The sequence below is a fragment of the Bradyrhizobium sp. UFLA05-109 genome (assembly GCF_054185165.1).
Window position 1 is genome coordinate 1 of the sequence record NZ_JBBIAR010000022.1, and the last position, 56,634, is coordinate 56,634.

General features: G+C 59.8%; 48 protein-coding genes and 12 pseudogenes (1 of these 60 only partly in view). 35 read left to right on the forward strand and 25 right to left on the reverse strand.

Features of this window, described 5'->3' with window-relative positions; genetic code table 11:
- Window positions 1-77: 77 nt before the first annotated feature.
- Window positions 78-212: pseudogene (locus Q3C01_RS17635) on the forward strand (IS481 family transposase); the annotation flags it as partial.
- A gap of 1,028 nt (window positions 213-1,240) precedes the next feature.
- On the opposite strand, the gene Q3C01_RS17640 reads toward Q3C01_RS17635, so the two are convergent.
- Entirely contained in the window at window positions 1,241-1,444 is a 204-nt protein-coding gene (locus Q3C01_RS17640; protein WP_458146589.1) for a hypothetical protein, read from the reverse strand.
- Between the two features lie 3,393 nt (window positions 1,445-4,837).
- On the opposite strand from Q3C01_RS17640, the gene Q3C01_RS17645 reads away from it, so the two are divergent.
- From Q3C01_RS17645 to Q3C01_RS17660, 4 genes are all read left to right on the forward strand, one after another.
- Window positions 4,838-5,752, forward strand: coding sequence for an alpha/beta hydrolase (locus tag Q3C01_RS17645; protein ID WP_458146590.1), 915 nt, complete (start codon window positions 4,838-4,840; stop codon window positions 5,750-5,752).
- A gap of 175 nt (window positions 5,753-5,927) precedes the next feature.
- Window positions 5,928-6,383, forward strand: coding sequence for a GMC family oxidoreductase N-terminal domain-containing protein (locus tag Q3C01_RS17650; RefSeq protein ID WP_458146591.1), 456 nt, complete (start codon window positions 5,928-5,930; stop codon window positions 6,381-6,383).
- On the forward strand, window positions 6,383-6,691 hold the full coding sequence (locus Q3C01_RS17655) for a GMC oxidoreductase (RefSeq protein ID WP_458146592.1): 309 nt from the start codon (window positions 6,383-6,385) through the stop codon (window positions 6,689-6,691). The genes Q3C01_RS17650 and Q3C01_RS17655 overlap by 1 nt, the downstream gene beginning before the upstream one ends.
- 65 nt (window positions 6,692-6,756) lie before the next feature.
- Window positions 6,757-8,412 (forward strand): flavin-containing monooxygenase, encoded by a 1,656-nt coding sequence (locus Q3C01_RS17660; protein WP_458146593.1) that lies wholly within the window; start codon window positions 6,757-6,759, stop codon window positions 8,410-8,412.
- 417 nt (window positions 8,413-8,829) lie between these two features.
- Here Q3C01_RS17660 and Q3C01_RS17665 read toward each other — a convergent pair whose 3' ends face one another.
- Entirely contained in the window at window positions 8,830-9,684 is an 855-nt protein-coding gene (locus tag Q3C01_RS17665; RefSeq protein WP_458146594.1) for a metallophosphoesterase family protein, read from the reverse strand.
- 435 nt (window positions 9,685-10,119) lie between these two features.
- On the opposite strand from Q3C01_RS17665, the gene Q3C01_RS17670 reads away from it, so the two are divergent.
- On the forward strand, window positions 10,120-10,491 hold the full coding sequence (locus Q3C01_RS17670; RefSeq protein ID WP_458146595.1) for a YciI family protein: 372 nt from the start codon (window positions 10,120-10,122) through the stop codon (window positions 10,489-10,491).
- A 141-nt stretch (window positions 10,492-10,632) separates the two neighbouring features.
- On the opposite strand, the gene Q3C01_RS17675 is transcribed toward Q3C01_RS17670, so the two are convergent.
- The gene (locus Q3C01_RS17675; protein ID WP_458146596.1) at window positions 10,633-10,917 is read right to left on the reverse strand and encodes a YjiS-like domain-containing protein; all 285 of its coding nucleotides are present in this window, start codon (window positions 10,915-10,917) and stop codon (window positions 10,633-10,635) included.
- A gap of 161 nt (window positions 10,918-11,078) precedes the next feature.
- Here Q3C01_RS17675 and Q3C01_RS17680 point away from each other — a divergent pair, with 161 nt between their 5' ends.
- Window positions 11,079-11,216, forward strand: a complete 138-nt coding sequence (locus tag Q3C01_RS17680) for a hypothetical protein (protein ID WP_458146597.1) — start codon at window positions 11,079-11,081, stop codon at window positions 11,214-11,216.
- An 83-nt stretch (window positions 11,217-11,299) separates the two neighbouring features.
- Here Q3C01_RS17680 and Q3C01_RS17685 read toward each other — a convergent pair whose 3' ends face one another.
- Together Q3C01_RS17685 and Q3C01_RS17690 are read right to left on the reverse strand one after the other, a co-directional pair.
- Complete coding sequence (locus Q3C01_RS17685; RefSeq protein ID WP_458146598.1) at window positions 11,300-11,593, reverse strand: methyltransferase; 294 nt, start codon at window positions 11,591-11,593, stop codon at window positions 11,300-11,302.
- Window positions 11,594-11,603: 10 nt separating this feature from the next.
- Entirely contained in the window at window positions 11,604-12,296 is a 693-nt protein-coding gene (locus Q3C01_RS17690) for a methyltransferase family protein (protein WP_458146599.1), read from the reverse strand.
- Window positions 12,297-12,487: 191 nt separating this feature from the next.
- Here Q3C01_RS17690 and Q3C01_RS17695 point away from each other — a divergent pair, with 191 nt between their 5' ends.
- The 3 genes and pseudogenes from Q3C01_RS17695 to Q3C01_RS17705 all read left to right on the forward strand — a co-directional run bounded on the left by Q3C01_RS17695 (window position 12,488) and on the right by Q3C01_RS17705 (window position 16,702).
- Window positions 12,488-14,611 (forward strand): FAD-dependent oxidoreductase, encoded by a 2,124-nt coding sequence (locus tag Q3C01_RS17695; protein WP_458146600.1) that lies wholly within the window; start codon window positions 12,488-12,490, stop codon window positions 14,609-14,611.
- An 82-nt stretch (window positions 14,612-14,693) separates the two neighbouring features.
- On the forward strand, window positions 14,694-15,938 hold the full coding sequence (locus Q3C01_RS17700) for an acyl-CoA dehydrogenase family protein (protein WP_458146601.1): 1,245 nt from the start codon (window positions 14,694-14,696) through the stop codon (window positions 15,936-15,938).
- Window positions 15,939-16,005: 67 nt separating this feature from the next.
- A pseudogene (locus tag Q3C01_RS17705) lies at window positions 16,006-16,702 on the forward strand (SDR family NAD(P)-dependent oxidoreductase).
- A 969-nt stretch (window positions 16,703-17,671) separates the two neighbouring features.
- Here Q3C01_RS17705 and Q3C01_RS17710 read toward each other — a convergent pair.
- Complete coding sequence (locus Q3C01_RS17710; protein WP_458146602.1) at window positions 17,672-17,878, reverse strand: hypothetical protein; 207 nt, start codon at window positions 17,876-17,878, stop codon at window positions 17,672-17,674.
- Window positions 17,879-17,956: 78 nt separating this feature from the next.
- Here Q3C01_RS17710 and Q3C01_RS17715 point away from each other — a divergent pair, with 78 nt between their 5' ends.
- The 6 genes and pseudogenes from Q3C01_RS17715 to Q3C01_RS17740 form a co-directional block, all read left to right on the forward strand.
- Complete coding sequence (locus Q3C01_RS17715; RefSeq protein ID WP_458146603.1) at window positions 17,957-18,412, forward strand: GFA family protein; 456 nt, start codon at window positions 17,957-17,959, stop codon at window positions 18,410-18,412.
- Between the two features lie 158 nt (window positions 18,413-18,570).
- On the forward strand, window positions 18,571-19,032 hold the full coding sequence (locus Q3C01_RS17720) for a DUF305 domain-containing protein (protein WP_458146604.1): 462 nt from the start codon (window positions 18,571-18,573) through the stop codon (window positions 19,030-19,032).
- A 661-nt stretch (window positions 19,033-19,693) separates the two neighbouring features.
- Window positions 19,694-20,533 carry a helix-turn-helix domain-containing protein gene (locus Q3C01_RS17725; protein WP_458146605.1) on the forward strand — a complete coding sequence of 280 codons (840 nt, stop codon included), beginning with the start codon at window positions 19,694-19,696 and terminating at the stop codon, window positions 20,531-20,533.
- A 70-nt stretch (window positions 20,534-20,603) separates the two neighbouring features.
- Window positions 20,604-22,328 carry a CocE/NonD family hydrolase gene (locus Q3C01_RS17730; protein WP_458146606.1) on the forward strand — a complete coding sequence of 575 codons (1,725 nt, stop codon included), beginning with the start codon at window positions 20,604-20,606 and terminating at the stop codon, window positions 22,326-22,328.
- A 311-nt stretch (window positions 22,329-22,639) separates the two neighbouring features.
- Window positions 22,640-24,385 (forward strand): adenylate/guanylate cyclase domain-containing protein, encoded by a 1,746-nt coding sequence (locus tag Q3C01_RS17735; protein ID WP_458146607.1) that lies wholly within the window; start codon window positions 22,640-22,642, stop codon window positions 24,383-24,385.
- 239 nt (window positions 24,386-24,624) lie between these two features.
- A pseudogene (locus Q3C01_RS17740) lies at window positions 24,625-25,161 on the forward strand (transposase); the annotation flags it as partial.
- A 725-nt stretch (window positions 25,162-25,886) separates the two neighbouring features.
- On the opposite strand, the gene Q3C01_RS17745 reads toward Q3C01_RS17740, so the two are convergent.
- Entirely contained in the window at window positions 25,887-26,033 is a 147-nt protein-coding gene (locus Q3C01_RS17745) for a hypothetical protein (protein WP_458146608.1), read from the reverse strand.
- Between the two features lie 603 nt (window positions 26,034-26,636).
- The gene (locus Q3C01_RS17750) at window positions 26,637-27,023 is read right to left on the reverse strand and encodes a hypothetical protein (RefSeq protein WP_458146609.1); all 387 of its coding nucleotides are present in this window, start codon (window positions 27,021-27,023) and stop codon (window positions 26,637-26,639) included.
- A 114-nt stretch (window positions 27,024-27,137) separates the two neighbouring features.
- Here Q3C01_RS17750 and Q3C01_RS17755 point away from each other — a divergent pair, with 114 nt between their 5' ends.
- Window positions 27,138-27,260 carry an ATP-binding protein gene (locus Q3C01_RS17755; RefSeq protein WP_458146610.1) on the forward strand — a complete coding sequence of 41 codons (123 nt, stop codon included), beginning with the start codon at window positions 27,138-27,140 and terminating at the stop codon, window positions 27,258-27,260.
- 391 nt (window positions 27,261-27,651) lie between these two features.
- On the opposite strand, the gene Q3C01_RS17760 is transcribed toward Q3C01_RS17755, so the two are convergent.
- The 4 genes and pseudogenes from Q3C01_RS17760 to Q3C01_RS17780 form a co-directional block, all read right to left on the reverse strand.
- The gene (locus Q3C01_RS17760) at window positions 27,652-28,191 is read right to left on the reverse strand and encodes an arsenate reductase/protein-tyrosine-phosphatase family protein (RefSeq protein ID WP_458146611.1); all 540 of its coding nucleotides are present in this window, start codon (window positions 28,189-28,191) and stop codon (window positions 27,652-27,654) included.
- 239 nt (window positions 28,192-28,430) lie between these two features.
- Window positions 28,431-29,192 (reverse strand): DUF899 family protein, encoded by a 762-nt coding sequence (locus Q3C01_RS17765; RefSeq protein WP_458146613.1) that lies wholly within the window; start codon window positions 29,190-29,192, stop codon window positions 28,431-28,433.
- Window positions 29,193-29,415: 223 nt separating this feature from the next.
- Window positions 29,416-29,806, reverse strand: a pseudogene (locus Q3C01_RS44965) (SDR family NAD(P)-dependent oxidoreductase).
- A 129-nt stretch (window positions 29,807-29,935) separates the two neighbouring features.
- On the reverse strand, window positions 29,936-31,576 hold the full coding sequence (locus Q3C01_RS17780; protein ID WP_458146615.1) for an MFS transporter: 1,641 nt from the start codon (window positions 31,574-31,576) through the stop codon (window positions 29,936-29,938).
- Between the two features lie 272 nt (window positions 31,577-31,848).
- Here Q3C01_RS17780 and Q3C01_RS17785 point away from each other — a divergent pair, with 272 nt between their 5' ends.
- The 7 genes and pseudogenes from Q3C01_RS17785 to Q3C01_RS17815 all read left to right on the forward strand — a co-directional run bounded on the left by Q3C01_RS17785 (window position 31,849) and on the right by Q3C01_RS17815 (window position 38,195).
- The gene (locus Q3C01_RS17785) at window positions 31,849-32,499 is read left to right on the forward strand and encodes a hydrolase (RefSeq protein WP_458146693.1); all 651 of its coding nucleotides are present in this window, start codon (window positions 31,849-31,851) and stop codon (window positions 32,497-32,499) included.
- A gap of 22 nt (window positions 32,500-32,521) precedes the next feature.
- On the forward strand, window positions 32,522-32,806 hold the full coding sequence (locus Q3C01_RS17790; protein WP_458146616.1) for a XapX domain-containing protein: 285 nt from the start codon (window positions 32,522-32,524) through the stop codon (window positions 32,804-32,806).
- On the forward strand, window positions 32,803-34,686 hold the full coding sequence (locus Q3C01_RS17795; protein WP_458146617.1) for an amidohydrolase: 1,884 nt from the start codon (window positions 32,803-32,805) through the stop codon (window positions 34,684-34,686). The genes Q3C01_RS17790 and Q3C01_RS17795 overlap by 4 nt, the downstream gene beginning before the upstream one ends.
- 1 nt (window position 34,687) lies before the next feature.
- Window positions 34,688-35,113 carry a DoxX family protein gene (locus Q3C01_RS17800; protein WP_458146618.1) on the forward strand — a complete coding sequence of 142 codons (426 nt, stop codon included), beginning with the start codon at window positions 34,688-34,690 and terminating at the stop codon, window positions 35,111-35,113.
- A 35-nt stretch (window positions 35,114-35,148) separates the two neighbouring features.
- On the forward strand, window positions 35,149-36,057 hold the full coding sequence (locus Q3C01_RS17805; RefSeq protein ID WP_458146619.1) for a glyoxalase: 909 nt from the start codon (window positions 35,149-35,151) through the stop codon (window positions 36,055-36,057).
- Window positions 36,058-36,065: 8 nt separating this feature from the next.
- Window positions 36,066-37,493, forward strand: coding sequence for an alginate export family protein (locus tag Q3C01_RS17810; protein WP_458146620.1), 1,428 nt, complete (start codon window positions 36,066-36,068; stop codon window positions 37,491-37,493).
- A gap of 94 nt (window positions 37,494-37,587) precedes the next feature.
- Window positions 37,588-38,195, forward strand: a pseudogene (locus Q3C01_RS17815) (YoaK family protein).
- 182 nt (window positions 38,196-38,377) lie between these two features.
- Here Q3C01_RS17815 and Q3C01_RS17820 read toward each other — a convergent pair.
- On the reverse strand, window positions 38,378-38,629 hold the full coding sequence (locus Q3C01_RS17820; RefSeq protein ID WP_458146621.1) for a DUF3551 domain-containing protein: 252 nt from the start codon (window positions 38,627-38,629) through the stop codon (window positions 38,378-38,380).
- On the opposite strand from Q3C01_RS17820, the pseudogene Q3C01_RS17825 reads away from it, so the two are divergent.
- A pseudogene (locus Q3C01_RS17825) lies at window positions 38,592-38,732 on the forward strand (SOS response-associated peptidase); the annotation flags it as partial. The gene Q3C01_RS17820 and the pseudogene Q3C01_RS17825 overlap by 38 nt on opposite strands.
- Here the strand turns inward: Q3C01_RS17825 and Q3C01_RS17830 are convergent.
- From Q3C01_RS17830 to Q3C01_RS17855, 6 genes and pseudogenes are all read right to left on the reverse strand, one after another.
- Window positions 38,727-38,903, reverse strand: a pseudogene (locus tag Q3C01_RS17830) (SDR family NAD(P)-dependent oxidoreductase); the annotation flags it as partial. The pseudogenes Q3C01_RS17825 and Q3C01_RS17830 overlap by 6 nt on opposite strands.
- A gap of 75 nt (window positions 38,904-38,978) precedes the next feature.
- Window positions 38,979-39,248, reverse strand: coding sequence for a hypothetical protein (locus tag Q3C01_RS17835; RefSeq protein ID WP_458146698.1), 270 nt, complete (start codon window positions 39,246-39,248; stop codon window positions 38,979-38,981).
- A gap of 39 nt (window positions 39,249-39,287) precedes the next feature.
- Window positions 39,288-39,497, reverse strand: a pseudogene (locus Q3C01_RS17840) (DUF5681 domain-containing protein); the annotation flags it as partial.
- Between the two features lie 135 nt (window positions 39,498-39,632).
- Complete coding sequence (locus tag Q3C01_RS17845) at window positions 39,633-40,271, reverse strand: helix-turn-helix domain-containing protein (RefSeq protein WP_458146622.1); 639 nt, start codon at window positions 40,269-40,271, stop codon at window positions 39,633-39,635.
- Window positions 40,272-40,585: 314 nt separating this feature from the next.
- A complete protein-coding gene (locus Q3C01_RS17850) occupies window positions 40,586-40,960 on the reverse strand; it encodes a recombinase family protein (protein WP_458146623.1) in 375 nt (124 codons plus the stop codon).
- Window positions 40,957-41,139, reverse strand: coding sequence for a recombinase family protein (locus Q3C01_RS17855; RefSeq protein WP_458146624.1), 183 nt, complete (start codon window positions 41,137-41,139; stop codon window positions 40,957-40,959). The genes Q3C01_RS17850 and Q3C01_RS17855 overlap by 4 nt, the downstream gene beginning before the upstream one ends.
- Before the next feature lie 71 nt (window positions 41,140-41,210).
- On the opposite strand from Q3C01_RS17855, the gene Q3C01_RS17860 reads away from it, so the two are divergent.
- The 5 genes from Q3C01_RS17860 to Q3C01_RS17880 all read left to right on the forward strand — a co-directional run bounded on the left by Q3C01_RS17860 (window position 41,211) and on the right by Q3C01_RS17880 (window position 44,881).
- Complete coding sequence (locus tag Q3C01_RS17860) at window positions 41,211-41,351, forward strand: hypothetical protein (RefSeq protein WP_458146625.1); 141 nt, start codon at window positions 41,211-41,213, stop codon at window positions 41,349-41,351.
- 204 nt (window positions 41,352-41,555) lie between these two features.
- Complete coding sequence (locus Q3C01_RS17865) at window positions 41,556-42,089, forward strand: DUF305 domain-containing protein (protein ID WP_458146626.1); 534 nt, start codon at window positions 41,556-41,558, stop codon at window positions 42,087-42,089.
- A 9-nt stretch (window positions 42,090-42,098) separates the two neighbouring features.
- The gene (locus Q3C01_RS17870; RefSeq protein WP_458146627.1) at window positions 42,099-43,553 is read left to right on the forward strand and encodes a YncE family protein; all 1,455 of its coding nucleotides are present in this window, start codon (window positions 42,099-42,101) and stop codon (window positions 43,551-43,553) included.
- Between the two features lie 36 nt (window positions 43,554-43,589).
- On the forward strand, window positions 43,590-44,114 hold the full coding sequence (locus Q3C01_RS17875; RefSeq protein ID WP_458146628.1) for a sigma-70 family RNA polymerase sigma factor: 525 nt from the start codon (window positions 43,590-43,592) through the stop codon (window positions 44,112-44,114).
- Window positions 44,111-44,881: an anti-sigma factor family protein gene (locus Q3C01_RS17880; protein WP_458146629.1), complete on the forward strand. Its 771-nt coding sequence runs from the start codon at window positions 44,111-44,113 to the stop codon at window positions 44,879-44,881. The genes Q3C01_RS17875 and Q3C01_RS17880 overlap by 4 nt, the downstream gene beginning before the upstream one ends.
- 226 nt (window positions 44,882-45,107) lie before the next feature.
- Here the strand turns inward: Q3C01_RS17880 and Q3C01_RS17885 are convergent, their stop codons facing one another.
- Entirely contained in the window at window positions 45,108-46,823 is a 1,716-nt protein-coding gene (locus Q3C01_RS17885) for a UbiD family decarboxylase (RefSeq protein WP_458146630.1), read from the reverse strand.
- Between the two features lie 148 nt (window positions 46,824-46,971).
- A complete protein-coding gene (locus tag Q3C01_RS17890) occupies window positions 46,972-48,318 on the reverse strand; it encodes an OmpP1/FadL family transporter (RefSeq protein ID WP_458146631.1) in 1,347 nt (448 codons plus the stop codon).
- 332 nt (window positions 48,319-48,650) lie between these two features.
- Between Q3C01_RS17890 and Q3C01_RS17895 the strand changes: the two are divergent.
- Window positions 48,651-49,268: pseudogene (locus Q3C01_RS17895) on the forward strand (UbiX family flavin prenyltransferase); the annotation flags it as partial.
- A 527-nt stretch (window positions 49,269-49,795) separates the two neighbouring features.
- Here Q3C01_RS17895 and Q3C01_RS17900 read toward each other — a convergent pair.
- Window positions 49,796-50,161 (reverse strand): response regulator transcription factor, encoded by a 366-nt coding sequence (locus Q3C01_RS17900; protein WP_458146632.1) that lies wholly within the window; start codon window positions 50,159-50,161, stop codon window positions 49,796-49,798.
- Window positions 50,162-50,258: 97 nt separating this feature from the next.
- Window positions 50,259-50,957: pseudogene (locus Q3C01_RS17905) on the reverse strand (response regulator transcription factor).
- 529 nt (window positions 50,958-51,486) lie between these two features.
- On the opposite strand from Q3C01_RS17905, the gene Q3C01_RS17910 reads away from it, so the two are divergent.
- Window positions 51,487-51,882 carry a helix-turn-helix domain-containing protein gene (locus Q3C01_RS17910; RefSeq protein ID WP_458146633.1) on the forward strand — a complete coding sequence of 132 codons (396 nt, stop codon included), beginning with the start codon at window positions 51,487-51,489 and terminating at the stop codon, window positions 51,880-51,882.
- Window positions 51,883-52,566: 684 nt separating this feature from the next.
- Here the strand turns inward: Q3C01_RS17910 and Q3C01_RS17915 are convergent.
- Window positions 52,567-52,974 (reverse strand): annotated as a pseudogene (locus tag Q3C01_RS17915) (transposase); the annotation flags it as partial.
- 10 nt (window positions 52,975-52,984) lie between these two features.
- Between Q3C01_RS17915 and Q3C01_RS17920 the strand changes: the two are divergent.
- Window positions 52,985-53,288 (forward strand): annotated as a pseudogene (locus Q3C01_RS17920) (transposase); the annotation flags it as partial.
- Between the two features lie 190 nt (window positions 53,289-53,478).
- A complete protein-coding gene (locus Q3C01_RS17925; protein ID WP_458146634.1) occupies window positions 53,479-54,462 on the forward strand; it encodes an amidohydrolase family protein in 984 nt (327 codons plus the stop codon).
- A gap of 661 nt (window positions 54,463-55,123) precedes the next feature.
- Here Q3C01_RS17925 and Q3C01_RS17930 read toward each other — a convergent pair.
- Window positions 55,124-56,194 carry an IS110 family RNA-guided transposase gene (locus tag Q3C01_RS17930; RefSeq protein ID WP_458146635.1) on the reverse strand — a complete coding sequence of 357 codons (1,071 nt, stop codon included), beginning with the start codon at window positions 56,192-56,194 and terminating at the stop codon, window positions 55,124-55,126.
- A gap of 179 nt (window positions 56,195-56,373) precedes the next feature.
- Here Q3C01_RS17930 and Q3C01_RS17935 point away from each other — a divergent pair, with 179 nt between their 5' ends.
- A protein-coding gene (locus Q3C01_RS17935; protein ID WP_458146636.1) for an ABC transporter substrate-binding protein crosses the window boundary here: on the forward strand, window positions 56,374-56,634 show its beginning. It continues 702 nt past the right edge of the window; the window shows 261 of its 963 coding nt (coding positions 1-261); it begins with the start codon at window positions 56,374-56,376; its stop codon lies beyond the right edge, outside the window.

The following is a 56,634-nucleotide window of genomic DNA, read 5'->3' on the forward strand; positions in this document are numbered from 1 at the left end:
ATAAGAGACAGGGGGAGTGCTTACCGACAATGGGATCCAGTTCACCTTCCCCCCGCGCTATGCGGACGGCCCGAACCGCCTACAACTACGCCCGGCGACTAAAGACCCTGAAGGGCCTCACGCCCTACGAATACATCTGCAAATGCTGGACTTCCCAGTCAGAGCGATTCAAACTCAATCCGCTCCAGCAAATGCCGGGACTAAACACCTAGACGATGAATATATCGTCGATCCGCGCCAGCTATGGTCCGGTTCATGGATCGATGATGCAGCCCTAGAACTAAGGGGCGAGGTGCGAATATGAACCTAGACCATATTTTCAGTCTCATCACCTTCGCGACCGGAGCGCTGTTCTACGTGGTGCTAATGACCACCCTACGGCGCAGACTTAGGCGCTGCATGGTCGTCCCGAAAAAATGGTACAACGGGAGGGGGGCCCACCGGGCCAGTTCGAGGCTGGGCCAGTAGGATGAAGGGCCAAGAAAGGCGCACCAAGCACGCATCCGATCCGCGGCGGACGTTGATGTCTACGTGCGGGCCGCGGCCACTATTGCGAATGACACTTTCAAGAACGGATAGCATCGATCATATGCGCCATGAAAATTGCTGCGCTGGGGAGAATGAGAATAGAAAAGAATAAGGTGCTGATCACGTCCGCCGCCTCCAATGCTGGAAGTGAACGCGCTCCTCGCTGCACAGTCAAAAAGCATCGCGACGGAATCGCGCTTTCATCGGCGGGCTGAGGATTCTCGGCAACATTCGAGTGCCGGACTGGACCTATCGGCCGAACGCCAAGAAAAGCAGTCCGCCGACCACGCCGGCTGCGAACAGTGGAAACAGGATGTCGGGCACAGCGCTTCCTCCGGTACCTTTCGGCGCACTACTCCTACGTTGCGGCTAGCTTTCGCGAAGCGTTGGCAATGTACAGCACTGCATTAGCCAGATTGACGTTGCCCTAACCGATTTCGCTGGTACGGACCGCGGGCGGTCCTGCTTACGCCACCGCATAGACACGTGAAGATACGGACAGTTTCACTACTCTTGGGGTCAAGCATCTTGCAAATAAGCCGAGGCTTGCTTCCGCAGCTTCGACAGTTGGGAGGCTCTTCGCCCAGGTCTATGGTTAGAAAGCTCATTTTGCAGCCTCGCTGGACAGCCAAAGGGAATGCTCGAGGCTCACGCGATTGAAGCCACCACAGCGGGGAAAAATGCGTTTTGGGGCCCGCCCTCTTTAGCCACGTCAGGCCAGCAAATCCGCGAAGTCGTCGAGCGCCACCCGCACCTGCGCTAGGGCGTGGCCGTAACTTTCGATGCTGGTCTTTCGATACACCAGATCAAGCGCGCCCTCGGCGCTCATGAGAGCAGTCAGGATCGTATTGAGTGTCTCTGCCGGAAGCAGCGATAGGCTCGGCACGGTCGGCATCGGTTCAGTCGGTTCGATCATTTCAACCCCACATCACACGAGACAAAAGGGTTTCGTCGCGCCGTGACAGATATGGTCACGGGCCCATTTTCCTGTGGATGTTTATGTGAAGGATGTTGACGCCTCAAATGCGGCGCCCGAGACGGGCAATCTTAAAAAGACTTAATTGTGGCGAATAGGCCACAGCTACCGGACGATCCACTTTGGGCTTACGGATATCCGTAACAACTCTTGCCGCCCGAACACCCGCGCGCCAGGCCATTGCTGTCCCGAAAAGTAAAATATCTTTCCCATTCAGCAAGGCATAAAGGCCGCACCATCTGCTCGCAGGGCCACGTTGCGGCGGATGACCAAAGGACCTAGCGCGACGAGACCTGGTGAAGGCGTTTAAGCAGCACGCCGGTAAACGGAAGGCATCGACGGAATACGAGACAGAGCAGGAAGCCTTCTGGAAAAATTATGAACGATTGAAGGCTGAGCCTTCGCTAGGGACGCCGCGAAGTCGAAAGAGAAATAGTGCGCGACGGCCAAACCGGACTTCAACGACTCGGCGGGCCGGGCCGTTGATCACGTCTTACGGCAGCGCCCCTCGCAGGTCTGCGACACCAAAATCCAATGTGCTTTGGGCCTTGCTGTGTTCTGACACAGCACTGACTCGAGCCGGGCCTTCATTTCGCGCGCGGATCGCGCCAAGCAGGAGCGCCGAGACCGTCAGGCAGCCGAGAACCGCTGTCAAATATAGGTTGGACCAATTGCGCATCATAATTCACCCGTGCGCATCCGCCCCGTTCCGCCGTGAGGTGCATGTTCGAGTCGCTGGGCAATTTGGTGGCGCGAGCGGGGCTTTAGTTAGTTCGGGCTCGCTCAGCGGGCCTCACACAGACCTTAGCGTCACTGGACTTGGCTTTGGACTGCTCCTCGCCATCAACACGTGATCGGCGGGTAATCCAAAGGCCGCTCCAGATGCGGCCTCTTTCATCTCCCCGGCAGCGTATACGACGTGACTGTAGTACGGCCGTTGGGTTTTCGAGGAGATACTATGCAACAGACAGCGACTCTTTAATTACTGTGCGCGTTCGAGCCTGCGACTTTACTCGATCCCGAGTCCGCGGTTTGGAGTGACGGGGAAATCGCGCGAACGTGCCATGTGTCGAATCAAATGGTCCGCCGGCTGCGCGACAGTAGTCCGGACGAACGCCGGTACGTGAACAGGTACGGCAGCATTTCGATCATGCGGACCTCGAACATCGGGCTGCGGGAATGACGCGCTTCACAAGTTTCAAAGTCGTCAACGGCGTGGTCGTATTTTTGGACGACGACGGGGCACCCGTGGCCGATTATCCACTCGGACCCTGGCAATCTGCACGGGAGATCGGACCGTTTATGATCCGGTGGCTCGGCGACGCGCCCGACACGGCTGGGGATGTGTTGGTTCGAGGTTGATTCCACGGCGTTTTTGAGTTGGGCGGCTATCGTCCCACCGGCGAGTAGGCGCACTGGACAGCGAGCGACAACGGCACCGAGCGCGACCGGCCAGGAGCGGCGTCGAGGGCAAGGGCTCGAATGGGCAGAGGAATTTAATCATATAGGCGCGTGCGCATCAGCGTGGCTATGGCTCCATTAAGCCGGACGAGCGCGGCGCGACCATGCTTTCTGTCACAGATAGAAAGACACTACCCAGGGCATCAAATGCGAGTGAGGCACTGGCTTGCTTTGAGCCAGATGTTGTTCACATGCAACCCTTAAGGAGGGATTATGATTGAACTACGTGAACTGACTGACACGGAAGTCGAGTCGGTGTGTGGCGGGGTCACCGACCTCGGCAAGTACATCACAAAGGCGGTCGATGACGCTATCAGCGCTGCCATCGGGGGTAACACACCCCCTGGTAACGGCCCTGGTGTTTATCCTCTGCCGGCGTACAGTCCGAAGTCGGTGCTTTAAGTCACGTTAAATCTCGAAACGCGACAGGAGCGACGGAGAGCCCGCTGCGAAATGGCGGCGGGCTTTTTTGTTTGGCGATGAAGTACGCCATCTCAAAAGGGTGATCATTGCGTCTAAATCGGATACGGGCGTGCGTGTTGGCGCGCTTGAGCTCGGCGGTGGCAACCAGCGCACAAAAGTCGAGCCGGTATCTGGCCCACTCGGCTAGGGGTGAGATTCGTCACAGCAGCAGGTTCAAACTCTGCGACAAAATGCTCGCGTGTCGGCGGAATGGTCCTCCACACTGTGAGATGGAGACTGATCCAATGAGTACCAAAGACAATAGCGAAATCCGTGAATTGAAAGCTGACGAGCTTGAGAGGGTAAGCGGCACGGGCGTCTTCCTGATCCCGCGGGCACCTCTCGGGCCGGCCATCCCGTCCCCATCGCCTACATCCGGCGGGACGGGCGGCGGCGGGGGCGGCGGCGGCAGCGGCAGCGGTCATCATACAAATTGATGAGGACGATCACTGCTAACGTTTCATGGAGACAGGACTAATACTTGCGATCTGCCCGGTGAACCTCCAAGGCCACCGGGCTTTTTCGTGTCCAAGAAACCTCCCAGCAGCGTTGCCGGATAGCGCGGCCCCGGCATCCCCAGCAGGATGCGCGCTGCCTGCCACCGTCGTGGCTAGGATCGTCTCCACTAAGCGGAATTGATGACAGCTTCGGAGTGTCGTTGCTCTGGCTCATGTTTGTCTCCATCCAAGCCAGACCTTCCGTCGCTGTGCGGCCACACTCGCGCAGCGTTCCCGTCCCCGCTGCGAAAGAAGAATTGTTCTGGGCGCAGGCCCAAGGCGGGAAAATTCTCGATTTGGGACCCACTCGCGCATCAATTGGCGTCGATTGGATCAGCTCAGTGCATCAGCTCTGCCATTCTTCCGGCGTGCCGTCTCTGCCCTGAAAATTCCGGTTCCTGACTCAGTAGGTAGGAGACTGGTTTCGATGACTGCGTGGTGGGCAGCCGGTTCGATATCGCGGTTGAAGACCTGCCTGCGGAAAGGCCCATTTTCGGCCGGCTTTTCGCGATCGGTGAGGGCGGCTCTTGTGTCTCTGCGCATAGGTCTCGTCTCTTAGGCACGTTTTGGGGCGGCTGTCTCCGGGGGCAAAAATCCCGTTCCCGCCGGCAAGTTGGTGGACCCATTCCGGTCTAAAGAGTCGATCGAGCCACTTGGGCTTGCGAGATCGCCGGCGCGGCAAGAGCCAAATTCAGTCGACCACTTATAGCGACGGCGCCCCGCGGGTGATGAGCTCGTCCCAGCATGTGCCGGCGCAGCTTCCTGACAGTTATCTCAACAGCTCAGAATCATTTCCCGGCGCCCCGTTGCAATGGACACCAAATTCTTCTGGATACGAAATACTTCGGTAGCTTGGCTGGCACAGAATATTTGAACGTTGGTAGATAACTGCATTTTTCGCGGAGCGAGTGGCATGGGAAGCACGGAATCAAACGATCTTGCAAAACTGTTCGCGGGCCTACAGCAGCGCCTGGCGAGCTCAAACTTGGACCTGCAAACCGTGAGAGATGTTTGCGAGAGCTTGGCTTTCTCCACCAAAGAACCTGAGGAAGTTACTTACGCCGAGGTCGACGCCGGTGGGGTGCCAGCCATCTGGTGTACCCCCGTCGGTTGCGACAACGATTGCGTACTGCTCCATTGCCACGCCGGTGGTACGGTCGTCTTCTCGATGCACAGCGATCGGAAGATTGCTGGTCATATCGCGAAGGCGGCGGGCATACGTGCTCTTGTTGTCGATTTCCGACGCTCGCCTGAAAACAAGTTTCCGGCCCAGCAGGACGACGTTGAGACGGCCTACCGCTGGCTGCTATCTCAGGGATATCGCGCAGAAAAGGTAGTTAGCGCTGGCCACTCGGTCGGGGGCAACCTTGCAGTAAGCCTATGCCTTCGGCTTCGGGATCATTCTACTCCGTTGCCTGCGGCTATCCTTTCGATTTCCTCCTGGTATGACCCCGAACTCAAGAGTGCGACGTACAAGAGCAATGCCCACACGGACAAGATATTGTCCATGGCTCTCATGGAATTTTTTCGCGAAAGCTGGTTGGGGGGAACCGGCGTAGCCCATAACGATCCACGCGTGAACTTGCTCTACTCTAACCTATCGGGGTTGCCGCCGATCAACATCCACTATGGCGCGCATGAGTTGTTGGTTGGAGAGGTGCTGGAGTTCGCGAACCGCGCCAAGGCGGCGTCGGTTAATGTAACGCATCACGCGGTGCCGGAAGGCCAACACCTTTTTTTGCTAGGCGCGGGCCGTGTGCCCGAGACGGATGCCGCGATAGCCGACATGGGCCGTTGGCTCCGGTCTAAGCTCGCGGCGAAGCATTAGAGGGCTTCGTTCGAGCGACTGCGACCGCTGTTCGCTCCCTCTGTGCGAGCAGCAAACGCGGTCGAAATTGCGTTTGACTTTTTTGGCGAACGAGCGGGGAGCTAATCGCTCCGGCATCGCATGTCCTGCGCTGTCATGCAGGCGAATCCAACATGTGACGGGAAGGACATTCAACATGCGTCTTATCGACAAGCGTCCTGAATCGGTCCTCGGCCTATACCGTCGGCTCGAGGACTGGCAGAGAACACCAGATAAGGGTGGCCTCGTCCATGTAGATCCCGCCCGCGACCCCAACCCAATAGCTCCAGCCATGCTGCAGGCGGCCAGATCCCTTGGGATTCCGACCTTCGATGACCAGAATGGTGAAATGATGGAGGGTGATGGCGGGGCAGCCGTCACCAACGTTCGAATTCACAACGGTCGCCGTTTGTCGCTGTTTCGTACATATACTCATCCCTATATGGAACGGCACAATCTCACAGTGCTCACCCGCGCGCTCGTGGTACGCGTCGCATTCACCGGCAAGCGAGCGGTAGGGGTCGAATTCCTTCGGGACGGCCAGTCGCACCGGATTGCCGCGCGCCGCGAGATCGTACTTTGCCTTGTGCAGTCAACACGCCCAAAGTACTGATGCAATCGGGAATCGGCGATGAGAGCGAATTGACCCGCGCCGGCTTCGTTGTCGTGCAGCCTCTAGTCGTCAATGGCAGATTCCAGGTGTACGGCATCGACAACCTGCGCATCGCCGATGCGTCGGTCATGCCGCGCATCACGACCAGCAACACCCCTGGCGACTTGTGTAATCATTGGAGAGCGCGCCGCCCAGCTGATCCGCGCGACATACGGAATCTGATGCGTGGGCTTGTGCGACGATCAGGCGGACGATCTGGTACAAGATTCTGCGAATGCACGCTGTCGTTCGTTGCTGTGCCGCACTAGGTTCTGTCCAAGTGTAACGTTCACGGCAGGAAGAGTGGCGGCGACTCCTTTTGAGGAATACAAGTATGAGCACGACTAAGCCGAAGCCGACGGATAACGGCGGGACCGAAGAACTCGACGTCATTATTGTGGGCGCGGGATTTGCTGGCATTTATCTCCTTGACCGCCTGCGCGGCATGGGCATGTCAGTCCAGGTGTTTGAGGCTGGGAGTGGTCCTGGGGGTGTCTGGCATTGGAATTGTTATCCGGGGGCGCGCGTCGATTCTCCCGGCCCAATGTATCAGTTTTCGCGCGAAGACCTGTGGCGAGATTGGAAGTTCAGCGAGCTCTATCCCTCATGGGAAGAGATCCGCGAGTATTTCCGCTACGTGGACGAAAAACTCGCCCTTAGTCGGGACATTCGCTTCAATAGGCGCGTGAACGCGGCGGAGTTTGACGCGGCGCGCAATCGTTGGACGGTCCGTTCGAGCGATGGCTCCGTAAGCAGGCCGCGTTATCTCGTGCTCTGCACTGGTTTAAGTTCGAAGCCCTACATACCGGACCTGCCAGGTCTGAGCGATTTCGCCGGGGAGCGTCATCACACAGCGCTTTGGCCGCAGCAAGGCCTGGATCTGAAGGGCAAGCGGGTCGGAGTCATCGGTACAGGAGCGAGCGGCGTGCAGATGGCTCAAGAAGCCGCCGCCGTGGCCGCCCACCTCACCGTTTTCCAGCGCACGCCCAATCTGGCTCTGCCGATGCGGCAGAAAAAGCTGGACGACGACACAATCCGCCGCATGAAGGAGGGCTATCCGCTCGCATACCAGAAGCGCAGAACTTCGTTCGGCGGCTTTGACTACCAATTTCTCGACAAAGCCGCGTCGGAGGTTTCCGAGGAGGAGCAGCAAGCGACGTTTGAACGCGTTTGGGAGATCGGTGGCTTTGCGCCGTGGGTTGGCTCGTTCAACGACCTTCTTTTCAACGAAAAGTCGAACCGCGTCGCCTACGATTTCTGGCGCGACAAGACGCGGGCGCGGATCAAAGATCCAGCAGTTGCCGAGATTCTGGCACCGATGGAGCAGCTTCACCCCTTTGGCGCAAAGCGGCCGTCCCTAGAGCAGAACTTTTTTGAGATCTTCAATCAATCCAACGTGAGCCTTGTCGATCTCCGCAAAACGCCGATCAAGAGAGTGACCCGCGGCGGTATCAAGACGTCAGCCGGCGAATACGACCTGGATATCCTTGTTCTGGCTACCGGGTTTGATGCGGTGACGGGTGGGCTGACCAACATTGATATCCGGGGCGCGGACGGCAGGACTCTGAAGGATAAATGGGCGGAGGGCGTTCGAGCCCATCTGGGAGTGGCAGCCGCCGGCTTCCCGAATCTCCTCTTTGTCTATGGCCCGCATAGCCCCAACGCTCTTGCCAATGGACCGACCTGCGCGGAGCTTCAAGGAGATTGGATAGCTCAGATGCTGGACCACGTACGCCAACGCAATTGGGCGCGGTTCGAGGCCATGGTTCAAGCGGAGGAGGCGTGGCGCGCGAAGGTGCTCAAGATAGCGGACGCCACTCTCTTTCCTCGCGCCGACTCCTGGTATTTCGGAGCGAACATACCTGGTAAGCGGCGGGAGATGCTGGCCTTCGCCGGTGGTCTTGGGACGTACATGACGATATGCAACGAAAACGTTGAGCGCGGGTACGACGGATTCGTAATCTCCGAAGCCTTTGAGTCACCATTTTGATGTCGCTGTCGGAAAGTACATCGCATTCGGTCCTAAACCGCGTGGCGTGGAGCTCACGCGGTCGAGGAGGGAGCAGCCGGCCGAGGTTCGGAGGCTCCCGTTCTATCCAGTTGGAAAGGAAGCAACAATGAGTGGATTGCGGCTGACTGTCGGCACCCACCTGACGCGTCCATGGTCTGACTTGGGAAAGAGTTTGTTACGTATATATCGCGATGGTAGGCGTCAGCCGCAAACCGCGCTGCCAAATCGCGGCGTCGGCGTGCAAGGGGGCAGTGAGGGCGATCTTGAAACTGGCGGCGAGAAAGCAGACAGCTCCTGAAGTCCGAGTAGAAGCGGTCGTTCGTCGTTGCGCTTAAGGGACCAAGCGATCACGCTGAAAATTCCCTAAACGCACATCTTGCCTGGGAACAGGCGGGCTTACGTCAGCCTGTGTAGGGCGGAGGAGAAGGAGGCATATCGCGCAGGAACTGATAGCGGCCGTGACCCTTGATCGCGGCGAGGTCGTGCGAGGATCAGCCCGCGCGGACGTTCGACTGTGATCTCGACGCCGTTTTCCAAGAAATCGATTACCGTAATGCCGCAACGACCATCGCCGCCATGTAGCTGCGGCGCGGCAAAGGCGACAGCGGGTACCCATAGATGCCGCTGACGGCCAAAGGTGCGGTCGATATGCTCATGCAGGTGACCGCTGACGATCAGCCGTACGTCGGACTTAGTGAGCTTGTCGAGCACTCGTGTCCGAACCGAGGGCAGCATGCACGAGGGACTCACAACATCGTCGGTTGGACCTTCGAGGAAGAGAGGCTTGTGCAGGAACAGCGCGAAGCGGCACCCGGCTGTGCTCAACTGCTCGTCAAGCCAGTGATCCTGTGCATGTTCCCGCGCCAGACCCGAGCCGAAAAGCTGCGCGTTGACACCGAGCAGGCGCCAGCCCCCTGCATCCAGGGCCCAGCGATCGGTAGCAAATGAGCTGTCCCATCGTGTGAGTCGATCTTCATCAATGATCTGGTGAGAGTCTTGGCCGGGTGGCTCGTCGCCTACGTCGTGGTTACCCGGCAGGGCCATGACAGGTGTACGCAGGTTCCCCAGCGCGGTAGCTGCGAAGGCGATTTCGGCGTCGCTGTCAGGTCCGTTGATCGCCAGATCGCCATTGACGATCACTGCATCGGCCTTCGCCGCTTCGGCAAAATCGCGCGCCACGCACCAGTTCTCCCAGAAGAAACCGTGCGTCGGCGAAAGGTGGATGTCCGATAGGATGACGATGCGGGCCATGCTGGCTTCCTAACCCTGTGCGAGCAGACTAGAACATTGCTGCTCGCGAGTTGGCGACATGGCGCTATTGAACGCGAATCGTGTGACGTTTTCACCGCCAACAATACGGGATTTGAGCCCGCGTTTGAAGCGAGTGCTCGAAGCAAGACAGTCTAGACAACACGAGAAACAAACTCCGAAACTCCAGTTTGCGGTTTTCGCGATTGTGCTGTGACAAGTCGATGAACTCGCCCCGCGCACTCTTGCGATCAGCCTTGCCGTATTCGAGTTTGGAACGGGATTTTTGCCGCCGGAGACAGACGCGCCAGGCGCGCCGCAGCTTTGCGTTCCAGGATGTCAGGATCGGCGGAAAAATATTTACCGGTGTCGGACCGCTGCCGACTGATTCGTCCTCAGGTCAGAGCAGACGTAGCCACCCACTCTTTGGAGGGAATTATGCAGTACTTGTGTCTCGTCTACGGCACTGAAGACAGCTTGCCCGTGATGCAAAACCCCAACCCCATGTCTCGAGCTGAGGTGGACGCCCTCGCGCAAGATTCCTTGGCCTACAACGGCATGCTCCGGACCAGCGGTCATTTCATCGTTGCTCATGCCCTCCAATCCGTTCGGACGGCGACCACCGTGAGGGTGCGGGGCGGAAAAGTCCTCGTGACCGACGGTCCCTTCGCCGAAACCAAGGAGCAGCTGCTTGGTTTCGTTCTGATCGAAGCCAAGGACCACTATGAAGCGGTCGAGGTGGCCTCCAGAATCCCGCTGGCGCGCCTCGGCAGCATCGAGGTGCGCCCAATCATGGATCGGGTGAGATAGGCAAGCCTGGCCTCGCTGTCGGATCGCAGCTGCGCGTTCGGCGTAGGCTGCTTGGCCCTGGTTAAGCTGCGTTGCTTCGCTGTCTCAGAAATTGACTCGAGACGGTCAGCTTAGATTAGATTGAGACAGCAGCCAGACACCTTACCGCTTGACGACACTACGCTTCGGCAGCGACTTCTGAAGCAGTGCTCGCTCCTTGGCCGCCTCAGCCAGACCAGCACCGATCTGGCTCCGAGCAATGCCTATATCCCATAGCTCGCGATCGGAAAAATTCCGCAGAACAGCCAGGTTGGCTTGACGCTCGCGCTCCGCGATGATGGCAGCAACGAAGTTGTTGATCACCCGAAAAACGCCCCGCGCAAAATTCCGTGTTGATCTCTGAACCGCAATCGGGGTCGTGTCAGTAATGTTGCTCAGAATGCTCATGGTGGACCGTCACTCGAACGTTTGGTCCCCCTTCTCCACTTGCAGCATTGCAAGCGGCACGCCTCCAAGGCTTTGAGATAAGATTGAATTTCCCTTGAGGTCAGCTTGTGAACCATCACTTAAACGTGCAGTTCTCGTGAACAGTCCGGTAAGGTGTCGCGATGCTCGACCTCATCAACTGGATCCGCGAAGAGGGGCGCAGCAATGATGATTTGAGCACGATCCTGGAGAAGTACAGCGTGTGGCGGCGGCGCTCCTCATCGCGATCTGTGGCGCGGATCATATTTGCTCACATTTAAGTTCTTTCCATTTTGACCCTGACCTCGCGCCATTGCGCCACGTGACGCATCTGACAGCAAGCCGCGCTTATATATTGGATAAGCTACTTTAATCCGATCACCATCGAGTCCGCACCAACAAGCGGCTCGACCCGCGTTTTTGAAAATCCGACTTCGCGCATCCAGGCCTGACAGTCCTCCGCCGTATAGTCGAACCCACCGGGAGTTTCGATCAGCATATTTAAGCTCATCATGAGACCGAAAGCGTTTTTACGGCGATCATCATCGATGATGGCGTCATAAACGACGACTGCGCCGCCTTTCGGAAGAGCATCAAATACTTTGCCAAGAAGTACCTTTTTCTGGGCAAGGTCCCAATCATGGAGGATGTGACCCATAACGATGGCATCAACTTTCGGCAGAGTGTCCTCGAAGAAGTTTCCACCTGTCCTGAACCCCGCGGTGAGCAATAAATTCTTCAAAGACTGGTTTGACCGGGGGAAGGTCGAAGCCGATACCGGTGAGGTGGGGATGGGCGCGGGCAAGAATGGCGGGAACAATGCCCTGAGCTGAACCAAGATCCATGAAGATCTTGTAGTCTCTCCATGGGAAGTTGGCGGCGATGGCGTGGGCCGCACCCGCACTTACTCCACTCATCGCGCTCAGAAACCTGCGCAACTGTTCCGGATCGGCATACAGTGTCGCAAAGATGTCTTCTCCTCCACCCTTACTCTCGTTCTGCAATTCCCCGGTGCGCAGGGCCTCCGTGAGCGATCCCCAGTAGCCATAGAGCCGGGCATTTGCCATCTCCAAAACACCGCCGATATAGGAGGGCTTGGCTCGATCGAGAAACAGGTCAGTGTCGATGGTGTTGCTATAGATGCCGTTCTCGCGCTCCAGCAACTTGAGCGCCACAAGCGCATCGAGGAAGTCGCGCGCTGATCGCTGATGCAGCGCAAGTTTTCTTTGAAGCGTCGGCAGGTCGGCGGGTGCATTGGCCAAGGTGCTGAACACGCCCAGTTCCACAGCACTCAGAAGTGTTTTGGATGCCCAAAAGCCCATACCAACTTGCATAATATGTTCCGGTGTTGCTGCGCTCACGACCTGACCCTCGAATTGGCTGTGACTTGGTACGCCAGAATAGTTGCGAAGTCCCGCTACGGCGTCATTTCAATAACGGCAAAACGATTACGGTCGTAACGCTCGGTTCGCTAGATACCACCTCCTCCACGGGCACGATAGTGCCAAGGAGTGGGCGCCGTTTTGAGGCTCCCACGATTCGGAGGAGCAACTTGCGCAAGCTGCAGAGGGCGTTTCATCCCGATAGGGAGATGGACGCGGGCCGCAAAAAGCAGTTGAGCGAAGCCTTTCAGATTTTACGCCTGGAGCAGGACGAGCTCGTCAACGAGCGCGTCCACGCCATTGCCACCCGGCGGACAAATGAGTTGCGCACGATGGAGCGCAGATCGTGGCGCTTGCCTCAACTTGCCGTGAACAGGCCGCGGCAGATTGCAGTTGTAACCCTTCAGCGCGGTCAACTGCGAATCTGCAATCGACGTGTAACCGCGGACCGCGACGCTCATGCCCTGCTCGCCGGAACCGGAGGGATAGACATGGACGCAATCACAACTCACGAAGCCAAAATCACTGCCGACGAACAGGTGGACAAATGGCTGTCCAAGTTCGGCGCCGCCGCATCGTCCGCCAACATCGATGCGCTGCTAGCGCTATTCCATGCTGACGCATCCTGGCGCGACCTTCTTGCCTTCACCTGGAACATAGGTACCGCCGAGGGGCGAAGTGCCATCCGAGAGATGTTAGGTGCGTGTCTCACACGAACGTCCCCGCTTGCTTGGAGCCGGCAAGGACCAGCGCGCCTCGACGATGAGATCGTCGAAGGGGTGGCGACGTTTGAAACCAGGGTCGCGCGCTGCAAGGCGGTTATTCGCTTGAAGCACGGCAAGGCGTGGACGTTGCTCACATGCATGTCGGAGCTCAAGGAACTCGAAGCGGGGTTCGATGCGCGGCGTCGCGTGGAGTCTAACGGACGTGAATATGACCGAACGAAGCAACCGAATCATGAAAGAGAGAGCGAGAAGCTCGCGCCGACGCATCAACCCTATTGCGTAGTCGTCGGCGCCGGACATTGCGGAACTGCGCTGGGTGCGCAACTCCGACAGCTCGGTGTGCCGACGCTGCTTATCGATAGCCGCGAGCGACCTTCCGATACCTGGCGCGATCGCCACGACTCGCTGTCGCTGCACTCACCATCATATTTTGATCAGATGCCGGGGTTCCCCTATCCGGCGACCTGGCCGCTGCACCCTTCGAAGGAACAGTTCGCCAATTGGCTCGACGCCTACCGGTCCGTGATGGCCGTTGACGTATGGACTTCGGCCAAGTGTGTCGCGGCCGACTTCGACGACGCATGCGGCAGATGGCGGCTCCAGGTTAATCGCGACGGTCGCACGATCGAACTCAAGTGCGAGCAGCTTGTCCTGGCGACCGGACTATTCGGAGCACCGAAAGTGCCGGAAATCGCAGGCAAGCAGAGGTTCAAGGGGCTGCAGCGTCACGCCAGCCAGTACCGCAGGAGCCCGGATTACAGCGGACGCCGTTGCGTCGTCGTAGGGGCAGGCACTACGGCGCACGACGTTGCCGCCGACCTGTGGGCGTCCGGCGCCGACGTCACGATGGTCCAGCGCAGTCCGACCATCGTTATGAAATTGGAGGCATTGATTGAGGGATTTTCCCAACTCTATGGCGAGGCGGCGAAAGCGCGAGGTATAACGACGGAACTTGCCGACCTGCTGTTCGCCGCAACGCCGATGCGGCATCTGGTGCGCATGCATCAGCAGCTTGTGACGCAGCTCAAACAGCGGCATGCCAGGTTTTATCAAGGTTTGGATCGCGCCGGCTTTCAGTTAACTTTTGGCGAGGACGAGTCCGGTGTTTTCCCGCAAATATTGCGCGATCCCGCCGGCTACTACGTCGACGTCGGGGCCTCCGAGTTGGTCATCGACGGCCGCATCAAGCTGAAGAGCGGTGTCGGCGTCAGCGGGCTTGCTGAAGACTCCGTAGTTTTGAGCGATGGAAGCGAGTTGCCGGCGGATGCGATCTTTTACGCCACCGGCTACGAGCGGATGTCAGTGGCGCCCATCGTCGGTGAAGAACTTGCCGCCAAAGCGGGCCGGCTGTGGGGGCTCGGCTCGGGCACCCGCAACGATCCCGGCCCCTGGGAGGGCGAGCTCCGGAATATGTGGAAGCCGACGCAACAAACAGGATTGTGGTTCCACGCCGGCGGAATCGGAATGTCGCGCTTCTATTCACGAATTCTGGCTTTGCAGATCAGGGCTCGTCAGATCGGACTATCGACTCCGGTCTACATGGTCGCTGATGCGTCGCACGCGGGGTGAGCACCATTGCGTAGGGCGGATTCGCGGAGCGTAATCCGCCGGCGGATTGCAGAATGGACAGGACCTATTCAGGAAAGTCTCCATGGCCATCGACTTTACGCTAACGCCGAAGCAACGTGAGCTCCAACTTGAATGCCGCCGGTTTGCGGCGGAAGTGTTGGCAGGCGCGAGGGCGGCCGAGTTGCTGCCGACGGCGGAGGAGCGGTTCCTCGCGACCAGGCCCGTCTACGAAGCCATGGTGGCCGCAGGCTTTCTGAGAAAGTCCATTCCGCAACCTGCGGGCGGCGAGAACGCTGGCCTGATCGACATGGCCATCATGGCCGAGGAATTTTACAGCGTGAATGCCAGCGTCACCTTGACGATGCTCGGAACGGTGCTTGGTCTATTGCCGATCTTGCTGGGCGGCACGCCGGAGCAGAGTAGCCGGCTGCTCGCTCCGTTCTTGAGGAAGAGTGGAGTGCCGCTGGCCGGCTTCTGCTCCAGCGAACCGGGAGGCAGCGCCAACACTGCTTCTCCGCCGCCCGGCGAAGGCGTGCGTACCGTTGCCAAACTTCACGGCGATCGCTGGGTCATCAATGGCCGGAAGAAATGGGTCTCCTCTGCGACCGGGTGGGATCGCAAAGGTGCGGATGTCCTGTGCGTAGTCTGCCGGACCGCGCCCGACGCTCCACCAGAGAAAGCGATTTCCATCGTCGCGGTCGAACGCCCTACATCCGGTATCGTCTTCGAGCGTGCAATCGAATCCGTGGGTCACCGCGCGCATCTCACGCCGCAATTCGGTTTCGAGAACGTTTCCGCGCCGAGGCACAATCTTCTCGGAGAGGAAGGCGGCGGCCTTGCCCTGACGGCCGCCAGCTTCACCGGGACCGCGGCGCTGGTTGGTATTCTCGGCGTGGCGCTGATGCGGGCGGCGTTCGACTTCGCTCTGCAATTCGCCCGAACCGAACGGCGCGGCGGCGTTCATCCGATCATCGAGCATCAGGCGGTGGGATATGCATTGGCCGACGCGAAGACGATGATCGAAGCGACGCGATATCTGAGCTGGCGCGCGTGCCACGCTGTCGACGCGCAATCTCCCGCCGCCGACGAACTTGCGATACAGGCCAAGATCTACGGCTCGGAGACAGCGGTTCGTGTGATCACCGATCTAATGCGTGTCGTCGGCATCGACAGCTATGACCATGAAGCCCCTCTCGGAAGTCTCCTGCAGGATGCGCTCGCGCTTCCGATCTTCGATGGAGGCAATATGGGAGTCCGACGGCGTCAGCTTCATACCATACTGAAGCGACCGGACTACGAGCCGCTGCTCGCGAGCGGTGGAACTTGAAGCCCCGGAGCCGATCTCGCTTTCAATTTTTCGGCATATGGAATCTGGTCAGTAGATGGGTGAAATCATGAGCACATCGCAAAGGGTGGCAGTCGTAACAGGAGCGTCGCAGGGGATCGGGGCAGCGCTTGTTCAGGCGTTCCGAAGACGCAACTATAAGGTTGTGGCGACGTCCCGATCCATCAAGCCTGTCGCCGATTCCGATATCGCGACGGTGCGGGGAGATGTGGCCGACCCGAAGACCGCGGATCTGGTGTTCAAGCAAGCGCCGGATCGCTTCGATAGCGTCGACACGCTAGTCAACAACGCCGGTATGTTCATGGCCAAGCCGTTTACCGCGACGACGACCACGCTGCCTATATAGCAACCAAGGGTTCTTTCATATGACCCAGCGGGCGATAGAGATCATGAACAAGCAAGGAAATGGTCCTGTCGTAACTGTTACGACCAGCCTCGTCGACCAGCCGATGACCAGCGTACCGGATCTCTCACCCAGGGTGCCTTGAACGCCGCGACAAATTCGCTCGCGATCGAGTACGCCAAAAAAGGGTGTGCGCGTGAATGCGGTCTCGCCGGGAATCACCAAGACGCCGATGCATCCACCCGAGGCCCATCCGTTCCTGGCCTCGCTACAGCCGATGGGCCGAATGAGGGAAAAGTCGGATGTCATGGACGCGGTCATGTACTTGGACTCGGCGCGTTTCGTGACCGCGGAAATTCTCCACGTCGACGGAGGACAGGCGGCCGGTCACCATGCGATCTAGCAGGGGACGGGGTTAGGCGACCTCAGGGTGGCGGGTTGATCGCGGCGGCGGAGGGCGCACTCTATGCGGCAAAAGGCACGGGCCGCAACCAATCTGGTTGCCGCTAGCCACATCGAGTGATGACCTGAAAGCCGATCAAGCGGGCGTTGCCTCGGTGGCGCCGGATACGGAAGCCAGCTCTGTTTCCAGCAGTGTACGAGTCCTGCTGTGGCCCTGAACCGAAGAGAAACGATGTGGGGGTGAGCGAGGAGTTTGGATTTTCTCTGCCCCCCGCCCCTGGCGACCAGCGTTCCTGATCGCCCCGTTTGGCTCCGCCAACTGAAGTACGACGGCGGCCGTCACCGCCTGGATTTTTCTCAACTCCTGATCGCAGGCTTCAACGGTAGCGCAAAACCCCGGGCGCGAAATGCGCACGTAGCAGAACGCCGTCAACCTTCTCTGCATCGAATTCCAGGCCGGAGAGGAACGATGTTGTTGAGGAATGGCGTTTCTGTTGGCTTAATGGTCGTTGCGCTCGGTTCAATCGCAGTAAGCCGACCGGCAAGTGCGCAAGATGGCAGCAACGGGAATTTTGGCGCGTTAGCGGCCATCGGCGCGGGCGGCACGACTGGGATGTTCCAACAGGAGCAAGGCCGAGCGCCTATTTGGCCATCGCCAACCGCGCCCGATTGATATTCCCGCCGCCGAGCTGTCACCATTTGATCGCGTACTGCGCCAGGAGAACGAGCGTATCGACAGCAAGATCGTCATCTGTCGTGGTTGCTAACACCTCGGGGCAGTGGGCGAGAGATTTTTCTACAGCTTGCAGCTTGTGCCTCGGGTCAGCAAGGCCGGTTTTTTTGGGGCGTGAAGCGTTCCGCCTCGGGCTGTGGGCAGCCCTTCCGCGTTCGTGAGGCGGATTTTGAAGCTCTGAATCTGAAGCCAAGATCACGCAGGCGGGGCTAACCGACCGCAACGCAAATTCCTAAATTAGGAGCGGTTGAGCCAGGGCCACAGCACCATGCCAATCGCGAAGTCGCCGATCACGATCGCCCAGACACTAACCCAGACGTTGCCGATGGTCTGGCGTCTGGCCTCGTTTTTCGCACCCCGCACCTCAGCGCCGGCGCTGGCTTCGCGTCCGCCAACCCGGTGGCTGCCGTAGGGGTAAGCTGGCCGGTTACGTTTGAAACGCATTCCCTCCTGAGCTGCAATCGAACCGTAGTTTGCCAACTCCAGACTGCCGCTCTTTCGCTCGCAGCGTGGAGGAGTCCGATGACAGCGCTTCGCGACAAGCAAGGGTCGGCGACCAGCAGGGTCCAGAGGCCCACTTATGGCCGTCTGTCAAATGCAAAACCTGATCGCGCGTTCGGAGGTTCGGCCGTGACCAGGATCGCGCATTGCTGTTGCGGCTCGCTACGCGCAGAGGCGACCGGCGAGCCGGCGTTTGTAGGGGCGTGTCATTGCACGGAGTGCCAACGGTGTACCGGCTCGCCCTTTGGCGTCCCGAAAGAGCAGGTGCGCACCGAGGGGCCGAGCAAGGTCTACGTGCGTGGCAGCGACTCGGGGCGAAAGATCGAAATTCATTTCTGCCCCGACTGCGGCTCGTCGGTGTTCTGGCATGGGGAACTCTATCCGGACTTGGTCGGTATCGCCTTTGGCACATTCGCCGACCGGTCGATGCCGTGGCCGACCTGTCCGTGTGGGAGGCGACACGGCATCCCTGGGTGACCTTCGATCACGAACTCCTTCACTTTGGACGTCAACCCGAGTTGGTCGAAGGCCCTGCTACGGCCCGCAGGTGAGCGTTCCCAAATTAGCGACCGCCCACACTAAGTGCCTGATCTATGAGCACACGCCCTTATCAAACTCGATATATTGAGGTTGGCATGGAAATGTTGCGATCGTTCATCTGCAAGGCGCTCATCTCATTGGCGACGACTACAGGATTAATATCGGCGGCTCCCTTCGCCTTGGCACAGGAGCAGACAGAATCACGCCACGTTTCGCTTGCGGAAAATGCGCAGAGATTCCTAATCGAGAGCGATCTGGCCATCAGCAAAATGAACCTGGGTATGACGGCTGCAAAAACGGGAGACGTCGATCGCGATTTCATCGCCATAATGACGGCCCACCAACAAGGCGCCATCGACATAGCGGCCGCGGAGCTCAAACACGGCCACAACGAGGAACTTCGGCGCTTGGCTGGAGACATGATTGCGGCGCGGCATCATGAGATATCGGCGATGCATAATGCCGTTGCAGGATCACCGCCCGCGCATCCCAGCGACACGCCACAGGGGAAGCCAACTTCCGGGCGTCCGCTTACGTTTGAAACGCATTCCCCGTGAGCTGCAATTGAACCGTAGTTTGGCGGCTGCAGATTGGCACCAATAGGGTTCGCTGCACGGCCGTTTCAGGGCTGATGAATCCGGTTACGATTGAAACCGTTCGCGCTTTCGTGCCGAGTGGCTTTACCTAATGAAGTTCATCAAGCCGCTCGTGAAGATTCCTGCGCATTCGGGAAATGGCGAACGCAATGACGCGATTGTGATGGGCTGCAACCGTAGCGATACGGGCGAATGGCACGCTCGATCGGGGTGGCAAATGAAGGTTCTGAACCCTCCGGCGCCGTTACAAATGTCGCTTACAATGCGTATCACGCAACGGGGTAACCCGCCTTCGGCGCACACCCGAAGCAGGCGCTTTTCCGTGGGGGGATATTGCTAGCGCGGCTCGGAGATTGCATCTTCGCCAACTTGATGAGCAAATCGACGTCGCTACGCTTCACGACTTTTCGCTCTCATCTCCCTAAAGGTCGGTCGCTCCGTCCGATTTTTACAATTCAGATGAACTTTAGGCTGCTAGGCTCCATAGTTTGTGGTTGCTGTGTCCAAATTTGTCATGGATGTGCTGCCGAGCGACGGCTACTCTGCCGGCGCCGTCCGTCGCGAAGTCGTTTCGGAGGTCGTTTTATGGCAATAGCATTCCGCTATTCCGATCGAGGTCACCTTGTCGGGATTTAAATTCTTTACGCCGAGGCGTGCGGTTGCCGACATTGTCGAGACCATCTGGGACATCGACCTTCCGGATGCCTTGTCGGCGCGGGCGATGACTTTCAAGGTTTTGCCTGCAGTCTCATCAAGCCTGTGCGTGCACTATCGTGCGGCCGCGGGCTCAAATCAGAGGGTCAACCCTGGGAACTGTCGGCAACGGGTAACTGGGGTCCAGACCGGCGCCATAACGGTGCAGCCGACTGGCCCGATTGGAGCCATTATCGTCCACCTCAGGCCGGAAGCGGCCTGCCGCTTTATGCGTGGCCAAATGGACGAGTTCACCGACGCCAATGTCGGGCTTTCCGACCTGTTCAGCACGACCGAGGTGTCGTTGCTCGAAGAGATGCTGGGAGAGGCGACGAACGCCGACGAGCGCGCCAAATGCATTCAGGATTTTCTGGTATGCCGCCTGTGCTCCCGCACACCCGACGCCGTGGTTCATCAGGCCGTGGTCGAATTGCGCCGCACGCCGAACCTTCCGGTGCAGCGAGTGGCATCGAGACTTGAGATCAGCGAAAGGCAGCTTTCGCGGCGCTTCCACGCAATGGTGGGAACCAGTCTCAAGCGGTTTGCAAGGATCGCGCGCTTCGGAAAGGCGCTCGCTGCGCGCCGACGGGGCTACAGCTGGGCCGAAACCGCGCATGCCTGCGGCTTCACCGACCAGGCCCACATGATCCACGACTTCCAATGCCTCGCGGGTGAGTCACCGGAAGTACTCTTCAGCGCGGGGGCAAAGCACAGCGATCTGAATACTTCGCTTGCGACGTCTGGCTTTTACAATACACTGGTGACCTAGCTGCCCATGATCCCTGCCATTGGCACAACAGCTCCCGCTGCGTGCCTTCCGAGCAGAGGATCATCATGCTATGAGTGTAATTTCCCCTTCCGTCATCGCAGACCGAAGTATTCTGATCGAGAAGGATGTGCCGATACCGCTCATGGACGGGCACGTCCTCTATTGCAACGTGTTTCGTCCGAATCACACGAGCGCCAAGGTCCCGCCGATTCTTGCCTTCACACCATACGGCAAGGACTCCGATGTCGCGGTCGACTTCAAGCGCTACTGGGACTTCGTTCTGCGCGATCATCCTGAAGTCGTTCAGGGCGATTCCGACGGACGATATCTGACGTGGGAGGTGCCCGACCCTCAGCGCTGGGTCCCAGCCGGTTACGCGATTGTGGTCATCGACGCGCGCGGCACCGGAAAGTCACCCGGATTTTACGAGATGATGTCGCCGCTGCAGACCCGCGACTTCTACGACGCGATCGAATGGGCCGGTGTGCAGCCGTGGTCAGACGGGCGGGTCGGGCTCCTTGGGGTCTCTTATCTTGCGATCAAGCAATGGCAGGTCGCGGCATTGCAGCCGCCCCATCTTGCAGCGATGATTCCGTGGGAAGGCATGTTCGACCATTATCGCGATTTCTACCGCCATGGCGGCATCTTCTCGTCGGCGTTCTTGAAGTTGCTCTGGGACTCGCAAATCGCGGTAAACCAAAACGGCAACGGCGCCAGCCCATATCGCGACCGCTTCACCCGTGAGCGATCGACCGGCGTCGAGATCAATCCCCCGATGCTCTCCGGCAATTTGTCGAACGTATTCTCCGCCGGGCAGCAGCATCCCTTCGACGATGCCTATTTCAAGGTGCGCACGCCGATTGCGGGGCGCATCAAGACGCCATTCGTGTCGGCCGGGAACTGGGGCGGGCTCGGCCTGCACTTGCGCGGCAACATAACCGCTTTTATCGAAGCCGCTTCGACGGACAAGTGGCTTGAATTGCACACCGACACCCACTTTGCCTCGATGTACCTGCCCGAGGCCGTGGCGCTCCAGCAGCGGTTCTTCGGCTGCTTCCTAAGGGGCGAGACGAATGGCTTCCGCGACGAACCGCGCCTGTTGTTGACAATTCGCGACCCGCGTGCACCGCATCGACGCAAGGCTGATGCTTGGCCGCTTCCACAGACGCAGTGGACCCGCTATCACCTCGACGCAGCATCGAGATCGATGTCGACGACGGTGGCGAGCGCAGCAGCTACCGTTGCCTTCGAAGCCTTGAAGGAGGAGGTGACATTCCTCACCGCGCCCATCTCGACAGACATGGAGTTCACTGGCCCGGTGGCGGCGAAACTGTTTGTCTCATCATCCACGATCGACATGGATCTCTTCCTGACACTGCGTGCTTTTGATCAGGATGGCGCCGAGGTGACCTTCATAGGGGCGAATGATCCGCAAGCGCCGGTCTCTCAAGGCTGGCTTCGGGTCTCGCATCGCAAGGCCGATCCTGCGAAATCGGCACCATACCGTCCGTATCACCCCCATGACGAGATCGCGAAGTTGCGACCCGGCGAGGTCTACGAGGTAGTTGTCGAGATTTGGCCGACCAGCATCGTGTGTCCCAGGGGTTACCGGTTGGGTCTGACGATCGGCGGCAAAGACTTCGAGCGAGCCCATGCTACTGGGCTTATGAAAGGATCCGGTCTGTTCCTGCACAATGATCCTGACGATCGTCCCGCGGCAGAATTCGGAGGTACCAATCGCATTCACACGAGCGCCGAGTACCAAAGCTATCTTCTGATGCCTCGCATCGCATAGACGAAAAGGCTGACGTCGTCATTGCTGGCCCCAGGCAGCAGATTGGGGACGTCTGCTATTCCGCGCTGTAAGGGTAAAAGCAGACATCCGGCGAACGGTTCGAAAATGACGCGATTGACCCATAAGAGACAGTGCATTGAATTGGCCGGGGCGCTTGCCTTCCCGGCACGGAAAAGCGAACGCAGTCCGTGCCACGGGCCTGGCAATGCCGCTTGGGGCAAAATAGGCGATTGCCGCTCGCAGGTCTGCAACAAAGTGCTAGGCTCTTCCTTGTGCCAGCGGCGTGGTAAGTCTGGTCGTTCGGAGGGGCTGTGACCGAGCCGCGCGTTCAAAGGCGGCTAGCGGCAATCTTGGCCGCCGACGTGGTCGGTTACTCTGCGTTGATGCAACGCGCTGAGGAAGCCACATACGCCGAGTTCGAGCGGCTCAAGCGGGAATTGATCGAGCCCAGCCTCTCCCGCCACGAAGGGCGACTTATCAAGACTACGGGTGATGGCGCTCTCGCCGAGTTCGCGAGTCCCTTGGCCGCCGTGAGATGCGCAGTTGAGATACAGGATTGTCTCACCTCGGACAGCAGTCCCCTCAGGTTACGCATCGGGCTCAACCTAGGTGACGTCATCGTCGGGCAGGACGGAGACCTCTACGGCGACGGGATCAACATTGCTGTCCGGCTGGAAGGGATCGCCAATCCGGGAGGCATCCTGATTTCCGAGAAGGTTTACAGCGAAGTTGAAGGCAAGTTGGACGTTGGCTTCGAGGATCGCGGCCAGCAGCAGCTCAAAAACATCTCTAAACCGGTCCGCGCTTACGCTGTATGCGCGGGAGCGCATGGCGCGCCGACCGAGCGGCTGAGTGCGGCTCCTCCACTCCCGGACAAGCCGTCCATCGCTGTGTTGCCATTTGAGAACATGAGCGGTGATCCCGAGCAGGAGTATTTTGCGGACGGGATGGTTGAGGAGATCATCACCGCGCTCTCGCGGTTCAAATTGCTGTTCGTGATCGCTCGCAACTCGAGCTTCACCTTCAAAGGCCGCGCCGTCGACGTCAAGGAAGTCGGACGCAGGCTTGGCGTGCGCTATGTCCTTGAGGGGTCTGTGCGGAAGGCGTCGGGAAAAGTTCGCATCACAGGGCAGTTGGTTGATGCGGTGACGGGCGCGCACATCTGGGCGGACAGGTTCGAGCGCGACCTGACAGACGTTTTCGCGCTCCAGGACGAAGTCACGGTCGCGGTTGTCTCCGCCATTCAGCCAAAATTGCTTCAGACAGAAATTGCAATATCGACGGGGCGGCGACCGGAGAACCTCACCGCATATGATTTTTATCTCCGAGCTAGGCAGCAGTCTTACGTGGCGACCCGCGAAGGGTTGGCCGAGAGGATCAAGCTGGCTCATTGCGCTTTGGAGCTGGACCCTCGGTTCGGGTTGGCCACTGCTCTGGCAGGTGTCGGTCACATGCAAAACGTCATTTGGGGCTATGCTGACGATCCCCAATTCGACCGCAAGGAAGCAGTTCGACTTTCTCGCTTGGCATTGAGCCTCGACGATAGTGATCCAGACACGTTAGCAGCGGCTGCTGTAATCTCAGCGTTCTTGGTCGGCGACTGTGAAAGTGAGATCGAAATGGCTGACCGGGCGGTCGCGCTCAACCCAAATTCATATGTCGCATGGGGCGCCAGAGGCCACGTCTATAGAATTGCGGGGCGGCCTGAGGAAGCGGTTCGGAGCTTTGAACGTTCCATTCGCATCAGCCCGGTAGATCCGGCGATATACAACGCATTTGGCGGGATAGGGTCTGCCTTGATTGAGCTTGGTCGCTTTGACGAGGCCATCGTCTCCGCGAAGAAAGCCCAACGTCAGAACCCATCCTTTCCGGTAGCTTACCGCTGTCTCGCATCCGCTTTCGCCCTTCTCGGACGTGATGCAGAGGCCCGTGAGGCGGCGGCGCGTCTGCTTGAGGTCGACCCCGCGTTTACAATATCGGCATGGCTCGCCCGGGGTGGACAACCAAACGCGAGGCTGGTGATTGAGGGTCTTCGGAAAGCGGGGTTGCCCGAGTAAACCGCGCTTGGTGACACGTTTTGCAGCGGTGCATGAGTCGGCAATTGGCCCTTCGCGTTCATTTGCTGCGTCTGCTCAAAAGCGGTCGCTATCGGGACCGAAGCGGACATCGATTGGTAGTGAGCAACTGCCCGGCTCAGTCGCGAATGATGTGGTGGACGACGCCGCTCCCGGCATCGAATGTGCCAAAGGGTGGTCGTTGAAAAACGAATCGGCAGTTGCGGCGCAAGCAGGTCATGCCCGAGGTCGAATGCATCGGCAAGGGCAAGGCCTCAGCCCCTTATGAGTTCGGCGTTAAAGCCTCAATCGTCACCACCAACGCCCGTGCCCCGGGCGGCCAGTTCGTGCTACACGCCAAGGCACTGCCGGGCAACCCATATGACGGCCACACACTCGGCGACATCATCGACGCCACCGAGAAGCTCACCGGCTGCCCGATCGAGCGGGCCTATGTCGACAAGGGCTATCGCGGTCACAACGCATCAAATCCGCACCGCGTCTTCATCTCGGGCCAGAAGCGTGGCGTGTTCGGAGTGATCAAACGCGAGCTCAGGCGCCGCTCTGCCATCGAACCTGTGATCGGTCACATGAAGGACGGACACCTCGGCCGCTGTCATCTCAAGGGTCGCGAGGGCGATGCTGCCAACGTCGTCCTCACTGCAATCGGCCACAATCTCCGCCTCGTCCTCGCCTGGCTCAGACTTCGATTGCGCCTGATCTTGCTCGCCCTATGCCGAGCACTCGCCCTCGCGCCGGCATTCAAATCGGCTTCTTAACGGACGACCACTTAATCATCAAGTCGTGGGGTCGAGAACGAATGCTCCACCGCTTTTCGTGGATTGGTGGAAGCGCTCGTTACCTTCGCCGTCAACCCCGATCGCGGCAATGACGCTCCTTCAGATTTTTCGATCCGCGAGGATGCCTGCAGAGGCTGGTCGGCATCTATCTGAAATCAATTCAAATACCGCCCCACCGCTGAAGGGGGCATAGAGAGCGGTAGCCAGTGGCAAGCCAGCGATCACCATGCCCGTCGTCTATGGCCTAGAATGGCCGAGTTGGCGCTCAGGCCACAAGTCTGACGGCTGAATGGTCAATCGAAACGCGATCGCCTGCGAACCGTCGAAGCGCTCTAGGACCCGATCGCAGATCACGCACCGGTACTCCCCGGGTTGGCCTGCTAGCGTTTCAAGCTCAATCCGGCGATAGCCAGCACCGCAATCAGGGCAGGTAACGTCGCTTTTCTTCATCTGAAGCTCAGCGCAATTTAGGTTGTCGACCATTTCGGTAGCTAGCTTCCGGCCCGGCTCGACGGAAGTATTTCAGCGCGAATTTTCCCTCGCGGTTCTGTAAAGGGCCGCCGCAACTCGTGCAAAGCAGTTGCTCGTCGAATTTAGGTCCCGCTTCGACGCGAACAATCAAATATTCTGCTGCACAATTTGGACATTGACGTTTTGCCTTCATCAAACCGACTTTAGCGCGGTTTGCCGGCGGCCGATACGGCTCATTCCAGAACCTCATACTCGAACGCCGCGCCCTCGGGATCGTTCTCCTCAAACCATGTTTCTGCGGCGTCCTGGCTGGCGAAAACCTTGATGTGGTCCTTGTCGCCCACCTGCTTGCTTGTGTTGACGTAGACGAAGACTGTCATCGGATCACCCTATACGCCTTGGCTTTCTTGTGCCGCGGTCCGGCATCTGGAGGCGGCTTGCCGCGGTTCAAGGATCGCATAATCCCGATCCGGGCGAACATCGGGGCCGTCTTGCTCTGCCACCAAGATCAGAGCTCCATCGCAGCTTGCCATTCCGGCGCGTCGTGCACGGGCCTTGGGGAGCCTGGCAATGTACTCGCCAGCGTCACGCAGCGTCAGCAGCTTGCGACCGTCAACCTCTATCGGATCTTCAAGGCACCGGCCCATCCCCGGTCTGCCATTTTGCGGCGCACACATACGCTATGATGGATTTTTTCGCCGGGTGTTTCTCCCCGCGAAGCAATTGGCTAGCTCGAAGAAACCACTTCTGAAGCATGGCGAAAAAGGGCAGCAATATAACTGATGTATGACAGCTACGTTAAACAGCGGAGTTTGACAAATGCTGTGCGAAAAATTCTTTCTGGTATTGGAAACACTGCGCAAGAGCCAAATTCAGTCGACCACTTATAGCGACGGCGCCCCGCGGGTGATGAGCTCGTCCCAGCATGTGCCGGCACAGCAGGCTCAGCCTAAGTTGGCGCCCTCGTCCTTCAGGAGCCGCACCTAGGTCCCGCTCTCGTGAAGCTCGAGCCAGCCGCGCTCGACCGCAAACTTGATGCCGGCGCCGATCTCCGGGCCGCTGGCCTCCAGGGGGTAGAGGAACGGCGCGTTGATCTTCTCGATACGGATGCGGCCGTCCTGGACGGGTTCGATGCCAGCGGCAAGCTTGACGAGCTGCCGGCGGCGGCTTCTGGATTGGCAAACGGACGTTTGGCGGTGAGTTTCATCGATACCCCATAGCCGGAGCCTTGGTGGGAAAGGAACGGGATTTCTATGACGCGCGTCATTGGCGAAGGCGTCAACTCGGCGGGCGGCGCGGTGGTGCCGGGGGACATCGCGGATTCGATCATCGCTCTCCGCGATTTGCGTGGAGTGCTTGCTGATCTGCACCGGGAAAGACGGGTCGCACAGCGTACTCGTCAGGATTGCAGATTCGGGGCCGGGACTGGCGGCAGCAACTCTTGAGCGCTTTTTGAGCCCTTCTACACGACTAAGCCGAACGGCTTGGGGCTGGGGCTGTCTATCTGCCGTTCAATCGTGGAAGCACACAGCGGACGATTGTGGGTGACCACGAACGTGCCTCGCGGTAGCGCTACCGGGAGGCCGCAATCGCGGCGTAAGGAATAGCGCCGGACATCCGGGTGTGACGTAACGGTTGGGAGGGCGAACAGCACGTAATGCAGCGCCGGTCGATCCGACGATCAGGACAACCCACATGGGCCACAGCATCTTCGAATGCGCGCTGTTGACCGGGACCTGATCCGCGGAGGGCATTATGGCCAGCGGTCATGCGTACCGCACTAACAGGCCGATCCCGTCCACGCATGGCCCAACCCCGCCGATCGGCGACGTCCGCTTTGACGGAATTTCGGAGCGATAGCGGACTCGTTGTGCTCACTTGGAAATACCCAATGCGAAGCCCGCGCCCCCCTGCAGCGAAGCTACGTTCCGGCGTTGGCTCAAACATGCTAGGCTGCCATGCTCACCAGCAAATTGAGCCGCCGCCGCAAAATGCAATTCACGACCGCCGCGCCACATTTGGATTCGGCGCACGATTATCGCTGCCGACACCATGGCCAAGCTCTTTCAATCGCTCGCGCAGACTGATCTCATCGAGTGACCGAAGGGGTAGTTGCATGAAGGCCAGGATCTGTCGTTCAAGACCAGCGAGCGTGGAGGCGAGAGCACCACGCCGTTCCCGATTGTCGTCCAGCTTCAGGGGATCGGGATAACGCCAATCGCCGGTTACCGGACGGCCCGGCCAATGCGGCAGCGGCTCTCCGGCCTCGATGTCGCACAGCGTGAACACAAAATCCAAAGGCGGGGCATCGGCTTTCGCGAACTCTTTCCAATGCTTGGGATGTAGCCCCACCGTGGGGTATTCCGCGACCGTCAAAACGTCGACTGCCAAATCATCAAGGTGGCTGGCCGGACGCAACCCCGCGCTAAAACCCGTGAAGCGTTCGCGCCCAATGCGGTTCAACGCCGCTTCGGCGAAAATGCTACGCGCCGAGTTCCGATTTGAGAGAAAGAGCACGTTGTAGTGGCCGTCTGGCATGCCAAGGCTCCATCTGGGTGCGAAAGATACAATCGGTAAAGTGTCTTCGGGTTCCACGCCGCCTCAGTTTGGCGGCCTCTTCATTTCGAATGTCACCCATCATCTCGACCAATCTGGCGTGACGCGCGGAGGTCCTTCGGAGCCAGAACAACCGACCCGACTTGCTCCGCGCGCATTACGGCTCGTGATCCGAAACGGACGCCGCGAGTTGACGCTATGTCTTCCAGCCCAGATCGTGGTCACCCACGACGGCGAGCGTCATCGCCACAGCACGGGTAGTCGATCTGCTCGTCAACGGGGGGACGCCCAGCCGGGGTCAAGTCAAACAGGGTCCAGAGCGGCTCGACAGTTCCGAGATGTCGCGGATCCTGTCCCGGATCGGTTGCCGCGTTGATCAACTCGCTTGCCCAGTGCAGGCGGATCGCACCGTCCGGCCACCGCCTGAAGACCGTCATGATCGGAACGGGTTGGCCATCGGGACCATCGCCGCCATAGTCGCGGCGGAAGCTATTGTTCGCGGCCGACAACAGTCGGATGTGCTTCCAGCCCCTGTCCCGCGCGAACGCCGCGATCTGCTCGATTGGGGCCTTTGCCACAACCGCCAGATTGCCACCGAGCCCTTCAAAGTGGGGCATCGCACCGTCCCAAGTGTCGATAAGCGCAGTGCAGGACGGGCATGGGCCCTCAGCGAGCGTCAGCTCCGCAGTGACTCCCCGCGCAGGGCCCGGCCGCGTGTCCTGCGCGTGTCGGGGGAACATGAAGTGATAGAGCATCAGCGCGTCGCCGCCGCTGAAGAGCCCGGATATCGGAACCATCGCTTTGGCGCCATTCTCCCCAATGCAATCGAAGAGATAATCCTCCGGCACTTCGCCGCCGGGAGGAAGCGTCCTGAGTTCGGTAGCGACCGACTCCATCTCCCGACGCAATTGTAGTTCGCGCTTGAGTAAATCTTCGCGCGCGGTGCGGTAATCGGATGATTCGTTCGGAAACCTGACTTTCATAAGGGCCTCCTCTCCTTGATGTCGCTTCCAAGGACGAATGGAGCAGTTGCCTGCCGACACTGATCAGAAGGATTCTCTGTCCCCGATTCGCGGCCGGGCAGTATCTCTGGCGTCTGCTATTGGCGGGCGTGAGCGGGAAGATTGCGGACATTGCGAAACCGCCGCTATGGGCCAATTTAAGGCCGAGTAGCGCCGGCTTAGGAAATGCGCAGCTCGCCGGCCGTCAGCGTTCGTCCGACGCATCGAACAACACACCGGCAGCCGCAAAACCGCCATCGACATTGAGCACATGGCCGGTGATGTGGGCGGCATCGGCGGATGCGAGGAAAGCAGCTGCGGCCGCAATGTCGGGCGGCTGCGCGTACCGCTTTAGGGCCATGCGCGCGAGAGAAAGCCTCCCGCTGGCGAGGACCATGAGCCAAACGGGCTACCTGCGTCGGGCCGGGCGCGATGGCGTTGACGGTTATGCCGTACGTCCACAGCTCCATCGCCATAGCCTGAGTGAGACTGATGATCCCTGCTTTCGACGCACCATAGGCGACCCGCCCGGTGCCACCGAACTGACCAGACACCGACGCAATGTTGATGATGCGTCCGCGGCCCGTTTCCGCCATCGCACGGGCCGAGGCTTGGCCGCAGATGCTCGACGGGTTCGCACTACCGCCATTCCTCTGTTCGAGGACTGTTGTCCGTCGGTTTGTGCGCAACAGTTCGACTGCCGCTTACCCTCACCCGAGTTTGCCTCATTCTGATGAACCAGGCGAGGGCTGAAAGGTCGCAGCGATGAAGTGCGTGACCTCGGGCTCTGCCGCAGCGTCGAACTGGCGGATGGCATCCTGAACGATGCGATCCGCATTCGTTACGCGCTGGTGCTGCCGGAGGTGCTCGAGCCAGGACGCGAGCATGAAAGTCTCCAGGAAACGTCCCTTCTCGGCGGCATCCTCGAAGACGTCCCAGCCGTAGGCGCCGTCCCGCCGTCGCTGCCGGCCGAGATCTCGGATCGCAGCCAGGAAAGCATTACTTTTCTCGGGATCGATGCGATATTCAATGGTGACCAATACGGGCCCACGATCAGGCTCTGCATCGATGGCCAGAACCGGAGCCGGCCAATGCATAGAGGGCGCGAGATCCACTCCGGTACTGGCCTGAAGCTTCGAGCGCCAGCTCAACGCAATTCCAATCAACGCACCGGCGGCCGCGAGAAAGTGCGCTGCGGGCAAGCCGAACGCTGAAGCAAGTTGCCCCCAGAGCGCACTGCCGGCGGTCATCGCCCCGAAGAATACGGTTACGAACATGGCCAATCCGCGTCCCCGCACCCAATCTGGTAACGACATCTGAACCGAGACGTTGAGAGTTGCGAGCACGGCAATCCATGAGTTGCCTGCAACACCGCAGGCGGCCAAGCCGACCGCGGAATGATGCGCAACACCGAGCAGAATGAGGCTGATCGCCGTACCGAGCGTGCCGGCCGCAACGAGCCGGTCGGGCCCGAGAACCGCCTTCATCCAGGGCAATGCGAACGCGCCGACGACGGCGCCGATGCCGATGGCGCCCAGCAAGATGCCGTAGAGTTCAGGGCCGCCCGCGATCTGATCGCGCGCGACGAGAGGAAGCAGCGCCCAATACGCGCTCGCGAAGAAGAAGAACGCCACCGCTCTTATGAGAGTTGCTCGCAAATTCGGGTTGTATCGCGCGTGCCGGAAGCCGATCACCATAGCGCCCGTCAGACGTTCCGGCGGAAGCCCGGTCCCTTGCGAAGATGGCGGGCGCCACCAGAGCAGGGCTCCTATGACCCCAAAATTGCTTAATGCGTTAATCCAGAATGGCGCCGCGATGCCCAATGCACCGATGACGACGCCGCCCAGAGCCGGCCCAATTGCTCTGCTGATGTTGACGCCGACGCCATTGCTCGCCACTGCCGCGGCCAGGTCCCGCTTCGGGACAAGCTGGGGCACGATCGATTGCCATGCCGGAGCGGTGAATGCCGCGCCCGAACCGAGGAGGAATGTGAGCAACAGCAGGATCGACGGATTGATCAAGTCGAGCCACACGAGAACCGCACTCATCGCCGCTATCGCTGTGATCACGATTTCCGAAACCACGAGAAAACGACGCTTGTCCACTATGTCGGCCAACGCTCCGGCGGGCAGCGCGAACAGGAACATCGGGAGGCTACTCGCGACCTGGACCAGGGAGACCGTGAGCGGATCGGGATTGAGGCCCGTCATCAGCCATCCGGACGCTGCGTTGTACATCCAGGTGCCCACATTCGCGATGACCGTCGCCGTCCAGACCACGGCAAACGTCCTGTGGTGAAACGCGATCCAGGGGGACGCTCGTCGTTCCGCGGTTGCAGGCGCCGTTCTGTCGTCGGGATTGGTCATGTTCTCACTAACCGATCGGATGGAGTTTTGTCGCGCTAGGCGGCTTCTCGACCGAAGCGCAACAGATTGGCACGTCAGTGCTGTTGACTATTCGACAACCCGCATCGCTGCTCCTAGCATTAATTCAGGGGTCTTCGCCTTTCCCAGGAAGGCTGTTCGATGTTCAAAGTTCGGACGACGTCGACCGGAGCGACGACCTTCCTTCCAGTTTCACAGGAATGAATAGCCCGCATCGCAAGCCAAAACTGACCTCGCGACCAGGAGAGATGACCATGTCGAAAGTTGAGATGCTTACCCCCCAAAACAGCGCCATCGCGCTGATCGACTATCAACCCGCGATGTACCAAGGCGTGCAATCGCACGACCGCCTGGCGGTATTCAACAACATCCAGATCCTGGCCAAGGCTTCCAAACTGTTCAAGATTCCGACCGTGATATCGACCGTCGCCAAAGATTCGTTTTCCGGCCCCTTCATGCCGGAGGTGACCGAGCTATTTCCGGATCACGAAATCATCGACCGGACCTCTATGAACTCGTGGCTGGATGCGAACTTCCGCAAGGCAGTCGCCGCTACCGGGAAGAAGAAGTTCGTCATCGCCGGCCTCTGGACCGAAGCTTGCGTGATGTTCCCGAGCCTCGACATGCTGAAGGAAGGATACGAAATCTACGTTCCTGCCGACGCGTGCGGCGATCTTTCGATCGAAGCGCATAACCGGTCGATGGATCGCCTCGTCCAAGCCGGCGCCGTTCCGATCACATCCTGCCAATACGTCTTCGAACTGCAACAGGACTGGGCACGCGCTGAGACCTACGAGGGCGTGATGGATATCCTCCGCGCCCATTCGCCTTACGGCATCCAGGTGCGCTTCTCCAAGTGGGCGCTTGGCGAACACGCTTCGGAGGCCGGCGGCAAGGCGGCATAGCAACGCCAGAGGGAGGACCGTCATGAAGGTCTACGTGTTATCGCTGGCCGCAGGCCTCCTCGTCGGAGTGATCTACAATCTCCTCAACGTGCGCTCCCCCGCGCCACCGCTGGTGGCGCTGGTCGGGCTTCTGGGAATCCTGGTTGGCGAGCAGATCATCCCGGTTACCAAACTCCTGATAGGGGGCTCGAGCTTTTCGGAGGCATTCCATCTCTCGAGCTGCGATTCCCACATCTTCGGCATGCTGCCCGGTCGACGCACGGCCGGGCCCATTGATGGTCTTAAGAATCCGGAGAAGCAAACATGAGTCAGCAGGGCCCCCACCTGATCCTGCATCACGGCCTGTTCGCGACGCTCGATCGCTCCAATCCGTCAGCGACCGCCGTAGCGATCGAGGATGGGCTGTTTACCGCCGTCGGACAAGATAGCGATGTGATGAAGCTTGCTGGTCCTTCGACCAGGATCGTCGACCTGAGGGGACGGCGTGTGCTGCCGGGCTTAATCGACAACCACCTCCACATCATCCGAGGTGGGCTCAACTTCAACATGGAGCTGCGCTGGGACGGCGTCTGGTCTCTCTCGGACGCCATGGCCATGTTGAAGAAACAAGTTGCGATCACGCCGCCGCCGCAATGGGTGCGGGTCGTCGGCGGATTCACCGAGCATCAGTTCGCCGAGAAGCGCCTGCCAACAATCGACGAGCTAAACGCCGTCGCGCCCGACACACCCGTGTTCATCCTGCATCTCTATGACCGCGCCATGCTGAACGCGGCTGCGCTGCGCGTGGTCGGATACACCAAGGACACGCCCGAGCCCCCCGGCGGCGAGATCGTGCGTGATCCCAAAGGCAATCCAACAGGGCTGCTCCTGGCGAAGCCGAACGCCAATATCCTCTACGCGACGTTGGCCAGGGGCCCGAAGCTCCCATTCGAATATCAGGTCAACTCGACCCGGCATTTCATGCGGGAACTGAATCGCCTTGGTGTCACCGGAGCAATCGACGCCGGCGGCGGCTTCCAGAACTATCCTGAAGACTATGCGGTCATCCAGAAGCTTTCGGACGAGGGGCAGCTTAGCGTCCGCCTGGCGTACAATCTGTTCACCCAGAAGCCGAAGGGAGAGAAGCAGGACTTCCTGAACTGGACCAAGACCTCGAAATACAAGCAGGGCACCGACTATTTCCGTCACAATGGTGCCGGCGAGATGCTGGTGTTCTCCGCGGCCGATTTCGAGGACTTCCGTGTACCGCGTCCGGACATGCCGCCAGAAATGGAGGGCGAACTTGAGGACGTGGTCCGCATTCTCGTCCAGAACAAGTGGCCGTGGCGTCTTCATGCGACCTATGACGAGACGATTTCGCGCGCCCTCGACGTGTTCGAGAAGGTCAATCAGGATACGCCATTGGACGGTCTGCATTGGTTCTTCGACCATGCCGAGACCATCTCCGATCAATCCATCGACCGGATCGCCGCTCTCGGTGGCGGCATCGCTGTGCAGCATCGCATGGCTTATCAGGGCGAGTATTTCGTCGAGCGCTACGGCTTCGGTGCGGCCGAAGCGACGCCGCCGATCAGGAAGATCATGGACAAGGGCGTAAAGATCTCAGCCGGTACCGACGCAACACGTGTCGCCTCTTACAATCCCTGGGTCTCACTGGCCTGGCTTGTGACCGGTATGACGGTCGGAGGTCTGCGCATCTTTCCGCAACGCAATTGCCTCGATCGCGAGACCGCGTTGCGGATGTGGACCGAAAACGTCACTTGGTTCTCTAACGAGGAGGGCAGGAAAGGGCGCCTCCAGGTCGGTCAGTTCGCTGACCTGATTGTGCCCGATCGGGATTTCTTCTCCTGCGCCGACGACGAGATTGCCGACATCACGAGCGATCTCACGGTCGTCGGCGGGCGTATCGTCTACGGGGCGGGAGAGTTCAAGGCTCTCGACGATACCGCGCAGCCGCCCGCGATGCCCGACTGGTCACCGGTGCGCAGTTTCGGTGGGTACGGCAGCTGGGCGGAAGAGGGCAGCAAGGCGCAGGTCGTCCGCAGACACGCGATGCAGATGTGCGGCTGCGCCAATGCTTGCGCCGTGCACGGCCATGATCATGCGCGCGCATGGTCCGGAAGGCTGCCGGTTTCGGATCTCAAGAGCTTCTGGGGTGCGCTCGGTTGCGCCTGCTGGGCGGTCTGAGATGAACATCAAGGCCGACACTCCCCTCTCGATAAGGGCAATCCTCACCTGGCCCTGGTTGCTGCCGGTCTCGAGGATAGCCTTGGTGTCGGCCTTCCTGATCGGCGGAATCCAGAAGTTGGCCGATTTTCCGGGAGCTGTCGCGGAGCAGGCGCATTTCGGACTTCAGCCGGCGTGGCTTTGGGCAGCGGCAGCTATTGTCGTCGAACTCGGCGGTTCCGCGCTCGTCATTCTTGGACGATGGGTGTGGCTAGGGGCCGGCGGGCTCGGCGTGCTGACTGCGGTCGCCATGTTCACCGCAAACGATTTCTGGACCAAGTCCGGTCACGATCGCTTCCTGGCCGTGAATGCCTTTTTCGAGCATCTAGGTCTGATCGCCGGCCTGGTGCTTGTGTCAATCCTGTCCTTGCGCTCGCGAGGCGCTTGATCACTATCACTCAACTCTTCTGCTCGAGGTTTCCCATGATCCGCAAGCGTCATCTAGTCGAGATCCTGTTGATTTCATCGCTGCTGACGACCGCGTCCGCCGCCATCGCGCGCGATCTGGCGGAGGCCTCGCCCGAGGTCGGCGTCGGTGCCCAATACGATACCACCCACGTCTATGTGGCCCCCGAAGACGTCGACAAGTTCGTGGCGAGCTTCCTTTCCACCTTCGGTGGCCAGAGCACGAAACAGGTCGTCGCAACTGTTACGCCTACGCCGAGCAGCACGACCTCCCAGCTTCTTCAGACGCCTGTGGGCACCGTGTCTCTGTTCGGCTTCAAGACGCCGATCCCCTATCCCTTCGGGGCGGAGCGGACAGGTTATCTTGTCACCGACCTTGACGAAGCCATCAAGGTCGCAAAGGACTCAGGCGCTGACGTTCTGGTAGCCTCTTTTCCGGATCCCATCGGACGCGACGCCGTGATCCAGTGGCCGGGCGGCGTCAACATGCAGCTCTATTGGCACACGACGAAGCCGTCCTATGCGGCATTCGAGACCATCCCCGAGAACCGCGTCTACGTCTCTCCCGAACGGGCGAATGCCTTTATCCGGGGCTTCCTCCGATTCTCGCACGGGAAGGTTGTTTCCGACGATGCGCATGCCGCAGGAGTCGAAATCGGCCGAGCGAAGGATACGTTTAGGCGCATCCGCATTGAATCGGCGTTCGGAAAGGTGACGATACTCGTCACAGACGGTCACCTGCCTTACCCGTATGGGCGCGAGTTGACCGGCTATGAGGTGAAAGATTTGCAAGGAACGCTGACGAAAGCAAAGGCCTCGGGCGCCGCTGTGCTCGTCGAGCCCTACACCTCTGACGGACGGTCCGAAGCTATGGTACAATTCCCCGGCGGATATATCGCGGAGATTCACGCGGCCGCACCGAAGTAGGGGGCACTATGGCACTCCTGCTGGCACGATTGTGCTTGCGGAGGGAATGGGCGGCGCGCCTAATGTGCTTGGCGGCGCCTCAGTTGGCGTGGGCGGATGATCAATCTCAAGGGTCCACGCCGCAGCGGCCGGCCATCATGTTCAACCGATGGCAAGAAGACTGGTCAGTGCTCGCGAACCCGCGTGTGCCGCATGAGCCGTTGGACGAGTTCAAATATATTCCGCTGTCCAGCGTCGATCCATACACGTATCTCTCCTTCGGAGCGAACACGCGTGAGCGCTTCGAATCCAACAACGCCGCGAACTTCGGCACCGGTCCGAACCGCAGCCAGAACTACGTTATCAGCCGAAACGAGTTCCACGCTGATCTTCGCGTAGACAATCAAATCCAAGCGTTCGTGCAATTTCAGGCGGACTATGCGCCCTGGAAGACCATGTTGACGCCGGTCGATCGGGACAAACTCGATCTTGAACAGGGTTGGGTGGCTCTGACCGAGTCGGTCGGTGGCGGAACGTTGAAGCTGAGGGGCGGACGGCAGCAATTTGCCTTCGATTTGCAGCGCTTTGTATCCGTTCGTGACGGTCCCAACGTCCGACAATCCTATGACGCCGCCTGGGCGGACTACGAGAAAGGGCCCTGGCGGTTTATCACCTTTTACAGTCTACCGGTCCAGGTTCGGGACGTTACGATATTCGATGATTACAGCAGCATCAGCACGCAGACCTTCGGGATGGCGCGGGCGGAGTATAAATTTTCCGAGTCGCTGTTCATCGCTGGCTACTATGCCAATTTCACGCAGGGGAACGTGCGATTTCCAAATGCATCTGGCAACGAGCGGAGAGACATTTTCGATGCCCATTTGAACGGTAACGCCAATCATTTCGATTTTGACTTCGAAGTGATGAACCAAACCGGACGCATTGGCATCGAGCCGATCGAGGCTTGGGCTGTCGGCTCACTCGCTGGCTACACCTTCGCCGACGTGAAATGGAGCCCAAGGGTAGGCATCCAGCTCGACGCGGCGTCTGGTGACGGAAACACCAAGCAAACCTTTGGGACATTCAATCCATTGTTTCCCAACGGTTACTACTTTACGCTTGCGAGTTACACCGGGTACACCAACCTCATTCACATCAAGCCGTCCCTGACGCTGAACCCGACCTCGTCGCTGAAAATCACGCTGGCGGCAGCGGCTCAATGGCGCCAGAACACGGCCGATGCGGTCTATACCCAGCCCGATGTTGCCGTCCCGAACACCGCGGGACGGCCCGGGGCGTACACCGGAAGCTACGGCCAGGTTCGGCTCGATTGGGCCATAGACCGCGCAACCTCCTTCGCAATCGAGGCGGTGCACTTCGCGATTGGCAATGCACTGCGCAACGCAGGCGGACATGACTCGAATTACGTCGGCGTAGAGATCAAGCGCGGATGGTAGTGTACCCGGTGTCGACCGAAGCAGAAGTCCCATGATCCTGCCGTTTCTGTTGAGCTTCACCGCGGGCTGTGTCGACACGGCGGGTTTTCTCGCATTGCAAGGTCTGTTCACGGCCCATGTGACCGGGAATTTCGTGACCCTTGGCGCGTCGCTTGCTCTCGGCACGTCGGGAGCCATTGCGAAGGTCTTGGCCCTTCCGGTCTTTTGTGCGGTCGTAATGGCCGTCCGCCTCCTTAGCTCGTCGCTGGTAAAGCACTGGCGCTTCATCTTCGAAGCCATGCTCGGCCTTAAGGTCCTTCTGTTGATCGTCGGCGCCGCGCTTGCGATCAAGTTCGGCCCTTTCCAGAACGGCGACAGCTGGCAAGCTGTGATTACCGGGATGGTGCCCGTTGCGGCCATGGCGATCCAGAACGCTGTACACCGGATCTATCTCGGAAGCGTACCCCCTCGACGCTGATGACCGGCACGACGACGCAAATCATGATCGATCTGGCCGATGTATTGCTTCCTGGAGGCAACAGGAGAGGGCCGACAACTCGATTGAGGAGGATGTCGGTGATTGTACTCGTATTTGCCGCGGGCTGCGGCGCAGCGGCCCTTCTGTTTATGTGGTTCGGTGAACGGTGTTTTATACTCCCGCCGGTTCTAGGTCTCGTTTCCCTGGTTGCTCGAGTGGTAGGTTCGTCAGAACAGACGGTCTGAGGACCATGTGCGTCGGCATGAAGTTTCTGACGGTTCGAGAAACTGGTCGTAGGTAGGCGAAACTAGCTACGGTGACAGGCTACGGTTTGTGCGGGATCTTCTCGAAGTAGAATTTCATTGATCAGGTTTCAAATGAAACGGGGGCGGCTCCGTCGGATTGCGAACGCGAAGCGGCGGCGGCGCTAGAAATGGCGCACTCCGCCATGGTTTGGTGTCCATTCCCGCTGCTGGTGCACATATCCGTATGCCGGATTGATACCGCAGTAGGCATCTGTACTAGACGCACTGCCCCTGCATTTGTCGTAGGTTGAGAACTGGCAGTTGCCAGGATAGCCCCACCCCGTTCCTTGCAGGGCGAGGCCAGCCGATGGCTCTTCAGCCGTTTCGAACCCCGGCTGGCCCAAGCCGGAGAATCGTTGCTTGGTGCCAGCCAATAGCTTCGCTGAGTACCCGCCTGCGACGAACCCTGAGACGAAGAAAAAGGATATGGTCTGGATCGCGCTAAATGAGGATCGTCCGCTGTTCGCCTTTGCTGGGAACGGCTTGGAAGGCCATGAGGCTGGCGACGAGAAGTATATGTCCAGATCGCCGCGCGGCCATGTCACGGCCGAACAGGTAGGTCAGCTCTGTGAGCGTCGTGATGTTGAGCTGGATCATGTCTGTCGTGCGCTCGATCGGCGTGTCCAATAAAGCGCCGTGCAAGCCGTAGGGACGCAACAGGCTGTGGCAATCAGATGGTCCATGCCCCCGGCAACTAAATCTCAGTGACACTGGACACCGGGATCACCCCAAGTCTGTCAATAACCCAGGCAATCGGCCTCGGTACTCCACAACTCTTTCGCGCTCAATGATGCGATAGAGGTCTGCATCGGAACATTGCCTAACCAGTTCGGCATTGGTGACCGCGTCGGCGATGTCATGCGCCTTCGCTGCATTAGCTGGGACTTTGGAAATCTCGACGGCATCTGCCGGCGTGATGTCCCCTGCCGAGACGGCGGCCGCCAAATCTGACTGCGCGTCAGCCGCGTCGCGCGCGTTGTTGATTTGGCGCATTGGGAAGCCCACCGGTCTATCTTTCCGCGGCGGGCAAATCCGATCCATACAGAGCCGCATTGCCACTGGATCGCCTCCCAGTGCCATCGTGATGACCTTCTCCGTCAGCGCCTTCGCTTGTCCATCGAGCAACCCTTCGCAGGCAAGGGTGGCGGCGTTCCGCGAACCCCGGGGGCGACCGGCTGCATTGCCGGATCGGCCGGGCTGAAACCGGCCGCCCTGTTTCGGTCCTGTATTAGCAGGTGGCATCCTTCGCTCCGAAGGCAGCGACTTAAAGCGCGACGAGGACGCTGGTCGCCGCCGCGCCAACGTTTGTATATCATTTCGTAGGTTCGCAGGCGGCTCGTCCGCACTAACCGCGCGCCGTGGATCTTGCCGCAAAGTTCAGCCCTTGAGTGATCCTTTCAGCTTAATCGCGGCAAGGACTTCATCTGTGAGTGCCGCTTGCCGTTCAAGCTCGGTAATCCGGTCAAGATCGCTTTCCGACAGACAGAACAGGAAGTTCCAACCGTCGCTACCGAGCCGCATCGCAATTCGATTTTGAACTACCTCAGTACGCTCTCTTTCCAGCGGATCGCGAAGCGCGCCCGCTATGGGGCGCGGTAGCGAGCGATCCAGCCCATCTGCCTCGACCTGATCACCACTGTTGGTTCTAGATGGTTCAATAGATAGTTCGTGTGGCGGCTGCTCCACCCCACTGGTGTCAGCCCCGCGACTCTTATCCACGTCAGTGCCACCGGTGGCGTGCTCTTCACCGGTGGCATAGCCACCACCGGTCGATGGCAAAGGAAAGTCGAATTGGTTGGTGTGGCGGACTGAACCGCCCTTCGTGCCATTTACGGCAACATAACCGGCCGCGTTGAGGCGCTTGACCGCGTCCATCACCGCGTCCCTGCTCATGCCAATCGCGTTAGCCACTGTCCGATAACTCGGATTGCACTGGCCCGTCTCTTTGTTGCGAAATTTTAGCAACAGGGCGGTCGCCACGATCTTGTCCGTGCTGGTTAGGCGCGGGTCGCGCATGATTGGCCACAATCTCGAATAGTGGATCGGCTCCGGCTTCCTCTGCGCGGTTGTGGAAGCGCGTCTGTCTTGATCCTTGGGCTTTCCAGCCCTACTCGTACGCATGATCGCCTCTCTCATAGGCGGCATCGGAACGTGACCCCGGAAACCGCGCGAACGGTTGCCGGGGTTAATTTTCGTGGGTCGCGGTTTTTGGGTTGGGGAAGCCTGAAGAAAGCTATTGGATCGCAATAGAAGTCGTCTTCCCCAACATCATCGCTAACCTGTTGATGTTGTTGAAATCGGCGGCTCCCCTAGGGAGCGCCACTTAGTACTCATCTGCGAACCCGGGGCGGTGCCGTTTCGGGTGGCCAAGACGGCCCTTTGAATGTCTTGCCCCTCCGCGTGCGATATCCGCGGCTGTTGAGCCACTTAACGACCTCCTTGACGCCGAGGGCGCCAGACGAGCCGTCGCCATAAAGGTAGAGCTTGTAGATAAGTCGAACCGTCTCGGAATCGACCGGGTCGATCGCCAAGGTCTTCTTGATCTTGGTACCGCGCTTCTCGGCCTCGATGAGAACATAGCCCAGCGGGACCGGCGAGCCGTTCCAGAATCCGTGCTGCGCATTGGCCTTCATGTTTCTGATGGCGTGCTTTGCGTTTTCCTTGGACTGGTACTCGTCGAATAGTGCGATGACCTTGCGCATCATTGCCTGTACGGATCATCGTCATCACCAAGCGGCTGCGTGATCGAAACGAGCTTGACGCCGGGCTTGGCCAGCTTTCGCAGATAGAATTCCTGGCCGAAACCATCGCGGAAGAACCGGCTATGGCTGTGCACCGCGATGACGTCGAACGCATGATCGCCGTCGCAGTCGCGCTCGATCATCTGCGCGCGAATACGGGGCGCTTGTCGTCGGTGGCCGAGGCGCCGGGTTCGATAAATTCAGCGACGGCCTGATGGCTCTTGGCCTCACACCAAGCGAGCATCTGCGCCCGGCCGACGATGGTATTGGGCTGCGCAACTGGACAGACATCGGCGGCGTGCAGAAGAAGATCGAGGAATGCAGCGCATCGAGCGCAAGACTTTGGCCATTATGATCGACACAATCGATCATTCGTCAGCGCGAGCATTTCGTGGGGCGCTAACGTTTCTGTGATCGGGCCGAAGGTCGTGCCTTAGTCATTGTTGCAGCTCGCTTTTTTGAAGGCCCGCTGCTCGCAGCCGAAGAACCTTTGCAGCAGTCTGGAATAGAACGCGCGCTGCTTCGTCAAACCCCCATGCGATCAAGATGGGAGTTCAAGATGCGCCAGCCGTCTCGCAGATTCCTTGCGACACTCGCAAGCAGGTGTCGTTTCCGAAAAACAGCGCTCGCCGCGATCCTGTTGGGTGGGCGGGTTCTCATTGCTTGCGCAATCCCGCCGCTCGCGTTCGCGCATGAAGTCCATCCGGCCGATCCTCCGGCAGGGCTCAGCGCAGAGGAATCTGCGTTCCTGAAAGAGAACGACGCGGCGATGACAAAGATGATGAGCGACATGGCGGCGAAGCCGACCGGCGATATCGATCGCGACTTCGTTGCCATGATGAACCCGCATCATCAGGGCGCTATTGACATGGCCGTGATCGAGCTGCGCTACGGCAAGAACGAGCAGCTTCGGCGGATCGCACAGGAAATCATCGTCGACCAGATGCAGGAGATCGCCGCGATGAAGCTCGCGATCGGCGAGCCGGCGACCGATACGACGCCCGCGCCGACGCAGCCGCAAGCCCTCCCGGCCGCACACGATCACCATCATTCGGGCATGCACATGGACGTGTCCTCCGGAATGAAACACTAGGAGCGAAACATGAAAACGTGGAAGACATTCTTCTTGGCGGCAACGATGCTCGCAACTGGGTCCGCTGCGTGGGCAGGGCAAGCGCCCGGCGCGCTGTCCTCGCCCGACATCCCGATCAGCCATCATGACCGCATTTATGCGGCCGAGCAGTTCTCGAACACGGTCTCGGTGACGGATCCCGTCGACAACAAGCTGCTCGGCGTGATCCGGTTGGGTGATCCGCAGCCCCTCAATTTCAGCCCGCTCTACAAGGGCCAGGTGCTCGTCCACGGCATGGGCTATTCGCCCGATCACCGCACGCTGGCGGTGGTATCGATCGGCTCGAATTCGGTGACCTTCATCGACACCGCGACCAACGCCGTCAAGCACGTGACGTATGTCGGCCGTTCGCCGCATGAAGCATTCTATACGCCGGACGGCAAGGAAGTGTGGGTCACGGTGCGCGGTGAGAACTACATCTCTGTGATCGATGCCAAGAGCTTTGAAGAGAAGACACGCATCACAACTCCGAGCGGCCCGGGCATGCAGATCTTCTCGCCCGACGGCAAGTACGGCTACATTTGCTCCTCGTTCAATCCGGAAACCGATGTCGTCACGGTTGCTGATCACAAGATCGTCGCCAAGGTGAAGCAGGAAAGCCCGTTCTGCCCGAACATCGCTGCGACGCCGGACGGCAAGCAGGTGTGGTTCACGCTCAAGGACGTCGGCAAGACGCAGGTGTTCGACGCGCATCCCCCGTTCAACCTCATCAAGACGATCGACACCGGCCCGATCACGAACCATGTCAACTTCGCATACACCACGAAGGGACCGTTCGCCTATGTCACGGTCGGTGGCCGGAACGAGGTCAAGGTGTTCCGCACCGATGATTTCTCGCAGGTCGCGACCATCCCGGTCGGCAACTTGCCGCACGGCATCTGGCCGTCGGGCGACGGCTCGCGCGTTTATGTCGGCCTCGAGAACGCCGATACGCTGGCGGCGATCGATACCGCGACCAACAAGGTGATTGCGAACATTCCGATCGGTCAGGCACCCCAGGCGATCGCCTATGTCCCCAACGCCGCGCCCAATCCCGACGACCGCGAGAACCTGCAGCCGCTCGGTGTCGCCGGTCAGGTTGCGCATCTTACCCTGGCGCCCAAGCAGCAGACGGGCGATGGCAAGACGCCAACCAGCGTGTCGCTATTCGACCAGGGCCTGATCCAGATCCTGCAGGCCTCGGTGACGGGTCTCCAGCCCAAGCAGAAATATGTGCTGGCCCTCGCCGAGAATGAGGACGGCAGCGGCCCGTTGCAGCCGCTCGCAGCCTTCATGACGAATCCGGCAGGATCGGCTATCGTCAACGCCGCTGGCCCGATCCGGCAGATCGTCGATCAGGGGGCCAAGGCCGACAGGCGATACCTTGTGATCGCACCCGGCGACGCGGCCATGCCCGGCGAGGCCGTCCAGATCGAGCCCCGTTGACGTTCGCTGAAAGAAGGAACGCAGGCGGAGGACGCAATGAAGGATATGTTGGTTCAGGTCGAGCCGCTGATCCCCGCCCTCCGCCGCTACGCGCGCGCGCTCGTTCGCAACCGCGCCAACGCCGACGATCTGGTGCAGGACTGCCTGGAGCGCGCCGTCAGCCGCTGGCATCAGCGGCGCGACGGCAGCGTGCGCTCCTGGCTGTTCACGATCCTGCATAATCTCTCGGCTGATCAATTCCGCCAGGCGTCATCGCGCGGCAGGCATGTGCCGATCGAGGAAGCGGGTGAGGGCGAGTTTCAAGGGGCCGCCGTGCAGGAGCATCGGCTTATGTATCAAGATGTACTGGACAAGCTTGCAAGGCTGCCGGAGGAGCAGCGGGCCGTGCTGCTGCTGGTTGCAGTCGAGGATCTCTCTTATGCGGAGGCCGCGAAAGTCTTGAACGTTCCGATTGGCACGGTGATGTCGCGCCTGTCGCGCGCACGCGAGAGGCTGCAGCAGGAGCTCGACGGTGTCGCCGATGCATCAGGGAAAGTGTTGACGATGCGGAGGCTGACATGAACAACCGGCCGATCACGGAGGATGATCTCCACGCCTATGTGGATGATGTGCTCGAGCCAGAGCGTCGGACGGAAGTCGGCTCCTACCTCGCCGATCATCCGGATGTCGCCAAACGCGTTGCCGGCTTTGCCGACCAGCGCCAGCTGCTGCGCGCGGCGCTGGCGCCCATCGCCGACGAGCCGTTGCCACCCGAGTTGAACCTGTCACGCATCATCGAGGGCCAGAGGCGTCGTTCTCCGCCGGCCTGGCGGGCGATCGCGGCGATGCTGCTGCTCAGCGTGGGCGGATTTGGCGGCTGGGCCGTGCGCGGCTCGCTGGAGGCATCACCTAGCGGCCTGGCCGCGCTCGCGCAGGAAGCATCCTATTCCTACAATGTCTATGCACCGGATCGGGTGCGCCCGGTCGAGATGCGGGCATCCGATGCCGCTCAGCTCGTCCAATGGGTCTCAGGCCGGCTCAATCGGCCCGTCAGGGTGCCGGACCTGGCGAGCTCAGGTTACCGTTTGATGGGTGGGCGCCTGGTTGCGACCCAGCACGGACCAGCCGCGATGTTCATGTATGATGACGACCGCGGCAGCCGGATTGTCGTGCTGACCCGGCCGATGAGTGCCGACCAGAACGCACCAATGACGGCACGGTCAGACGGCGGCGCCACCGGGTTTTCCTGGGCCGATGACGGGATTGGCTACAGCCTCGTCGGTGAGGCGCCGGCGGAGACCTTAAGGCCGGTCGCGAACGAGGTCCGTAGACAGGCGCGCGCGACATAGGTTTTGCCACCGGTGTGGCGGTGAAGACGCCGCCTCGCGCACTTCTGCGCGAGGCGGATGTCAGGCTTGCGCTCGCCGCGCCGGTGAATGAAATCGATATCCAGGCGCGAGCCACTATGGAGAGGTCCCTCAACCGGCGGCGCTCGAAGGTTTGGGCCCCGCCATTTTCCCGAGTTTCATGGCCGCTCTCCATCTTCGCCATGTTTCGGTGTGGTCAGAGAATCGATCACTTGGCTTCGGGCGGTTCGACGATCCCGGTCTCGTAATAGGAAGATTTGGTGCGCATGGTCTCGAGCGCTTTCCCGGATTCCAAATAACGGCCCGCTAACGTCAGTTTTGCCGCCTTGTCCCAGCTTTCCGGCCAGTGGCCCAAGGGGTAGCCGAACCAAGGGACGCGCGGCGTCAGCTTCGGCAGTCCGAGTTCCTCCCAGATCACGCGTGCGCCCTCCATGAGTTCGCGGTTGGGCAGACTCACGGGCGGATATGGAAATTTCACCGTCGCGTCGATCAGGATCTGCGAGCCGCCCAGCCCGTCCGGATAGGTACGCTCAGCGAAGTTCGACTCAACGGGTGCTGCAGACGGGTCGAGGTCGGTCAGCCGCCCGCGCATGATCTCGATATCCCGATGCGGCTGTACGCGCCATGCTAGTGCCCAGAAGACGCTTTCAATATCCGAAATGTCGATATCGTCGTTGACCGCTATGATCCATTTCATGCCAGACATGTTCACGATGGAAGCCGCGACCCGCAGCGCATTCCATGCCTCTCCCTTGCGCGTGTTCGGTTTCAGCGAGATTGCCACTAGCTGGCTGCTTCCGCCTACTTCGAAAAAATTGACGCGGGCAAAATCGGGTATTTTTGCCGAAAGCTCCAGCTGCACCGCGCCTTCGAATCCGAATTTGCGAATGCAGGAACTCTCGCTCGGCGGCATCTCGCTGATGAAAGCCTGCAGGATCGGTTTGCGCCGATGGGTGATTGCGCTGACCTCGAAGAGCAAATTGTAGTCCTCTGGCCCCACGTATCCGCCGTATTCGCCGAAGGGCCCCTCCATTTCAAGGATGTCGGTGCGGAATCGCCCCTCGATCGCGATCTCCGCCGTGGCGGGAATCAGAAGGTCTACGGTCTCCGCTTTCACGAGCTCAAGTGGCGCTCCATTGAGAGCGCCGGCGACGGCGTAGTCGGGCTGGCGCAGCTTGGACACGCTGCAAAGTGCCAGCGCGGGCAAGACCGAAAGGCACAGGACCGCCTCAAGCGGTTTTCCCAATGCGCGCGCCTTCTCCCAATGGATCCGGCTATGCTGACCGGTAAGCATCAGCACACCGGCGCGGTCAGGCGCCTTGACCATCACCCGGTAGGTTCCGGAATTGTATTCGCCGGTCTCGGGATCGCGCGTGATCCATATGGGGGCGCTGAAATAGGCCGAAACGTCGCTGCCGGGATTGGTAGCGGTCACGGGAAACTGATCGATCCCGCCACTTTTCACGATGTCCTCGCCAGTGATCACGATTTCCTTGACTGGCGCTCGATCACGGGCAACTTCGACCGGCGGAATGGGGTTCTTCTGCGCGAACATCCATTTTTTGCCGATGTCCTCCGGCGATTTCAATCCCATCGCCGCTGCGTAGACTTGGGGCGAGGCGCCAGTGATCGCTACTGCGACCGATCCATCGAACTTCCGGCCGCGCGAGTCGGTCAGGTTCTCGAAAAGCCAGCCTTTGCGTTGTGATTGATCCAGGCCACGAAACTGCCAGCGAACGAGCGGCATTACCTCGGTATCTTTGTTCATGGGCCGCTTCACATGGATCAGCAGATCTCGCCGATCGAGTTCGCTCAGGTATTCGCGAATATCCCGATAGATCGGGCCAACTTTGGTTGGCGGCTCGGGCTTATCCAGTTCCGGTGGCTCGGGATGTCTTGGTTGATGAGCATGCAGATGAGACATCGTCTTTACTCCTTGCGGTCGGTTTGCAATACAGGCCTCCTCGCGGCGGCGTCTCACGCACCATCAGCAAGACCGCTTGACCAAGCGCGCCGATTGCCTGACATCGTGCGCCATAAATGGCCGGCCAGGGCACTTTGATCAAAATCGCTCACTTGGTGTAGAAGGTCTTCGCGGGCGCCGTCGCATCCTCGTCCCAACGGTATTTCAGGCTCACCGACACGAGATCGATATGCGGATTGAGACTTCCTACGTACGTGACGCAATCGAACGACGGATTACCGGACGCCGCGGAGATGTTGATTGACGTGTGCCTCACGAAAATATGGGAGTAGGCGAGATCGAGTGCGAGGCCCTTCGAAATGTGAAAGGTCGAGCCGACCGACAGCCTCGTCTGGTCGTTGTCCGGCACCAGTGGCGTACGGACCTGATCGGTGACCGGGGACACCTCGTATGAGACGCCGGCCCGCACCGACAGCCGGTCGGTCCACTGATACTCGCCACCGACCGAGAAGAACCAGCCATCTTTATACTGGAACGGGATCGCGACCGGGACTCCGCCAAATGTTGCCGGTCGACCTGACGCCAAGTTGAAGACGGAGGTGCCAATTCGGCTCCAGTTCATCCACTCCACCGTGCTGAGCAAAGTAAATTGTTGGGCAAGACGCTGACGCAGACCGAGCGAAACGATGTCTGGGAGATCGAGCGTGGTGCTGATGCGGCCCGTGGCAGTCCCCGGCAATGGGAATGGGCCCGACACCGTGAGTGGTCCGCTTATTTTTTGATCGATCGCGGAGCGGTAGCCGACACCGATGGTGGTGGTTGGCGCTGGCGTCAATGTTACGCCCGCGATGAAACCGTAACCCCAACCGTCGCCGGAGAGATTCATATCAAACGGGACATTGCCTAGGCCTGGAATTGCCGGGGTGGGGCCCGGCGACAAGGTGGCCTTGCCATACTCGATTTGCACGCCAAATCCGACGCTGATCCAGTCGTTGAACTTGTAAGCGAAGCTCGGAGTCAGATTGTAGGTCGTCAGTTTCGGGCTTCCCGTCGAGTAATCGCGGCCTGCCCACATGTTAGGAAAGCTCCCCGATACGGCGAATGGGGAATTTAGCGACATCGCAACCCACGCATTTGGATTGATCTGCCAGGAGCCATAACCGGCGGGCAACATGGAGTTGTAGCCGATGTTATTCGTCCCGCCAAAGGCGGCCAACGTGCTCGTCGCAGCAACCGCGTTCGCTGCATATGGCAGGATCCCGGTCGCGACGATTTCGCTCTGGATCCCCGGCATCTGTGTCGTGGTCGCCGGATTCCAGAACATCGACGACAGCGACCCGCCCGCGGCAACGCCGGCGTATGACGATCCCTGTCCGTTGGTGCTCTGATCGCTAAGGGCGAAACCGCCGGCGTTCGCGTCCACCGCGGTAGCGATCAATGCCCCGAACGCACTGCAGGCCAACAAGAACGAATTCACGCTACCACACTGAGCCACGCTGCCCTCTATTCGTTTCGCGCGTTATCGTAACGACGACAATTCATTCATCTCTGCTTGCCGGGCGCGCCAATGTGCGCCATCGAGCAACGGTTCGGACCGTTGCAGCGGCCACGAGAAAAACATTCGACACGACAAATCAAGCGGAGCATTGCCAGAATTCGGCAACACGGAATTCGACTTCATTGTTGTTGACCATTGTTCACGCTCGACCTCTGATGTCTCACCCAAGACAGGTTTGGAAAAGCAATGCCGGGATAATTGCTTTGTCCGATTGTGTGGGATCGAGACGGGAGCAGCCCGTCGGGGTCCCGTGATCAAAGGAGCGAAACATGCAGGACGCAGCGTCCCAGCGGCTGATCATCGGCATTTCTGGCGCCTCGGGCGTCGCCTACGGCGTGCGCCTTCTGCAACTCCTGTGCAATGGCGGCGTCGAGACGCATCTGGTGATGTCGAGGACCGCTGAGCAGACCTTCGCCTATGAGAGCGACTTGAAGATCGCGGAGGTGAGGGAGCTCGCCAGCGTCAACTATGCGATCGACGACATGGCTGCAGCGATTTCGAGCGGCTCGTTCCGGACTGCCGGTATGATCGTGGCGCCGTGCTCGATGCGCTCGATGTCCGAGATCGCCTCGGGCGGGACTACCACTCTTTTGACGCGCGCGGCGGACGTCGTGCTGAAGGAGCGCCGACGCCTGGTTCTGATGGTGCGCGAAACGCCGCTGCACACCGGTCATCTCCGGACGATGACCGCACTATCCGAGATGGGGGCGATCATCGCACCGCCCGTGCCGGCCTTCTACGCAAAGCCCGAGAGTCTCGAAGAGATGGTCGAACACACCGTCGGCCGCGTGCTCGATCTCTTCGACATCAATATCGGCATCGTGCGCCGCTGGGGCGAGGACGATGCGCTGAAGCGCCGTTCGCCGTCGCTACGCAAGATCGCGCCATTCGAGCCGCCGCTAGCCCAACACTGTCCCGCTAATAGTGAGAACGACGCAGAAGAGGCGACGGGTGACAACGGTGGTAGATCGCAGCGGCTTGAGATTGGTGGGTTTCATCTTCGCAAGCGTGACTTTTGCGGTGATGCTGACCGCGACGATGGTCGTTAAGGGCTATTCTGACGGCGTTTATTCGCTGCAAGGCGCCGCGATCGAAGGCTGGTAACACATGTATTTGTGAGATCGCCTGCGGCAAAGCGGGGCTCCGAATAGTGCTCGCCTCTCAATGGATGTGCCGGGCTGCACGAGGCCTCACCGTTTTTTTGACCCCCGGGGCAACGTGTTGACTGCTAAGGTCACGCGTGCTCGCGCCACGTAAGGATCGTACGCCCTCCGTCGAACTGCGGGCACTCCGCAGGCTTAAGAAAGGGCAATCCAAATCGGCTTTCGTGTTCACATCTGAACGCGACGCGCCGTTCACCGAGGTCTTCGCCGCGTGTGCGCCGACAACTGGTCGATCTGATAGAGGAACGCGGCTAGACTCCGAGTGATCTTTCCAGGCACGCGACCAGCGTCTCTGTTTCGAACGGCTTGCGAAGAAACGCCGCCCCGCTGGACGTGGCCTTTTCCTTCAGTCCCGGTTCGGAATGGGCTGTGATCATGATGACCGGCAGCGTTCCGTGACGCTGGTCAAGCTGCTGTTTGAGCTCGAAGCCGCTCATGCCTGACATCTGGATGCCCGTGATTGCATAAACAAACCGTTCAAGATCGCTGCAAGGAAGGAGATCTTCGGCGGACGCAAACCCGCGGGCGTCGTAGCCGAGCGACCGAAAGAACCCAACCAGCGCGTCGCGCATGGAGCCGTCGTCGTCAACTATGGAAATCAAATATCCGGTTGTCATGCGTATTTCCACTCAAGTCCCACCCGCGACTTGACTTCGTTGCCCGCAAATTCGCTTCTCCAAGTTCGCAACTTGCCTCACCGCGCTTTGGTTTCCTTCAGGGCCTCTGCCATGCGTCCGCCAGAGAACGGGCCCCCAGCTTTGGCATCGCCGCACCACGATGAATCTTTACAGTCACTTCACTGAGCCCGAGTTCTCCCGCGACCTGCCTGTTCAGCTTGCCTGCCGTCACCGACGCCGTGACCTCGCGCTCGCGCGGCGAAAGGGTTGCGTAGCGATCGACAATGTCTAGCGACTACCGTCGATGTCGAAGAATGCCGCTAAAATGGAAGACCCCGCGCTCGTCACGCGGTGAGAGAGTCTCGTACCGGTCGTGCACGGCCGTGGCGTGAATTTCGCTGTCCCGTTGGCGGCGATCGCGATTGATGGCCGCCGTTACCGCATCGATCATGTCCTGGTCGCGAAACGGTTTTGGTAAAAAGTCGACGGCGCCCGCCTTCATAGCGCGGACGGACATTGGGATATCGCCATGTCCGGTCATCAGGACGACGGGCAGGTGTATCCCGATGTCCGCAAGCTCCTCTTGGAAGTCCAGTCCGCTGATCCCCGGAAGGCGGACATCAAGTACGATGCAGCCCGGGCCAGTCGGTCGTTCCGCCTTCAGGAATTCCTGGACCGAGCCAAAGGTTCGTGCCGTCAGCCCGACCGAGCGCAATAAGCTCTCGAGTCCAAAGCGGAGTGAGTCGTCGTCGTCGACGACGTGCACGACAGGAGGCTGGTCCGACGCCTGGGGCATCTAATATTCAACCAAGAGCAGCTTCAGCGTCGTTCCCTGCATATCATGCCGCGCGGCGACAGTATCATCACACGAAAGTATGATCGCCCAGGCCTGAAATCTGCCGCGCGAAGCGGCTCGTTTGGTTTTCCCGAAGAGGTCGGTCGAAGGACGCCGCGCCATCAAGCCAAAAAGCCATCAAGCCAAAAACATCATCCCATTGAACGAATCAGCAGTTTTTGTCGGCTTCGCTCATCCGGCTACACGGTCGGATGATTGTCTCGCGCAACGTTCATACCAACGTGTGAGACAATTAGACCCAATGCGCGATTGGCGCCGTGGGATGCGTCGATCATCCTGGTCTGCATGCTGAACGAAAGCTGACCTCAGCGAAAGCGGACCCGCTGGTCCCCTCCAGCGCACTGCCGGAGCGATGTCCAGCCCAACACAGGATCGCATCATGTTCAAAACGTCGGACGAGCAGGCAATCGAATGCCCGGCCTCGAGTTTCCTTCCATCGGACACAGAGAACGTTCTACGAGTCCTGCTGATGCAGCCGGTCGCGGCCAGTTCGGTTGATCCCGCGAGTGCCACGACGTCCCTCGGCTATGCTCGCGGCGGTCTGCCGCCACGAGTCGTGCAGCGCCTGCGCAAGCACATCGATGCGAATATCGAGCATCGCATCAGCGTTGAAGCTCTGGCCAAACTCGCCAACCTGTCGGTGTGCTATTTCGTTCGTGCCTTCAAGCAATCGATGGGGCTGACGCCGCATGACTATCTCATCCGTCGGCGCGTCGAAAGAACCATGGAGCTTCTGTCAGGGACCGAACTCTCCCTTTCCGAAATTGCTCTTGCAGCGGGCTTCGCCGATCAGAGCCATTGTGCCCGCCGCTTTCGCCAGCACGTGGGCATGTCGCCGAGTGACTATCGCTGGTCCATTCCGTAAGGCGCCATTGGCGAACGCCTGTTGTCATCTGTCGCACCCCAGTTCCCCGGTGTGGGTGCGACATACGACCCGCAATCGAGCGGCTGTCCTCCCAAGACGCTCCGCGTCGCTGATAATGCGCGACGCCGGGTCATTCAGGCCGGTGACAGGCATGTCGCCGGCCTCTTTTTTTGATCACCAACCGCTGCACCGGGGTAGTGGCGACAGCATGTACACAAGGAAAGCGAACGCAACACGGGAGGCCCCACGACGTGGTCAGGGATGATCAACCGGACGCCCGCGAGGGTCAGGCCGGGCGCCGTGGGGATGCGGAGAGGTTCGCAGTACCGGTGAAGCCGGGTAACGCCGGGGGAGGGACGGGACCTCAGCGACTGAGCTCGATGTCCACTTTGGTCTGCAGCCGCATTTGTGCAGACGCAGCAAATGACGCTAACAATGACAGAACATCGGCCCCCACAATCACGCGGTACCTGCGGGCACCTTTCGCCGCCTTGTCGCTGTCGATGCAGAATACGCGCCCGAGGAGAGCAACCTCACGAGCACGCCTGGACGGGGCGGACCATAGGCGGCGCCATGAGAGCACTACGCCGCGTCGCGAACACGTACCCCGCATGCTGAATGGCTTACAGGCGTTGGTCCAGTAGCGCCGCAGCATCTTGTCGGCTTCTTCGTTTGTATAGCGATACGGCAACCGCTCCCCAGCCGGACAACGATAGGCGTCTTCGTCCGGCAAATAGACAAAGTCCTGCTTACCGAAGCGTCCGTCTGACTTGGCGCCCGAGTCATCGGCTTGGGCAGAGTTACCGTGATGCCGGCCTCGTGGCAGGCGAGGATCTCCGGGCTGCTGAAGTAGCCGCGATCGGCAACGGCCTCGAGCGTCTCAGTCTTCAGAACAGCCTTCGCCTGCCTTGCCATATTGGCAAGTTGCGCCCGATCTGAGCCGCTGTTCGTCACCTCATGCGCGATGATCAGGTGATGGTCGGTATCGACGGCGACTTGGACATTGTAGCCGACAACGCCGGATCCGCGGCCACTGGTTGCCATCGAACGGCTATCCGGATCGGTCAGGGAGATTTGCTGATCCGGCGAAGCAAGCATGAACTGTTCGATCAAACCCCAGTGCACGCCCGGGTCCGAGCGGATCACGCGATGGGAGCACGAGGATCTGCTCGACGCCGTGCAGCAGCGGCTCGATGCGAAGCCGCTCGCTATGCGCCTTCGTCGCGAGACTGTCGAGCATCCGTTTGGCACGATGAAGGCACGCATGGGAGCGACGCACTTCCTGACCAAAACCCTCCCAAAGGTAGCCGCCGAGATGGATGGCCCTCTCGGTTCTGGCCTATAATCTGACCCGAGCAATGAATATCCTCGGGATCAGGCCGCTGATCGCCGCGATCGCGGCCTGAGGCCGCCCAGTTTTGGCTTCAAGACTGACGGCCCTGGGAAGGTCGTTTTTACACGGCCAAGATCCATTGCAGACCTCGGATGTGCAGCGCAACCGGCTGCCCGGTTGCAGATTGGCTGGCGTACCCACTGACTGACTATTGCAAGTTCGATATGCTGCAATCCGGCCCTGGCTGGAGCGTAGGTGATGACATGCCGCGGATCGATATTCACACGCATTTTCAATGTCTCGATTTCGTGAAGCACTTGCTGGGTCGCAGCGCTTTCCCACGGAGTGTTCTCGACGGGGGTACCTATGCGGTCGAATGCGCAGCCGGCTTTCGCGTCCCGGCGCAACCAAAGATCATCGACATGGACGCAAAGCTGCGCGATCTCGAGGCGATGGACATTGCCGTATCCGTCCTCAGCCATGGGCTTCCCCTCGGACCCGACGTTCTCGGCGGGACGGAAGCTGACGACTGGGCAATGCGGATCAACGATGACCTTGCGCGCATCGTCGCAGCCTATCCAGGCAAGTTCGTCGGCTTCGGGACAATCGGGTTTGGGAATCCGCAGCGCGCCATCGCCGAGGTAGATCGGTGCATCACCCAACTCGGCTTCAAGGGCATTCAGCTATTCTCCAACATCGCCGGCAAGATGCTCGACGCAGCCGAACACCGGCCGGTGCTACAGCATATCGGTAGAATGGGAGTTCCGGTTCACCTGCACCCTGCGATGCCTCTCGGCTTAGCCGGCCTGGACAGCCCCGGCCTTGCGCTGTCGATCGGGTTTCCGTACGACGCCAGCTTGAACACGCTACGCCTCATTTACAGCGGCGTCTTCGACGAACGTCCGGCCCTTACGCTCATTGTGGCACATGGCGGCGGGGTGCTGCCCTATCTGAAGGGCCGCATCGAAACCTATGGCCGCTCTTCCCCACTCGTCACCGAACCTCCGCGCCTTTCTCGACCGATCGGCGACTATCTCGCCAACCTCTATGTTGACACCGTGTGCTATCACTACGAGGCGCTTGCCTGTTGCTACCAGGTGTTCGGCGCGGAGCATCTGCTGTTCGGGACCGACCATCCATTCGGCGCCTACCAAGTGCCGGCGGAGCTCCTTGACAGGCTCGATTGCCCATCGTCGCATCGCGACATGATCCATCACGGCAACGCCGAGCGGCTGCTTGGACTCTGAAACGCGGCTCGGCGACCTGGTTCTTTCACGGCCGTCAAATCGCGAGAGATCGAAACGCGGAAAGAATTACATTCTTCAATTCGATCTTTAAGTTGAGTGCGCTTGCGAGTTCGAGGGCTAAGACAGCCTTGCGACGCGGACCCTGTGAAACGTCAGCTCTTATGTCGGCTATTTGGGGTAGAGCGGACTCGTTATGCTCATCGCGAGTTATTCCGAGTCTGACCCAATGTATGGTCCGGCCGTGCGGTTCAAGAAGATTTCGACGACCTAGCGGTGGGCGGTCTTGCATCAATGTATCCGGCCTCTGTTTGGAGCGTTGCTCCGGACCATCATGGATATCAGCGCGCATGCGATCTGATTAGCGGTCAGGCCTCGACCGGGCCATTTGGGTCACCAGTGTTCGCATGCGCCGGGAAGACCGATCCTCCATACTCGTCTTATCTTCTCGCAGACCTCGGCGGGTGAGATTACATCGTCGATGGGTTTCTCCTCATTTCATGGCTATTCCTTTGTTCGTGCCTGGCGGTCGTTCCTTCGTCCCGGCCTGCGCGGCAGAACGGGCCGCGCGGAAGGGGCCGTCAGGGCTGGCCGTCGCACAGGCTCGCCTCTTGCTTCCATGCTGCCAGGCCACGTCTTGACGGCCCCGAGCACGGCGCGAGGATCAGGCTGGGCGGTACGCCATCGCATCGGTCTTGTCGCCTGCGAAGGCGCGCCCCTTGTTGAGAACCGCCCATGCGATGCGGGCGAGCTTGTTGGCCAGCGCAATGGCAAGCACGTTGTGGTGTAGTCGCTTCTTCGCAGCTTCAATCCAAGATTTGAGGCCATAGCGTTCCCAATGCTTTGGCCCAACCTTGACCAGCACGACCCAAGCCGCCTGAACGAACAGGCTGCGCAAATAGCGATTGCCGCGCCTTGATATGCTGCCAAGGATTGTCCGATCTCCCGTCGAGATCTGTTTCGGTACCAGCCCGAGCCAGGCGCCGAAGTCGCGGCCTTTGGAGAACACGTCTCCGGTGCCGATCGCGGCCACCATCGCGCTCGAGATGATGGGGCCAATGCCGGGGACCGTCATCAGCCGCTCGCAGTGCTGATCTTGACGGGCGAGCGTTTCAATCTCGCCGGAGAGACCTTCGATGCGCGCATCCAGGCGGCGCCAATCTGCTGACAGGTCTTCGACGATGCGCACCATGCGGAGCGACAGGACATCGGTTCGCGTCGCCAGGATGCCCGGCAGCTCGGCGCGGAGGAAACGCAACCCTTGCCGGACCGCAACGCCCCGCTCGAGCAGGAAGGCGCGGATCTGATTGATGATGCCGGTACGCTGGCTAACCAGCCGCTCGCGCACGCGGTGCAGGGCTTGCAGGTCAAGTTGGTCGGCGGTCTTGGTTGCAACGAACTTCATGGTCGGGCGTTGCACCGCCTCCGCGATCGCCTCCGCATCGCGGAAGTCGTTCTTCTGTCCCTTGCTATACGGCCGCACGTATTTGGCTGGCATCAGCCGGGCATTGTGGCCGAGTTCCTGTAGCTTGCGGCTGAGATGATGCGTGCCGACGCAAGCCTCCATCCCGATCAGGCACGGCGCCAGGTTGGCAAGTCTCGCCTCGACCTGGCCACGCGACCATTTTTGCCGGAGTACGATCGCACCACGCCGATCGTGCCCTACGACGTGAAACGAGTTCTTGCCGATATCGATACCAACCACGGCAATTGCGCTGCTAGATTTCTGAGACATGGCGCGCTCCTTTTCGGTGCCCCGAACCAGCTTCAATCACTGGCGGGGGCTGGAGCACGGCCGGACCATCCCATTAGCAGTCCTCCGGCTTTGGCTGCGCCGTGAAGCAACCCGCAGACCGCGCGATGAAAGCGTGGTAAGATATGCGTTGCATGGCATGACCCCCACGGGAGGGTCGCATGACAATCCACATCCGACGGCGAGAGTTTATATCCACGCTATGTGGCATAGTGGTCGTGTGGCCGCTCGCCGCACGCGGGCAGCAGCCGAAGGTGCCGACCATCGGCGCGCTGGTTATTGGCAATGTAAGCCCGGAAGAATTCTGGCGGGAGTTTCGGCAGGGCCTACGCGATCTGGGGTATATCGAGGGGCAGAACATTCGATTTGAGTTTCGGTCGGCGGAAGGACAGATCGGCCGGCTTCCCGAACTGGCAACTGAG

Excerpts from the sequence above, each read along its gene's own strand:
- Q3C01_RS17640 (WP_458146589.1), bottom strand. The coding sequence starts at position 1,444 with ATGATCGAACCGACTGAACCGATGCCGACCGTGCCGAGCCTATCGCTG.
- Q3C01_RS17645 (WP_458146590.1), top strand. The coding sequence starts at position 4,838 with ATGGGAAGCACGGAATCAAACGATCTTGCAAAACTGTTCGCGGGCCTA.
- Q3C01_RS17650 (WP_458146591.1), top strand. The coding sequence starts at position 5,928 with ATGCGTCTTATCGACAAGCGTCCTGAATCGGTCCTCGGCCTATACCGT.
- Q3C01_RS17655 (WP_458146592.1), top strand. The coding sequence starts at position 6,383 with ATGCAATCGGGAATCGGCGATGAGAGCGAATTGACCCGCGCCGGCTTC.
- Q3C01_RS17660 (WP_458146593.1), top strand. The coding sequence starts at position 6,757 with ATGAGCACGACTAAGCCGAAGCCGACGGATAACGGCGGGACCGAAGAA.
- Q3C01_RS17665 (WP_458146594.1), bottom strand. The coding sequence starts at position 9,684 with ATGGCCCGCATCGTCATCCTATCGGACATCCACCTTTCGCCGACGCAC.
- Q3C01_RS17670 (WP_458146595.1), top strand. The coding sequence starts at position 10,120 with ATGCAGTACTTGTGTCTCGTCTACGGCACTGAAGACAGCTTGCCCGTG.
- Q3C01_RS17675 (WP_458146596.1), bottom strand. The coding sequence starts at position 10,917 with ATGAGCATTCTGAGCAACATTACTGACACGACCCCGATTGCGGTTCAG.
- Q3C01_RS17680 (WP_458146597.1), top strand. The coding sequence starts at position 11,079 with ATGCTCGACCTCATCAACTGGATCCGCGAAGAGGGGCGCAGCAATGAT.
- Q3C01_RS17685 (WP_458146598.1), bottom strand. The coding sequence starts at position 11,593 with ATGGGTCACATCCTCCATGATTGGGACCTTGCCCAGAAAAAGGTACTT.
- Q3C01_RS17700 (WP_458146601.1), top strand. The coding sequence starts at position 14,694 with ATGGCCATCGACTTTACGCTAACGCCGAAGCAACGTGAGCTCCAACTT.
- Q3C01_RS17710 (WP_458146602.1), bottom strand. The coding sequence starts at position 17,878 with ATGCGTTTCAAACGTAACCGGCCAGCTTACCCCTACGGCAGCCACCGG.
- Q3C01_RS17715 (WP_458146603.1), top strand. The coding sequence starts at position 17,957 with ATGACAGCGCTTCGCGACAAGCAAGGGTCGGCGACCAGCAGGGTCCAG.
- Q3C01_RS17720 (WP_458146604.1), top strand. The coding sequence starts at position 18,571 with ATGGAAATGTTGCGATCGTTCATCTGCAAGGCGCTCATCTCATTGGCG.
- Q3C01_RS17730 (WP_458146606.1), top strand. The coding sequence starts at position 20,604 with ATGAGTGTAATTTCCCCTTCCGTCATCGCAGACCGAAGTATTCTGATC.
- Q3C01_RS17745 (WP_458146608.1), bottom strand. The coding sequence starts at position 26,033 with ATGACAGTCTTCGTCTACGTCAACACAAGCAAGCAGGTGGGCGACAAG.
- Q3C01_RS17760 (WP_458146611.1), bottom strand. The coding sequence starts at position 28,191 with ATGCCAGACGGCCACTACAACGTGCTCTTTCTCTCAAATCGGAACTCG.
- Q3C01_RS17765 (WP_458146613.1), bottom strand. The coding sequence starts at position 29,192 with ATGAAAGTCAGGTTTCCGAACGAATCATCCGATTACCGCACCGCGCGC.
- Q3C01_RS17780 (WP_458146615.1), bottom strand. The coding sequence starts at position 31,576 with ATGACCAATCCCGACGACAGAACGGCGCCTGCAACCGCGGAACGACGA.
- Q3C01_RS17785 (WP_458146693.1), top strand. The coding sequence starts at position 31,849 with ATGTCGAAAGTTGAGATGCTTACCCCCCAAAACAGCGCCATCGCGCTG.
- Q3C01_RS17790 (WP_458146616.1), top strand. The coding sequence starts at position 32,522 with ATGAAGGTCTACGTGTTATCGCTGGCCGCAGGCCTCCTCGTCGGAGTG.
- Q3C01_RS17795 (WP_458146617.1), top strand. The coding sequence starts at position 32,803 with ATGAGTCAGCAGGGCCCCCACCTGATCCTGCATCACGGCCTGTTCGCG.
- Q3C01_RS17800 (WP_458146618.1), top strand. The coding sequence starts at position 34,688 with ATGAACATCAAGGCCGACACTCCCCTCTCGATAAGGGCAATCCTCACC.
- Q3C01_RS17805 (WP_458146619.1), top strand. The coding sequence starts at position 35,149 with ATGATCCGCAAGCGTCATCTAGTCGAGATCCTGTTGATTTCATCGCTG.
- Q3C01_RS17810 (WP_458146620.1), top strand. The coding sequence starts at position 36,066 with ATGGCACTCCTGCTGGCACGATTGTGCTTGCGGAGGGAATGGGCGGCG.
- Q3C01_RS17835 (WP_458146698.1), bottom strand. The coding sequence starts at position 39,248 with ATGCGCCAAATCAACAACGCGCGCGACGCGGCTGACGCGCAGTCAGAT.
- Q3C01_RS17845 (WP_458146622.1), bottom strand. The coding sequence starts at position 40,271 with ATGCGCGACCCGCGCCTAACCAGCACGGACAAGATCGTGGCGACCGCC.
- Q3C01_RS17850 (WP_458146623.1), bottom strand. The coding sequence starts at position 40,960 with ATGATGCGCAAGGTCATCGCACTATTCGACGAGTACCAGTCCAAGGAA.
- Q3C01_RS17855 (WP_458146624.1), bottom strand. The coding sequence starts at position 41,139 with ATGATCGAGCGCGACTGCGACGGCGATCATGCGTTCGACGTCATCGCG.
- Q3C01_RS17860 (WP_458146625.1), top strand. The coding sequence starts at position 41,211 with ATGGCTCTTGGCCTCACACCAAGCGAGCATCTGCGCCCGGCCGACGAT.
- Q3C01_RS17865 (WP_458146626.1), top strand. The coding sequence starts at position 41,556 with ATGCGCCAGCCGTCTCGCAGATTCCTTGCGACACTCGCAAGCAGGTGT.
- Q3C01_RS17870 (WP_458146627.1), top strand. The coding sequence starts at position 42,099 with ATGAAAACGTGGAAGACATTCTTCTTGGCGGCAACGATGCTCGCAACT.
- Q3C01_RS17875 (WP_458146628.1), top strand. The coding sequence starts at position 43,590 with ATGAAGGATATGTTGGTTCAGGTCGAGCCGCTGATCCCCGCCCTCCGC.
- Q3C01_RS17880 (WP_458146629.1), top strand. The coding sequence starts at position 44,111 with ATGAACAACCGGCCGATCACGGAGGATGATCTCCACGCCTATGTGGAT.
- Q3C01_RS17885 (WP_458146630.1), bottom strand. The coding sequence starts at position 46,823 with ATGTCTCATCTGCATGCTCATCAACCAAGACATCCCGAGCCACCGGAA.
- Q3C01_RS17900 (WP_458146632.1), bottom strand. The coding sequence starts at position 50,161 with ATGACAACCGGATATTTGATTTCCATAGTTGACGACGACGGCTCCATG.
- Q3C01_RS17910 (WP_458146633.1), top strand. The coding sequence starts at position 51,487 with ATGCAGCCGGTCGCGGCCAGTTCGGTTGATCCCGCGAGTGCCACGACG.
- Q3C01_RS17925 (WP_458146634.1), top strand. The coding sequence starts at position 53,479 with ATGCCGCGGATCGATATTCACACGCATTTTCAATGTCTCGATTTCGTG.
- Q3C01_RS17930 (WP_458146635.1), bottom strand. The coding sequence starts at position 56,194 with ATGTCTCAGAAATCTAGCAGCGCAATTGCCGTGGTTGGTATCGATATC.